Consider the following 57,671-nt stretch of genomic DNA (forward strand, 5'->3'; position numbering starts at 1 on the left):
CATCCGGTACACCAATCCGGCCGCTAGCCGTTCCGGTGCAGGAAGCGGTCCAGGCCGGTCCGGACTCCCTCGGTGGGGACGGTGGCCGCGAAGGAGGCCGCCTCCACCGCCAGGGCCTCGTCGATGGGGAGGTTGAGGCCGCGGGTGACCGCGCGCAGGCAGGCCGTCACCGCCGTGGGCGCGTGCCGTACCACGCGGGCGGCCAGGGCGCGGGCCGCGCCGAGCAGGTCGGCGGCCGGTACGACGGCGTTGACCAGGCCGATCTCGGCCGCCCTGGCCGCCGGGATCGGGTCGCCGGTGAGGATCATCTCCAGCGCGCGCTTGCGCCCGACGTGCCGGGGCAGCCGCTGCGACCCGCCGAACGGCGGCGGGAAGCCGAGTGTGATCTCCGGCTTGGCGAACCGCGCGTGCTCGGCGGCGATGGCCAGCGGGGCGGCCTCCACGATCTCGCAGCCGCCGCCGTAGGCCAGGCCGTTGACCGCGACGATCACCGGCTTGGGGAACTCCTCGACGCGCCGGGTCAGCCCGTGGCCGCGCCGGACGATCTCGCGCAGCGCCCGTTCCGGGCCGCCCGCGATGCTGGCGGCCAGTGACGGGATGTCGGCCCCCGCGCTGAACGCCCTGTCGCCCGCGCCGGTCAGGATGACCGCCCGCACGGAGTCGTCGGCCTCGGCGTGGTCGAGTTCGGCGAGCAGCGCGTCGATCATCGGATAGTCCAGGGCGTTGAGCTTGGCCGCCCGGTCGAGGGTGAGGGTGAGCAGGTCGCCTTGGTGGTCGCGCCGGACGCTCATGCCGGGTGCTCCGTTTCGCCGGGGACGTGAACGCGTCCAGGCTAGGAGCACCGACCCAGGACGATCCAATCATCGTCCTAGATACAAGTAGGGTCGGGGGCATGCGCCCGCCGTCGTACAAGGCCATCGTCGAGGAGTTCGCCACGGCCATCAGGTCCGGCGCGCTGCCCGGCGGCACCCGGTTGCCGCCGCACCGTGCCCTGGCCCGCAGCCGGCGGATCGCGCTCGCCACCGCCACCCGGGTGTACGCCGAGCTGGCCGCGCTCGGGCTGGTCGTGGGGGAGCCGGGGCGGGGCACGTTCGTGCGGGTGCTGTCCGGCTACGACGGCCTGAACCCCTCCCGCGCGCTGCCGGTGCCGCGCCTGGCCGACCTTTCGTTCAACCAGCCGCTCGCGCCCGGCCAGGGCGACCTGCTGCGGCGGTCGCTGCGCGCGCTGGCCGCCTCGGGCGACGCCGAGGCGCTGCTGCTCCAGCACCCGCCGGGCGGGCGCGGCCCCGACCGGGCGATCGTGGCCACCTACCTGCTCGGACGCGGGATCGACACCGTACCGGACACCGTGCTGCTGACCAGCGGCACCCAGCAGGCCCTGGACACGGTGCTGCGCGGCCTGACCCGCCCGGGCGACGTCGTGGCCGTGGACGCGCTCAGCTATCCCGGCATCAAACTGCTGGCCGCCGCGCACGGCCTGGACCTCGCGCCGGTACCGGTGACCGCGTCCGGCCCCGACCTTGACGCGCTCGACCGGCTCTGCCGTACCCGGCGGATACGCCTGATCTACACGATTCCGACCGTGCACAACCCGCTCGGCTGGGTGCTCGACCACGAGCAGCGCGCCCGCCTGGTCGGCACGGCCCGCGCGCACGACTGCGTGATCGTCGAGGACGGCACCTACGCGTTCCTGGAGGCGGCCTCGCCGCCGCCGGTACAGGCCCTCGCCCCCGAGCGCACCTGCTACGTGGCCGGGCTGTCGAAGAACGTGGCGACCGGATTGCGGTTCGGCTTCGCCGTGGTGCCGCCCCGGTACGCCGGGGCGGTCACCAGGGCGCTGCGCGCGGCGGCGTGGGGCGCGCCGGGGCTGATCACCGCGCTGGTCACCGGGTGGCTGGCGGACGGCACGGTCGAGCGCCTGGAACGCGCCCGCCGCGAGGACGCCGCCGCCCGCCAGGAGATCGCCCGGGACGTACTGGCCGGGGTGCGCGTCACCGCGCACCCCGCCTCTTACCTGGTGTGGCTGGAACTCCAGCCGCACCAGCGCCCCGACCACGTCGCGGACGCGCTGGCCGGGGCGGGCATCCTCGTCTCGACCGCCGACGCCTTCGCCACCGGCGCGTACCGGCCGCACGCGCTACGGCTGGCCCTCGGCACACCGCCGCGCGACGAACTCGGCCCCGCGCTGCGCCGCCTGCGACGGACCCTCGACGAGATCCCGATGTGACGCCTACAGGCTGCGCAGATAGGCGAGGGACGGCATGAAGAAGTACTCGCCGCCCTTCATAGTGATCGTCTGCGCCACCTGCGGGATCGAGGGCGACAACTCCGGCTGCCCCCAGACCTTGGGGAACGTCACCTTGATGTCCCGCTCCCCCTGACCGATCACCGGATCATGGCCGGTGCCCGGGGCCGGGAACTCCGGCGCGTTCGCCCACTTCTCCTGGGTGAACTCGAACTGGTCGAGCAGGCGGGCGTTGAACGACATGAACAACAGCCCGACCCCCGAACTCGGCCGGTTCTCCGGCGGGGAGTCGTCGGTCGGGTCGTCGGTGCGCACGCCGTAGGTCTGCCCGCGCCGGACCATCAGCACGTCCCGCCCGAACGACCGCGGGTTGCTCTTGCGGATGTGGCTGCTGACCGGGCACTTGCTCCCGGGGTCGGCGTCGAAGTTGAAATCGTTGCTCACCGGCCCGCCCGCGGGCAGCGGCTTGTCGGTCAGCGGCGTGCCGTCGCGGAAGCGGCCGAACAGCATCGCGCCCGCCCGGTCGCGGTCCGCGCCGACCAGGCCGAGTTCGTCGGCGAGGTCGCGTTCGATCTGGTGGAACGCGCGGACGTCCTGCTCCAGCTTGCGGAACACCAGGTAGCTGCCGTGATGGGCGGCCGGGTTGGGCGCGAGCGGGTCCTGGGCCAGGATGTTCTCCAGCGGGAACGCCGGGTTCCAGTGCTCCTTCGGCTCCTTGTCCACCTCGTCCTTGACGAACAGCGGCTGGCTGCGGCCGTCCACGTAGCCGAAGTGCTCGATGCCCTCACCGGCGGCGTTGTGCATGCCCCTGCCGGTCTCCTCGCCGAGCACCCGGGCCGATCTGGGCAGCTCGCCGATGATCTCCCTGCGGAGCCGTGCGACCGGTTCGGGCCGGGCGTCGCCGATCAGGATCACGGCGTGGATGTCCTGCTGGTAGGCGCTCTCCCATTGGTCGGCGGGCGGGTCGTTGATCACGGCCACCCGCCGCTTCATTCCGTCGCGGAAGACCACGTCGTCGAACTTTCCGACCTCTACTTCCGAATGACCGAGATCCCGGTATCCGGCCTTGCTAATGCCGACCCCCACGTAAGGAGTGCCGCGCCTGCCGTTAAGGTTGAAGTCGCGCACTTCGGCGAGGTGCTTACGCGCCGACTTCACCTTCCTGGCCAGCCCGCGGAGATACCGCCGGCCCTCTCTGGCGTTGTTGAACCGCACGAACAGCACGGACAGGTGCTCGCGCACATGGGCGCGCAGGATGTTCGCCTGCAGATTGTCGAGCATCGCCTTGGTGTCCGCGTCGAGCGTGGCCGAATCCCAGGCCAAGGGTTGATCGTTTTTCAGGTCGACGGGCATGCCGTCTCCTTTCCCCCTGTGTTGATGCGTGCGATTTCACCCACTGGGTGCAACCGGGCCCCCTACGCATTCCCCACTTCTTAGGACTCCCGGGGGAGCGGATTTGTTTCCGCAATTCGGGAAATCCCGCTTTTTTCTTTTGCCGGTATAATGGTGCGGATCGGGCCGCGCACCGCGGCGGCGGCCATGCACCGGGCCGCCGCCGAGGGGTTCGCCGTGACCGGCGGTCAGCCGAGCTTGGCCAGCCGGCCGAACTGCTCGTCGCTCAGCCGTACCTCGGCCGCGCCCATGTTCTCCTCCAGGTGCGCGATGGACGAGGTGCCCGGGATCGGGCACATGATCGGCGAACGGTGCAGCAGCCAGGCCAGCGACACCTGCACCGGCGTCGCGCCGACCTCGGCCGCGACCTCCGCGAGCGGGCCGGTGCGGGCGGCGTGCGCGCCGGAGGCGACCGGCTCCCAGGGCACGAACATCAGACCTTCGCGCGTGCAGTAGTCCACGACGTCCTCGTCCGTGCGCGCGCGCACGTTGTAGCGGTTCTGGACGCCGACGATCTCGACCGTCTCGCGCGCCGCCTCGATCTCCGCCACCGACACCTGCGACAGCCCGACATGCCGGACCTTCCCCTCGGCCCGCAGCCGCGCCAGCACCCCGAACTGGTCGGCGGCCGGGACCTGCGGGTCGATGCGGTGCAGCCAGAACAGGTCGATGGCCGGCAGGCGCAGCCGCCGCAGGCTCAGCTCCACCTGCTGGCGCAGGTACTCCGGCCGCCCGAGCGGCAGCCACTCCCGGGGCGAGGGCCGGGACTGCCCCGCCTTGGTGCCGATCAGCAGCCCGTCCGGGTACGGGTGCAGCGCGCGGGCCAGCATCTCCTCGCTGGTGCCCGGCCCGTAGGAGTCGGCGGTGTCGATGTGGTTCACGCCCAGCTCGACCGCCCGCCTGGCCAGCGCCAGCGCCGCCTCCTCATCGGCGGGCGGCCCCCAGGAGTGCGGGCCGGTCAGGTGCATCGCGCCGAAGCCCAGCCGGTTGATCTCCAGGCCGTCCCCGATGATGATCGTGCGCGGTGTCATGTCAGGTCCATTCTTCACGGGTGCGTCTCTTCGGTATGCGTGCTGACCCGATCATGCACGGTCCGTCGGCGCGCTCGCATGGAATCGGGCACACCCAACACGCGGAATCGGCCGCGCCCCGGCTCTGCGAGCAGTGCCCTCGGGGCTCCTTGCCCGGTGTGGAGGGCGGCCCGTGCCCGTATCGCGTCTCGCCTATCGCCGGAATTGGCGGCGGCCGTGACACGATGGGCCCCGAATAATGATGCTCTCCGTGATTTTACAGTTGTAAAAAGCGGTGGTGGGCGGCCATGCCGTGGCTCCTTGACATATCCCGGTATGGAGATCCGGCCGCATGGTCATGACGATTGGGGTGTTTTGTGCTAGGAGTGGAAGGTCGCCTTATGAATTAGGCGACGATGAGCCGACAGGAGGACCTGTGTCGCACCCCCCACAGAACCAGGTCTCGGCAGCGAGCGTGTTCAAGCCGCCGATTCCTTGCCCGACGCGCGACCTCGGAGCGCGCCGATGATACGGAAAACGATCACCGCGACAATCGGCCTGGTCACCGCGGTCGGACTCGGCTTACCGCCGGGCTCGGCGAACGCGGCCCCGACACCGAACGCCATCAATCGCGCACCCGGCGATTCCACCCGAGCACCCGTTCAACCGCCCGCCGCCCTGAAAGCCGGGGCACAGAAATCCGCGCCGCGCCCCGCTTTGGTCACGCTGGTGACCGGCGACCGGGTCAAGCTGTACGCGCAGCGTGAATCGGGTTCCAGCTACGAGATCGAGCCCGGCCCGGGCCGGGACAAAGTGCGATTCACCGTCCGTGAATTCGACGGTCACCTGAGCGTTTTCCCGGACGACGCGCTGCCGCTCGTCGGGCGCGGGCTTGTGGACAAGCGGTTGTTCGACGTCACCCAGCTCGTGGCGTGGGACTACGACGACGCGCACAGCGCCCAGGTACCGCTGATCGTGCGGTCGTCCGCCGCGCCGAGGCTCGCCGCGAAGGCGGCCAAGGGCGGCTGGCACAGCGACGCGCTCGACCTTTCCACGCTGGAGGTCACCAAGAACGGCGCGGGGCAGGCGTGGAAGGAGCTGACGGCGGGCGCGTCCGCCCGCTCGCTGGCCGGGGGCGTCAGCAAGATCTGGCTGGACGGCAAACGCGAGCCGCTGCTCCACCAGAGCACCAAGCAGATCGGCGCACCCGCCGCCTGGAAGCGGGGCCTGACCGGCAAAGGCGTCAAGGTGGCCGTGCTCGACAGCGGCTACGACTACCAGCATCCGGGCATCGCGGACGCCGTCACCGATTCGGCGAACTTCTCCTTGGACCCCAATCTCTGGGACATGATGGGGCACGGCACCGCCCTGGCCTCGATCGTCGCCGGGTCCGGGAAGGGCGTGGACGGCGACAAGTACCGAGGAGTGGCCCCCGGGGCCGAACTGGCCATCGGGAAGGTGTCCAGCGGCTCGGTCGAGTACCGCGACTCGGCCATCCTCAAAGGGATGGAATGGGCGGCCGGCGATGCCAAGGCCAAGGTGGCCCTGCTTTCCATCGGCACGTCCCTCGACAGCCAGGAGCCGGACCCGCTTGAGGAGGCGGTCAACACCCTCACCGAGCTGTACGGCACGCTGTTCGTCGTCGCCGCAGGCAACGACGGTCCGGGCAAGGCCACGCTCAACCGGCCTGGCACCGCGGACGCCGCGCTCACCGTCGGCGCGGTGAACAAGAGCGACATGGTCGCCGACTTCTCCGGCCGGGGGCCGCGTACCGGCGACCACGCCGTGAAGCCGGACATCACCGCGCCCGGGGTGGCGATCACCGCGGGCACGGTCACCGGGTGGGGCCAGGACGGCCCCTACATCGCGCAGAACGGCACGTCGATGGCCGCGGCGCACGCCGCGGGCGCGGCGGCGCTGCTCGCCGAGGCACATCCGGACTGGACGGCGGAGCAATTGAAGGGCGCCCTGATCGGGACCGCCGCCTACCACCCGGAGTTCGGCGCCTACGAGCAGGGCGGCGGGCGCGTGGACGTGGACAAGGCGACGGCGACGCCGTTGACGGCCACCCCCGGCAACCTGTGGACGACCCTGCCGCACGGCGAGGACGCCCTGACGGAGAAGACGGTCACCTACACGAATACGAGCGACAAGACCCTCTTCCTCGACCTTCGCGTGGAGAGCGCACAACCCGGCCTCGACCTGCCCAGCGGGCTGCTGAAGCTGTCCACCCAGCGGGTGAAGGTGCCCGCGCACGGGACGGCGTCGGTGAAGCTGGCCATGAACCGCGAGAAGGTCGAACCCGGCGAGTACCCCGGCGTCCTCGTCGCGTCGGCCGGCCAGGACATGCTGCTGCGGACCCTCGCCGGGACGTACGTCGAGCCCGAATCGTACGACGTCACCTTCAAGGCGATCGACAGGGACGGTGATCCCTCCGACGCGGCCGTCGCCCTGGTGTACGACCTGGAGCGGAACTGGCTGGAGAGCGTGCCCCTCTACCAGGGGACCGGTAGCGTCCGGCTGCCCGCCGGAGACTGGACGGTGCAGGGGACCATCGGGTCCGAGGCCGTGAAGAACTACGAGAGCATTCTCGTCCACAGGTCGATCCGGGTGGACGCCGATCACCGTGAGGTGGTCATGGACGGACGGCAGGGTGAGAAGGTCACCGTGACCTTGGACGATCCCGACGCCATTCAGCAACCGGTGGCGGTCGAGTCCATCAGCCACGTGGGCGCGGGCCGGGAGTTCAGGTTGACGCGGCACGATCGGTTCGGGTCGGACGCGGGCATCTTCGTCATCCCCGTACGCGTGGAAGGGGCGAGCTACCGGTTCCACAACGCCTGGTTCAAGAAAGCCGCGGACGGGGACGTCCGATACGACCTGCTCAAGGAACACCAGGGCGGCCTGCCCGACCGGCCGGTCTACGACTTCGCGGTCAAGGATCTGGCGAAGATCACTATGGTGACCCGGGGAGCGGGCGTGGCGACCGGGGGCGGCGTCGTGGCCAGGCCCTCGGGCTCGTACTCCTTCGCGTCACCGGCGCGGTTCCCGGGCAAGGTGATCAACTACCGGACGATCATACCCGGGCTCACCTGGGACACCACGCTGAGCCCCGGGACGGGACACAGCATGACGAGTCTGGGCCAGTACGTTATCGACAAGTCCATCACCGAGGTCTGGAACCGTGCCATCTATGGGCCAGGCGAGGCGTACAGGTACGACTACGGCCTGGTCAGGACCGGTAACGAGTTCAGATTCACCGGCGGCAGGCAGTATTCCGACTCCGAGCGCTACCGGATCGGCGTGGACATGTCGACCCAGGGCGAGGCGACGCTCTCCTCCGGCGGCAAGGTCCTCGAACACGTCGAGTGCGTGTCACCGAGGGGCGGTCTCGCGTGCGGGCTTGAGGCGACACTGCCCGAGGAGCCCGGGGTCTACACCGTGAAGGAGGTCAGCACCCGTAACGTGCTGTTCTCCAAGCTCGGGACGCGGGTGGAGACAAGCTGGACGTTCCCATCGTCGAGCACCTGGACGGCCACACCCATCCCCCGGCTGTCCGCGCGAATCGTCCCGGTGGGGCTGGACGAACTCAACCAGGCCAAGCGCACGGTGAGCACTTCGGCCGGCATCACCATCGACTGCATCATGTGCAATGCCCCCTACTGGATCAAGCGCCTCAACCTGGAAGTGTCGTACGACGACGGCGCGACCTGGCAGCAGGTGCCCGTCCGGGGCATCAGGTCGGACTTCTCGGCCGTTATCAAGCCGGCCGGCAAGGGGGACTTCGCGTCCCTCCGCCTGACGGCGATCGGGTACAACGATCTGCACTTGACCCAGACGGTCATCCGCGCGTACGGACTCAAGGACTGAACGAGCGTCCCCGCCCCGGACATCACCGGGGCGGGGACGCTTCATCCGCGGGAGGTCACTTCACCAGCACGCTGACACCGAAGTCGGTGATGGCGCTGGATATCGGCTGGAACAGCACATTCGACCCGTTGACGGCGGTGAAGGAGCCCTTGGCGGCCGCCTTGCTCCCTTGCAGCCCATAGACGGGACCGCCACTGAAGCTCGCAGCGTGGGACGCCAGGCCGTTGAGCGAGGCGGCTTCGAGCAGGTTGGTGACGGTCACCAGGTCGCCGAGGTAGTCCCGGATCACAACGGAGCGGACGACGCCTGTCACCTGGAAGTCGGAGAACTGGCCGTGGGTGGCGCCGTAGGACTTGACGACTTCGCCGGCGTAGGCGTAATCCCAGCCGCCGACCGGCAGCGGGGGAAGAAGTCCCCGGTCGATGTATCCCTCGGCGTCGGCGGAGATCAGCAGCAGATCGTGTCCGGCGTTCTTCTCGGAGGCGACGCCGACCGGCTGGCCGAACTGCTCGAACTCGTCGCCGACCCCGCCGCAGTGCCCGGCGGTCAGCAGGAAGGTCTGAGCGTTCTTGCCGACGGCGAATCCACTGGTGCATTCCACGCCGTGGGTCGCGTTGGTGAGGGACTGCGCGGCGTGGAAGGGCGGTGCGAGGGACGGGCCCGAGGTCAGGGTGGGAACGTCGCGCTCCTCGATCGTGTACGGCACGTTCACCGGCGGTAGGCCGAGGTTGTTCCGGTCGGCGTTCTTGCGGATGAGCACGATCAGGCCGCTGGAGTCGGGGGCGACGCCCACCCCGATGACCGGCCCGGTCATGTTCGCCTGGATGTGCCGGCCGATGATGTCGGCCTGGCTCCTCAGCTCGGCCTGCGAGTAGGCGGCGGGCCGGATCTCGACCGGGGCGTGTTCGCGTGCCTCGGCCAGCGCAGGGTTCAGGGACGCGGGCGGGGTGCCCTTCCAGAACAGGTGCAGGGCGGTGTCGGTCACGACGATGTTGCCGTAGCCGCTGTTCGCGCCGTTCTCCACGGCGGTGCGGATGATCCGGGCGGCCTTCAGCACGCCCTGGCGGTCCGCGGCGCTCTTGGCCGGCCGCGGAATCTGGTAGGTGATCCTGTGCGCGCCGGGTTCGGGGTCCGGGACCGGGCTCGCCATCGCGCCGGTGGCGGACAGGGTGAGTCCGGCGGTACCGGCCAGCGCGATGACCGCGAAAGTAAGTCTGTTGCGCACCGGAGTTTCCTTTCGGAAAAGGAGTGGGGGGAATTGAAAGGTCCCCGGCGAGCGGAGAGGCTACCCGCCGGGGAGGGTGACTGGGATCAGCCGGTCATTGGAATGGTGTTATGCGATTACCTTCTTCAGCGTTGTGCGCGGATGAACGGTCAGTTCACCAGCGGGGAGATGCCGAAGTCGACGATCGCGTTGGTGAACGGCGCGAAGAACAGCCGGGTTCCGCTGACCGCGGAAGCCGAGCCCTTGGCGGCCGCCTTCACACCGTAGTCGGCGAAGATGGGCGCGCCACTGTCGCCACCGGTCGCCGGGGGCAGACCGTTGACCTGAACGGTCTCGATCTGGTCGGTGATGGTGGTGAGGACACCGAAGGTGTCCTGGACCGTCAGGGTGTAGACGTAGCCGGTCACCTGCAGGTTGGGAACGGTGCCGCTGCCCGAGCCGGAGGACTTCACGAACTCACCGACGTAGACGTAGTCCCAGCCCGCGACGGCCCGCTTGTTGTTGGTCGTGGGGGGACCGTCGTAGATGTTCCCGGCCGAGGGGGCCTGGATCAGCAGCAGGTCGTGCGACTGGTGCTCCTGGGTCGCCGAGCCCACCGTGGTGGTGCCGTTTCTGAACTGGTTGCCGACGTTGCCGCAGTGTCCGGCGGTCAGCAGGTAGGTCTGGCCGTTCTTGGTCACCGGGAACCCGCTGGTGCAGGTGTACTGCGCGCCGGGGGCCGTGTTGTTGAGGACGTGGCCGCCCGAGAACGGGGCCGTGTCAGCCTGACGCGAGGTCAGCTCCGGCACGGCGCTCTTCTCGGTCGTGTATTCCACGCTCACCGACGGGATGCCGAGGTTGCCCGGGTTGGCGTTCTCCCGGATGAGCAGGATGAGGCCACTCGCGTCCGGAGCGAACCGCACCCCGATGACCGGGCCTTCGAGGTCGTTCTTGACGTCCTGCGCGATGACCTCGGCCTGGCTCCTCAGCTCGGCGTCGGAGTAGTCGGCGGGCAGGACCTCGACCGGCGCGTGGTCCCGCGCCGAGGCGAGGTACGGGTTCAGGCTGAGGGGCGTCTGGCCCTTCCAGAAGAGGTGAACGCCGTCGCCGCTCACGACAATGCTGCCGTAACCGGAGTTGATGCCGTCCTCCACGGCGCCGCGAATGATCTTCGCGGCCTTCTGGACGGCCTCGGGGTCGACGGCGCTCTTCGCCTGGCCCGAAATCTGATAGGTGGACGCCGGCGTGTTCCCGCCGGCCTGGAGGGTTTGTGCCTGGCTGGCCGTCGCACCGGCCACCGGCAGGGTGAGCCCGGCGGCTGCGGCGAACGCGACTAAGGTCAAAGACAGTCTCTTACGCACCGAGTAGTCCTTTCGGATTCTCACATGGGCGTATTACCCGTGTAACGGATCCCTGCCTCTCTGAAACGCCGGTGCCATGAAGGGCACGCAAAGGCAGGGCGAACGACGGTTACTAGATGACCACTCCCCGATATGACCGTTCGGCCTAATGGCTGCTGTCCCGGATCAGACAGTACATAGACACGGCGCAATCTTCAAACAAGTTCGGGCGGCGGCCTTTCTGGCTTTCTTTATCGGCCCCCTGTACCTCTGAATCGATTCATAAGGATATCCCTGTTATGGGAAGTGATCTACTCCAGTAAGGGAAGCCAAACCTTACCTCGATGGTAAGGATCGGTCACCGAGGGAATTTGCGATGACGCGAAGAGTGGGCGCAGGCCGATATCGGCTCGGAGTCAGACATTGAGTTATGACCTTCGTCACATGGCGCTTCAGTACAGGGATTGCGCATTCCGGCGGCGGCTTCGCGGCGTGCGACCGCTCATGCGAATCCGCAGGTAAAAGGGCTGTGGACCGATTGATAAAACGGTCCACATTGTCGGTGCAACGAACATTTGTTGGCCCGGAATCATGATTTACGGCCGACCGCGCAATGAGTCCATTTCGTTATAATGCGCGCGGCGAATCGGCGGAATGTGACTATGGTGTGCGCTGGGAATCTGTGCTCTCCGGGCTTCTCGCCGCGACCGGGCGGGCGGGCATGAGCAGCAGTCCGGCGATCACCGCCGCGACCAGGAGGGCGGTGCTGCCCAGATAGGCGAGGCGGAATCCGCCGGCGGCGGCCTCCTTCGGGCCCGTGCCCGACGCCAGCAGGGCGCCGGTCTGGGCGGCGGCGAGGGTGGCGAGCGCCGCCGTGCCGATCGCGGAGCCGAGTTGCTGGACGGTGTTCAGCAGGCCGGAGGCCACGCCGGTGTGCTCGGGCGTGCCGACGGACATGGCGACCCCCACCAGGGCCGGTACCGCGCCTCCCATGCCGATGCCCGCCAGCAGCAGCGCCGGGAACACGTCGGCGAAGTACTCGCCGTCCACCGGCACGCGCGCCAGCAGCGCCAGGCCCAGCGCGGTGATCGCCAGCCCGGCGGCCAGCACCGGGCGCGCGCCGAACCGGGTGATCAGCCGGGGGCCGAGCCAGAGTGTGACGACGGCGTTCGACAGGGGAGTGGGCACGAAGGCGAAACCGGTCATCAGTGCGTCCAGCCCGAGGACCTGCTGGAGGTACAGCGCAGTGAGGAACTGAAAGCCCATCATCCCGGCCACCGTCAGCACCATGACGACGTTGCCCGCCGCCACCGGCCGGACGCGGAAGAGGCCCAGCGGCAGCAGCGGGGTGGCGGCCTTCGCCTGCCGGAGTACGAACCCGGCCAGCAGGACGGCCGCGAGCAGGAACAGCGACCAGCGCCCGGCCGCCGGGCCGGTGTCGACGATCACATAGACCAGCAGCATCGCCCCCGCGGTGACCAGGACCGCGCCCAGGACATCGACGCCGGCCCGCAGGCCCTGGCCGCGGTCACGCTCGACGACCATGAGCGTCGCCGCCACCACCATGATCCCGATGGGGACGTTGACCAGCAGGGTCCAGTTCCAGCTCAGCCTCTGGGTGAGCACGCCCCCGGCCAGCATGCCGATCGAGGCGCCCGCGCCCTGCACGAAGCTGAACACCCCGAGGGCCCGGCCCTGTTCGCGCTGCTCCGGGAACAGCGTCACGATCATGCTGAGCACGACCGACGAGGCCAGCGCCGCGCCCGCGCCCTGTAGTGCCCGGAAGGCGATCAGCATGGCCTGGTTCACGGCGAGCCCGCACAGCAGCGACGCGACCGTGAACACGCACAGCCCGATGACGAACATCCGGCGCTTGCCGACCAGGTCGCCGAGCCGTCCGGAGATCAGCAGCAGGCCGCCGAACGGCACCAGATAGGCGTTCACCACCCAGGCCAGGTTCGGTGTGGTGAAGCCCAGGTCGGCCTGGATCGCGGGCAGCGCGACGACCACGATCGTCCCGTCGAGCACCAGCATGAGCATCGCGAGGCAGATCACGACGAGCGCGAGCCAGCGCGACCTGCCCGATACCCGAGACCCCTGTGACGACAGTGTCATGACCACATCCCATCTCTCCAACTGACCGTCAGTAGAACTGACTAACAGCGGGACAGATTAACAGCCGGATCGACGAGGCGCTAACCTCGGGTCATGACACAGCCCGAGCCCGACCCGTTGCCGAGCGGTCTGGGCGACAATCTGGAGTGGCTGATCGCCCAGTGCTTCCGCGCCCACATCGCCGCGCTGGAGCGGGCGATGTCCGGCATTCCGCACGGGCTGCGGGGCTACCAGGTGCTCTGCGCCGCCACCCACGGCAGCGCCCGCAACCAGGCCGAACTGGGCAGGCAGCTCAACATCGACCGCACGAGCATGGTCTACCTGGTGGACGCGCTGGTGACGGCGGGCATGGTGGAGCGGATGACCGATCCCGGCGACCGGCGCAACAACCTGATCTGCCCCACCCCCGAGGGGCGGGCCCGCTTCGCGGAGGCGCAGTCCGCGGTGACGGGCGCCGAGTCGGAGACGCTGGAGCCGCTGGCCGCCGCCGACCAGGACCGCTTCCGCGAACTGCTCCGCACGATCGTCGCCCACCACCTGGCCGCCGGATACGAGACCAACCCCTACGAGGCCGCGATCCGCACGGCGGCCAACGGCAAGGGTGGCGGCCGGTAGCCCCGCTCAGCGGGTCGCGTACCGCAGTTCACGCCCCCCGAAGACCGCCGCCGCCGCGACCCCGGCCGCGAGCACCATCGCCGGACTCGGGCCGCCGGGGCGCATCCCGATGAAGCCGGCCGCCGCCCGCCGCTCACCGCCGCATGAGCCGGTACGTCCGGGAGAGCGTGCCCAGAACCGGCGCCGGCGAGGGGATGAAGCCCCCGCCGGCCGCCCACGCCGCATGGGGACTCACCTCCCGCTTCCGACGCTAGGCCGGCAGGCGCGGCCTCACCTCGGACCCGGCAAGGCCGCCGCCGCGGCGGAACCTTCGATCCGTCCGCCGCGGGGTCAGCGCCGGCGGCGGGCCGCCGCGCCGGTCAGTACGGCCAGGGCGGCGATGGCCAGCCAGGCGAACGTGTCGCCGATCAGGTCGTAGACCGTCACGGCACCCTTGGTCGGCACGTAGGCGATCATGCTGGGCTGGTCGTGCGCGAAGTAGTCCACCGAGGCGAGACCGCGACCGTACGGGTCGATCGTGCCGGACTGGCCGTTGCTGTCCTGGCGGATGACGGTGAAGCCGTGCTCCACCGCCGGCAGCACGTTCTTCTCGGTGTGCGTCCGGCCGTACTCCGGCCAGTCGTTGGAGATGACGAACATCAGGTCGGCGTCCCCGCCTTGGCGCATCAGCGCCGGGAACATCGAGTCGAAGCAGATCACCCCGGCGACCCGCCCATGCGGGGTGTCGATGATCGGCATGCGCCCGTCGCCGGGGATGGTGGTGTCCATGCCCGGCACCGGGTACGCCTTCTCGTACGTCCAGGCGACCTTGCCCTCGGGGGTGAGCAGGACCGATTCGTTGCGGGAGTACGGCGCCTCGGCGGTGACCACCCAGAGCCCCGCCACGATGTAGACGCGCGACTCGGCCGCCACCTTGCCGATCCGGCCGAGCAGCGCGGCGCGGTCGGCGTCCAGCACCGGGGCCGCCGCCTCGGACCAGCTCACGATCTCGGCGCCGGCGCGGGCCTCCCGCTCGGTGGAGGCGAGCAGGTTGTTGTTGACGGCGTCGAACCCGTGGCGCACCTCGGCGGGCTTGGCCTGCGCGGCCTCGTGAAAGCTCTGATAGGTGCCGAACGGCTTCTCGGCCGCCTCGTTCACCGAACGGGCCGGGCTGACCCCCGCCACCCGGACGGTCTCCGGGGCCGTCGCGAAGAACCCCAGCCGCAGCATGCCGCCCGCGAGGACGAGACCCAGCACCACCGCGTAGCAGATCACGGCGGCGCGGACGCGCGCCCAGCGGCCCCGGTGCGCCCAGGCCACCGCGACCACCGCGGCGAACCACGCCATCACGAAGCTGATGCCGTAGCCGCCGGTGACCGAGGCGAGCTGGACCAGCGGCAGGTTCGCGTGCTGGGTGGGCGCGAAGGTGCTGAGCACCGTCCCGATGGACGTCGCCGACGCCAGCGCGTACTCCACGGCGACCACGGCCGCCGGGAAGACCAGCGTGGTCAGCAGCGGGCCGCGCAGCCGCGCGGCGGCGAACCGGTGCAACAGGTACGGCACGACGTGCAGCACGCCCAGCACCAGGCACAGTCCGGACAGCGGCGCGAACACCGGCAGCCCGGCCTTGACCAGGAGGGCCAGCGCGGCGATCGAGGTGACCGCCCAGGTGCCGAGCGCGGCCGGGAGCCACCGCCCGGACGCGCCGAAGTGCAGCAGGAAGATCGGGTACAACCAGGCGGCGAGCGGGAGGTCCCACTGGCCGTGGACGGCGGCGACGGCCGCCGCCGCGCCGGCGAGCAGGACCGCCCATTTGCGCCGTCGGGCGCCGGGCGGGTCGGTGGCCGGTGCCTCGGCCGCCGGTGCGAAGTTGTCTGTGCGCAGCATCGCTGCTTACCCTTTCGCTGGGAGACGCGTCTTGTGAGAGCACGCCGAGAGGCGTGGTGATGCACATCCCGTGGCCGCCGAGTTGCCGCTCGGCGGCCACAGTCGTTGTTCCGTCCCTTTTTCGGGCTAGGTGTCCTCCGGGACGTCGGGGAAGGCGACGAAGTACGTCATCACCTCCCGCGCGTCGGACACCTCCTCGCCCTCCTTGCCCTCCTCGCCTTCGTCGCGCTCGTCGCCGGGGGCGGCGTACTTGTTGAGCAGATCGAGGTATTCCAGGAAGAACCGTTCGAGCTGGGCCAGGGTGACCCTGATGGTGCCCCGGGAGTAGGGCTCGGCGTCACGCCAGTCGCCGAGCCGGTCGCGGGCCCGCTGGAATCGCTCGTGCGCCTCGGCGTACTCCGACGACCACAGCCGGTTCAGCCAGTCGAGTGCCTCCCGGCTCTCGGTGTCCTGTTCGCTGTAGCGCGGGAACCGCAGATCCCGCCTGGTGGCCCGCCACCAGCGCTCCCGCCCCGACGTGCGCCCCGGCACCTCCTCGACGAACCCGTTGTCGGCCAGGACGCGCAGGTTGTAGCTGGTGCCCCCGGTGGTCACCCCCAGCTCCTTGGCCAGGCTTGTGGACGTGGCCTCGCCCCGCTCCAGGCAGTGCAGAATGCGCTGCCGCAACGGATTGGCCAGCGCCTTCAGTGCCGCCGGGTCGGCGATCTCGTCCACAACCACACGATAAGTCATGCACGACTAGTCGTGCAATCCTTGCCGACGGGCGTCATGCGAGTTCGCGGACGGCGGCCTGGAGGGCCTGCAAGGAGGGGATCGCGGCCAGGACGGCGGCGCGATCGGCGGCGGGCAGGGCCGCGAGGGCCTGGTCCAGGAGGGCGGCCCGGGCACGTTCCACGCCGTGGACGTCGCGGATCGCCCGAGCGGTGGGCAGTACGCGGGTGGCCCGCCGGTCCGCCGGGTCGGTCTCGCGGACGACCAGGCCCCCGGCGGCCAGCCGGCGCAGCGCCGCGCTGACGTTGCTCGGCTTGATCCGCAGCTCGGCGGCGAGCCGGCCCGGGCTCATGCCCGGCCGGTGGACGACCAGTTTGATGATGTCGACCTCGGTCTCCGGCAGCGGCGCGACGCCCGCGACGCGCCGCCCCGTGCGCATGAGGTCGCGGGTGAGGTCGCGCAGCGCCGACCCGAGTATCAGCAGGTCGGAATTTCGCTCCACACCCTCGTTGCTACCATAATTTTACTTATGCCCGCATAATTATCGGGTGAGGGAGTCCACTCACGTGCCGCGTTCCGCGACGTCCCCCGGTGTGTCGGGCGTCCTCCTGCTCGTCCTGGCGCTGCTGTCCACGATGGCGCCGTTCGCGATCGACATCTATCTGCCCGCGTTCACCAGGATGGCCGCCGACCTCGGTACCAGCGCCTCGGCCGTACAGCTCACGCTGACCACCTGCCTCATCGGCCTGGCCACCGGGCAACTGGTGATCGGCCCGCTGTCGGACCGGTTCGGCCGGCGCGGGCCGCTGCTGGTCGCGGCCGTCGTGGCCGTGCTCGCCGGACTGGCCTGCGCCCTCGCGCCGAACGTGTGGGTGCTCATCGCGGCGCGCTTCGTCCAGGGCTTCGCCGGTTCGGCCGGCCTGGTCATCGCCCGTGCGATCGTCGCCGACCGCACCGGCGGCACGGCCGCCGCCAAGATCTTCTCCCTGCTGGGCAGCATCGGCGGGGTCGCCCCGGTCGTCGCCCCGCTGGTCGGCGGCCTGCTGGTGCCGCTCGGGTGGCGCAGCGCCTTCTGGGCGCTCACCGGCATCAGCGTGGCCATGCTGCTCGGCGCGCTGCTCGCAGTGCCCGAGTCGCTGCCGCCGGAACGCCGGCACACCGGCGGCATGGCGGCGACCGGCCGCACCATCCGGCGGCTGTTCACCGACCGGGGCTACCTCGGCTACACCCTCGCCCTAGCGCTCGGCTTCGCGGGCATGATGGGGTACATCTCCGCCTCGCCGTTCGTCCTGCAGAACGTGCTCGGGCTGTCCACCACGGCCTACACGATCGCCTTCGCGGTGAACTCCTTCGGAATGATCGTCGCGGGCCTGATCAGCTCCCGCCTGGTCGGCCGGCTGCGCGCCGAGACGCTGCTCACCGCCGGGCAGTGCGTCGTCTGCGCGCTGTCGGTCGTACTTCTGGCGATGCTCATCCTGCGCCTGCCCGCGGCGGCCGTGCTGCCGGTGCTGTTCGTGCTGGTCTCCTGCACGACCTTCATCATGGGCAACGGCACGGCGCTGGCCATCGGCCGGGTGCCGTGGGCCGCGGGCACCGCCGCCGCGGGCATCGGGGCGCTCCAGTTCGCGTCCGGCGCGATCGTGTCCCCGCTGGTGGGCATCGCGGGCGAGGACACCGGGCTGCCGATGGGCGTCACGCTGGTGCTGACCGCCGTCCTCGGCCTGGCCGCCCGCCTGCTGGGCCGGGGCCTGCCTCCCATCGGCCGCGAAGAAGATTCCGATGAAGTCGTCGAGAAGGTGTCGAGAGGGTCCTGAGGTCTCCGACAGAGGGGGTGAAGGCACGAAGAGCACCCCCCGAAGGAGAGCACCATGAGCACCGCGACCACCACCGCGAACGCCCTGCACAGCCTGGAGCCCCTGGTCGGCACCTGGATCATCGACGGGCCCGGCCTGTCCGGCACCGCCCGCTACGAGTGGATGGACGGCGGCGGCTTCCTGGTGCAGCACGTCGAGCTGGTCAGCGACGGCGAGATCACCCGCGGGGTCGAGTACATCGGCCTGCACGCCGAAAGCGGCGAACTGCGTTCGCACTTCTTCGGGGCCAAAGGGGAGATCCTGGAGTACATTTACGAATTCACCGGCGATACCTTGACGATCTGGTACGGCGGCGTCGGCTCGCCGGCGAAGTTCGTCGGCACGTTCGACGCCGGTCGCCGCCGCAACACCGGCGCCTGGCAGTGGCCGGGTGGAGGCTACGAGTCGAACATGACGCGGGTGGAGGAGCCGGCCCGATGAAGTACATGATCATGACCTTCGGCGACGCGTCGGCGTGGGACACGCTCGGCCTCGGCGGCACGGAGGCGACGTGGTCGCAGGAGGAGGTCGCCGCGCACTTCAGCGCCATGTCCGACTTCTACGCCGACCTCGCCGCCTCCGGCGAGATGGTCACCGGGTTCGGGCTGGCCGACCCCTCCCACACCATGACGGTGGAGATCCGCGACGGACGGCCGGTCGCCTCAGACGGGCCGCTCGCCGAGGCCAAGGAGGTGCTGGCCGGGTTCGGGATCATCGACGTGGCCTCGCACGACCGGGCAGTCGAGCTGGCCGCGCGGTTCGCCGCGATCGTGCGGAGCCGGGTGGAACTCCGCCCGATCATGGACGACTCCGGCCGGGAGATGTGACCCTGCCCCGGCCGATCGAGGACCTGCTGCGCGAACTCGCGCCGCGGGTCCTCGCCGCGCTCACCCGCCGCTACGGGCACTTCGACCTGGCCGAGGAAGCGGTCCAGGAGGCGCAGCTCGCCGCCGCGGCCCAGTGGCCGGAGCAGGGCGTACCGGACAATCCGCCCGGCTGGCTGACCACCGTGGCCACCCGCCGCCTGACCGACCTGCTGCGCAGCGAACAGGCCCGCAGGCGGCGGGAGCAGCAGGAGGCGTTCCGCGCGCTGCCCGGCCACCTGCTGGCCCCGGCGGCGGACGAACCCCGCCCGCCCGGCGACCAGGACGACACCCTGCTGCTGCTGTTCCTGTGCTGCCACCCCTCGCTGAACCCGCCCGCGCAGGTCGCGCTCACCCTGCGCGCGGTCGGCGGCCTGACCACCGCCGAGATCGCCCGCGCGCTGCTGCTCCCCGAGGCGACCCTGGCGCAGCGGATCAGCCGGGCCAAGAAACGCGTCCTGGAAGCGGGCGGGCGCTTCCGAATGCCCGGCGACGACGAACGCGCGCGCCGCCTCGACGTGGTGCTGCACGTCGTGTACCTGATCTTCAATGAGGGCTACACGGCCACGGCGGGGGAGTCGTTGTACCGCGGCGACCTGTGCGCCGAGGCGATCCGCCTGGCCCGGATGACGCACCGGCTGCTGCCCGGCGTGCCCGAGGTGAGCGGGCTGCTGGCCGAACTCCTGCTCACCGACGCCCGCCGCGCGGCCCGTACCGGCCCGGACGGCGAACTGATCCCGCTCGCCGAACAGGACCGCGGCCGGTGGGACCGGGCCATGATCGACGAGGGCATCGCGCTGCTGACCGAGACGCTGCCGCGCCGCCGGCCGGGCCCTTACCAGTTGCAGGCCGCGATCGCCGCCGTACACGCCGAGGCGGCGCGGTTCGAGGACACCGACTGGGCGCAGATCGTCGCGCTGTACCAGGTGCTCGACCGGCTCGGCGACAACCCGGTGGTCACGCTGAACCGCGCGGTGGCGGTGGCGATGCTGAGCGGCCCCGAGGCCGGGCTGGCCCTGCTGGAGACGGTGGCCGGCGACCGGCGGATGGCGGGCCACCACCGGGTCCACGCCGTACGCGGGCACCTGCTCGAACGCGCCGGCGCGCGGGCGACCGCCGCCGAGGAGTACCGTGCCGCGGCCCGGCTCACGACCAGCCTGCCCGAACGCCGCTACCTGCGAGGCCGCGCCGCCCGGCTGGACGTTGCGGACCCGGCCTGAGTCAGGCGCCGGCGGGGCGGGCGGCGAGCCACCGCTCGCGGGTGATCGCGTACTCGACCTCGCCGAGGTCGGTGCCGGGCAGCGGGTCGTCGAAGTCGAGGTGGAAGGTGCGGACGTACTCCATGCCGATGGTGGCCATGGTGGCCCGCGAGGCGGCGTTGACCGCCATCGTCTCGGCGAAGACCCGGGTCAGCCCAAGGTCCTCGAACCCGTGCCGGAGCAGTTCCCTGGCCCCTTCACTGGCCAGCCCCCGCCGCCAGTGGCGGCGCAGCAGCCGGTACCCCAGCTCGGCCTGCCCTTCGATGGGCCCCTGATCGGCGCGGGTGGGCGGCTCCAGAATCCACCACCCGACGAACTCCCCGGCCACGAGGCCGGCCCAGAAACCCAGCCCTGGCACGCGTTCGGCCGCCGCGAGCCGCCGCTTGTGATGGGCCTCGACCTCCTCGCGGTCGCGCGGGTCGTCGAGGTAGCGCATGACCTCGGGATCCGCGTCGAGTTCGACCTCGTGCTCAAGGTGCTCGTCGGAGAGGGGGACCAGCGTGATGCGGGCGGTGTGCAGCGTCGCCTGTGCCATGTGACGCATTCTCGCGTCCGGGTAGATGAAGCGAAAACGAATTTCGCGGCGGCTGTCACAACTGCCGGGGCCGCCCGGTCATAGCCGGCGACCGGGCGGCGAGAGGCGCCCCAGGGACGGAATCTGAACCAGAACGGGAAGGACGCGCCATGAAGATCGTGGTAATCGGCGGTACCGGCTTGATCGGATCGAAGCTGGTGACGCGGCTCGGCGAGCAGGGGCACGAGGCCGTGGCCGCGTCGCCGAACACCGGGGTGAACACCCTCACCGGCGAAGGGCTCGCCGAGGTGCTGACCGGCGCGTCGGTGGTGATCGACGTGTCCAACTCGCCGTCGTTCGAGGACGCCGCCGTGATGGAGTTCTTCGAGACCTCCACCGGCAACCTGCTCACCGCGGAGGCGGCGGCCGGCGTCGGGCACCATGTCGCGCTGTCGGTGGTGGGCACCGAGCGGCTGCCCGCCAGCGGATACTTCCGGGCGAAGATCGCCCAGGAGCGGCTGATCGAGAAGTCCGGCATTCCGTTCTCGCTGGTCCACGCCACGCAGTTCTTCGAGTTCGTGCGGAGCATCGCCGAGTCGGCCGCGGACGGCGACGCCGTGCGGATCGCGCCGGTGCTCTTCCAGCCCATCGCGGGTGACGACGTCGCCGACGCGGTCGCCGCGGTGGCGGTGGGCACGCCGTCGAACGGCAGGGTCGAGGTGGCCGGGCCGGAGCGGTACCGGATGGACGAGTTCTTCCGCGACGTGCTCGCGAGCTGGGGGGACGCGCGCCAGGTGGTGAGCGATCCGCACGCCCGGTACTTCGGCGCCGAGCTGGCCGAAGATTCGCTGGTACCGGAAGGCGACGGCGCGCGCCTGGGCCGCGTCCGCTACTTCGACTGGCCCGGCGCGCGCAAGTGATCCGTCCGCAGCGTATGGAAAGGCGTTTCCCATGGCAGACACCGACCCGGCGGCTCCCGCCGGGACCAAGCCGCGATCGACCGCGTGGCAGACCGCGCTGACGATGGTGCAGGAGGCCGAGCCGCCCTTCATCCCGGAGGGGGCGCACGCCATGACCGTGGTCATCGAGTACCCGCCCGGCGACCCCGGCACGCCGCCGCACCGGCACTCCGGCCCGGCCTTCGGCTACGTGCTGGAAGGCGAGATGCTGCTGGAGGTGGAAGGCTCCCCGGAGCGGGTGGTGTCCGCCGGGGAGGCGTTCTGGGAACCGGGCGGCGACGTCATCCACTACCAGGACGGCAACAACCGCGACGACGTCCCGCTGCGGTTCACCGTCACCATGCTGTGCGAGCCCGGCAAGCCGATGCTCACCCTGGTGGACGACGAAGAACTCGCCCGCCGCAAGGACCGCCGTGCGCCGCGCCCGGCCGAGCGGGGATGATCGACCCCGGCTGTGCACAATGAGGCGGACGCGGCGAAGGCGCGGGTGACCACGATGCGGGCGGAACCACTGCGGGAAGCAGGGCGAGAAGCGGACGCGCTGGACCACGCGGCGGCCGTCTACGTCGAGTTGCGCCCGCGCCTTTTCGGCATCGCCTACCGGATGCTCGGCAGTGTGGCCGAGGCGGAGGACGTCCTCCAGGAGGCGTGGCTGCGCTGGCAGAACACCGACCGCGCGGCCATCGCCAACCCCGCCGCCTTCCTGGCGACGGTCACCACGCGGCTGGCCATCAACGTCGCGACGTCCGCCCGCGCCCGCCGGGAGTCCTACATCGGGCCCTGGCTGCCCGAACCGATCGACACCAGCCTCGATCCGACGGTCGGCGCCGAGCGCGGCGAAGCGCTCGAACTGGCCTTCCTGCTGCTGCTCGAACGGCTCACACCGACCGAGCGGGCCGCGTACGTGCTGCGCGAAGCCTTCGTCCACCCCTACGCGCAGATCGCGGACATCCTCCAGCTCACCCCGGCCAACGCCCGCCAACTGGTGAGCCGGGCCCGCAAACGGCTGACCGCCGCCCGGCGCGAGCCCGTCGACAAGGGCGAACACCGCCGGCTGCTCGGCACCTTCCTGACCGCCGCCCAGACCGGCGACATCGCCGCCCTGGAAGACCTCTTCGCCGCCGACGTCGTCAGCACCACCGACGGCGACGGCGCTCCCGGGGCGGCGCGGTTCCCGCTGGCGGGTGTCGCGCGGGTGAGCAGGTTCGTGGCCGCCTTCGCGCCACGGTACTGGCCCGGCGCCCGGTTCACCTGGGCCGAGGCGAACGGGCGGGCCGCCGTCCTCGTCCCGGGCAACCGTACCGATTCCACACTTGTCACCATCGAGGGCTCACCCGAGGGCATCCACCAGGTGCTGTGGATCGTCGCCCCGGCCAAGCTCCGGGGGTTCGAGCGCTCCCGGTCCCGGGCGGGCTCCCCCGGCGGCGGGGCATGACCACCGAGCGCGGGGCCGGGTCGCTCCAGGAGATGCTCGATGAACGGCGGCACCTGCTGGAGATCGCGCGCTGGATGTTCGACTCGGCGGCGATGGCCGACCGGGTGGTCCAGGAGACCTATCGCCGCTGGTACGCCCTCGGCGACGCGGAACGCGCCGGGATCGCGGTGCCACGGGCCTGGCTGACCTGGACCGCCGGGGCCGTCTGCCTGGAACTCCTGGCCGGGTCCGAACCCGCCGCGGCAGGCGGCGGACGGACCCACGTGCCCGAGCCGGTCCAGGGGCGGCCGGCCACGTTCGACGGGCATGACCGGGTGGTACGCCGGTTCGCCGCGGCCTGCGAGGCGGGCGACGCGGCGGCGCTGCGGGCGGTCCTCGCCACGAACGCGATGGTCGTCAGCGACGGCGGCGGCCGGGTGCGCACCGCCGTCCGGCCTACGCACGGGGCCGACGCGGTCGCCCACTTCGTGACAGAACTGCTGGCCGGCCAGGCCGGTACCGAACTGTCCGTCGGGCCGGTCAACGGACGAGCGGGCCTGGTACTGCGCCAGGCGGGCAGGGCGGTGGCGGTGGTCGCGGTGAGTGTCGCCGGTACCGAGGTCACTGCGGTGTGGATCATGCTGAACCCGGACAAGTTGCGGCACTGGCATCGGGGGTGAGCGGCATGCCGTTCAACCGCAGCCGCGTCCCTGGTAGATGACGCCGCCCCGGATCGGCACGGTACTGCCCGCGCCGCCGCGCCCACATGGCGTGCCCTGCCCGCCATGGCCCCCGTACGCGACCGCCGCCCCACCAGCGGCCGACGCCTTCGCATCGCCCACGCCACCAGCGGTCGGCGCTTTGGTATCGCCCGCGCTGCCAGCGGTCGGTGCCTTGCTGTCGCCCGCCCCGCCAACGGTCGGCGCCTTCGCATCGCCCACGCCGCCAGCGGTCGGCGCCTTCGCATCGCCCACGCCACCAGCGGCCGACGCCGCACTGCCGCCCGCGCCGCCAGCGGTCGGTGCCTTGGTGTCGCCCGCCCCGCCGGCGGTCGGCGCCTTGGTGTCGCCCGCGCCGCCACCGCGTGGCGCTTCGGTTTCGCCTGCGGCTGCGTCGCGCGGCGGTTCAATGTCGCTCGCGGCCTCGTCGCGCGGTGCTTCGGCGCTCCCCATGGCGTCGGCGCTCCTCGTGGCGTCGGCGCGTGGCGGCTTGGGGGCGCCCGCGCCTGCTTTCGGGCTGCCTGCGGCTTCGTCGATCTTGGTGTTGTCCGGGCCGGCGAGGTGTAGTGCCGCGGTGTTGCCCGGGCCGCCGGTGCCGCCGGGGCCGTTGCCGCGGGGGTCGGTGGCGCCGCCGTTGCCGCCGATCATGGTCAGGGAGGCCGTCACGGTGAGCGGGTGGTCGTTGGCGACGCCGCCGGTGCCGCCCGCGCCGTCCGCCTGGCCGGCACCGCCGTGCCCGCCGAGGAGGGTCACCTTGCTGGTGACGCCGGGCCGTGCCGGGGTCTGGATGTCGCCCGCGTTGCCGATGCCGCCCGGCCCGCCGTCGCCGTCGTCGCCATCGCCGTCTCCGTTGGCGTCCTCCGCGTCCATGGCCGTTCCGTCGCCGCCCCGGCCGCCCCGCACGGTGATGGTCCCCGCGCAGCGGACGCTGCCCGCGTTGCCGGTGCCGCCGGTACCGCCGTCCGGGTCGCCGTGGCTGGTCAGCGTGTCGATGCCCTGGCCGCCCTGCCCGCCGGAGACGGTGACGGTGTCCTTGCCGTCACCGCCCTCGATCACCCCTTCGTTGCCGTCGCCGCCGCGGCCCGCGTCGCCGATGCCCCCGATGCCGCCCTCACCCCCGGTGACGGTGATGATGTCGTCGCCGGGACCGCCGTCGATCCGGCCGTCGTTGCCGCCGCTGCCCCGGCCGCTGCCGGCCGTGGAGTGACCGCCGCGCACGATGATGGTGTCGTGGCCGTCGCCGCCGTACATGGTGCCCTCGTTACCGGCCTTGTCGGCGACCGGCAGGATGGTGATGACGTCGTCACCGGCCAGGCCGTTGACCACGCCGCCGGGCGGGATCGGTTCGCACATGATGTCGTCGTCGCCCGGGGTGCCCTCGATCACCGTGCCGGTCAGCCGCCCGTCGTTGACGTGACACGTCACGGCGGAGCCGCCCCCGCCGTACTCGACCACCGCGGCCCCGGCGGCGACCACGGCCACGGCGGCCGTCACGCCCAGCAGGACGCGCCAGCGGCGCGGCCACCGCCGGCCGTTCGCATCGGCCGGAGGATTCGCATCGTCCGGAGGGGCGGGCGCACCGGATGCCGTGTCGCTCAACCTGGCCCCCCCGCGGTGATCGGCGCAACGCTTCGCGCAAGGATTACCAGGCCACCGCCTCCTTGGCGGCGGCTTTGCCATTCCTTGGCGTATGGCCGCCTCACAAAGGCGCGGAACGCCGGGCATTCCGGGCGGCGTACCAGGGCACCGCCGCGCAGGCGATGTACCCCGGCCGGGTCCAGGCGATGAGCACGAACACCGCGCAGGAGACGAGCAGCCGCGGGGCCACCCCGGTCGCTGAGCCCCCCGGCCAGTGCGCCGAACAGGCGGGGCAGCACCCGTACCGCGAACAGCCCGCTGACCGCCGCCCCGGAGGCGGTGTCCTGGAAGACGTGCACGGTGAGCGCCGAGAGCGCGGCCAGGTCGCCGGTCACCGACAGGCCGCGCGCCGCGGCGAAGAGCGGGAACCGGCCCGCCCGCCACCAGGGTCCGGGGGCGGCGGGCGGGCACGGATCGGCCATGCGGTTCCTTCCGGTCAGCCCATGAGCAGCTTGTGCTCGGTGAACGCGGCGTGGGTCCGGCCGTCGTCCATCGCGCCGAGTTCGGTGAGGTACCGGGTCACCGGCTTGCCCGCCTGCGCGACGTCGGCGCGGACCGTCGCCCGAGGATACGACTCGGTGACGATCTGCCGGGCCTCCTCGGGCGTGAAGCCTTCGGCCAGCAAGCCTTGCTCGAACATCGCATAGTCGGGCTCCAGGAAGGCGTACACCAACTCGGGCACATACGGGCCGACCGCACGCCGCTCACTCTTGCTAAGGGCGTGCCAGAAGTACTTGAGGAAGTCCCGGAAGTAGGCGTGGTGCTTACCCTCGTCCAGCGCATGGTCCTGGACCAGTTCCCGCACACCGTCCGGGAGCCGGTCGTCCTGCGGCAGGTTGGTCAGGATCGCCGAGATCAACGTCTCGCTGACCACGCAGAACAGCAGGTCCTGTAACCCGCGCAGGCTCGGGTCCATGCGCTGCCCGATCTTGCTGAGCCGGGACAGGAAGCTCGGGTCCCCGATCTCCCCGGCCGGGAGGCCGCTCTGGGTCTCGACCTGGCGGAGCAGGTCGTAGGAGAACTGGGCGTGCCAGGCCTCGTCCGTGACGATCTTGAAGGCGTCCTCGCGCATGTTGGCGGGCAGGTCGATGCCCGCCACTCCCCGGGAGATGAGCTGGGCCACGGGCATGACCGCGAGGGCCTCCAGCTCGCTGGTGAAATGGAGGTACTGATACAGCCGGCGGGTGAGCAGGCGGGTCTCGGTACCGTCCTGGCGGGCCGTCACGAGCGGATGACTGCTGATGGGCACCAGCTCCGGCGGAAAGTAGATCACCTTTTCGTTCGAGTCGATCGTGCGTCGCGGGCCGGTGCGCACACTCGCGCGCTGTTCCCAGTTACCGAACGCACTACGGTAGGAGAGCGAATCAGACATGGTCCTCGGTGTCCTCTCGGGCGGGAGCCGACCGGCTCCTGTCTTTTCGGAGAGCGAACACACCCAAACCCGACGGCGGCCATGCGGAACACCCCGGTCGGTGGTACTGGGCGTCGTGCCGATCTGAAGCGCCAAGAACCGGCCATCGCCATGCCTGGACGGAAATGAAGCATGCGAGTCATAAGCCGCGAAGCGCGACAGCCGGTTCGGCGCGATAATACGTTGTGGCGTCGTATCTTCACAATGTGCCCATAAGCCGAAATTCGGACGGCATTACTGCCATCCCGATAGTGCTCTCAACTGTGCTTTCGGCCCACCGGTCCCGACTCGCCGGTTTCCGGCCCGATGGCCGTTATCGGATAATTGGCACCGCCGTTTTTCGGGTGTGCCATTGTCAACGCTTTATTGCCTGCTCAATCACCGGCTCCGGGCAGGACGAGTGTGAATATCGCGCCGCCGGACGCGGCGTTGGCGGCGGTGAGGGTGCCGCCGTGCAGGCGGGCGTTCTCGGCGGCGATGGCGAGGCCGAGGCCGCTGCCTTCGGTCCGGGTGCGGGCGGCGTCGCCCTTGGTGAAGCGGTCGAAGACGTTCGGCAGCAGGCCGGGCGGGATGCCGGGGCCGTCGTCGGAGACGGTGATGACGATCTGGCCGGTATCGGCCGTCCGGACCTGGATGAGCACCGACACGTCAGGGCCGCCGTGCCGTAGCGCGTTGCCGGCGAGGTTGGCGAGGATGACATCGACGCGGCGCGGGTCGAGCCGGGCTCGTACCCCCTCGGGCACGTCGGCGCGCACCCGCTCATGCCAGTGCCGCAGCGCCAGCGTCTTGGCGATCAGCTCGCCGAGATCGACCTCGTCGAGGTGGAGTACGGCGGCGCCCGCGTCGAAGCGGGACACCTCGATCAGGTCCTCGACCAGGCGGGTGAGCTTGCGCGTCTCCTCGGAGACCAGGTTCAGCGCCTCCGCGGTGAGCGGGGCGAGCCGGCCGGAGGCGGCGTCGGCGTCCAGAACCTCGGTCACGGCCGACATGGCCGCCAGCGGCGTGCGCAACTCGTGCGAGACGTCGGCGGCGAACCTGCGCGCCCGCGCCTCCATGGCGCGCAGCGCCGCCGCGTCGGCCGCAAGCGTGGCCGCCATGGTGTTGAAGGTGCGGGCGAGGTCGGCGAGTTCGTCGTCGCCGGTCACGCTGACCCGGGTGTCCAGTACGCCCGCCGCCATCCGCTCGGCGGCGGTCCGCAGCCGCCGTACCGGGCGCAGCAACCGGCGCGCGGCCAGCAGCGCCGGGATGACGGCGGCCAGCGCCACCGGCAGCGCCCCGGCGCGGGCGGCGGCGGCCAGGGTGTCCACGTCCTGCTGCTGGGAGGCCAGGGAGAAGGACGCGTAGACGACGAGCGGCGGGCCGTCGCCGGGGCGGTCGTCGGGGATCACCGGCAGGGCCACGGCCAGCCACGGCGTGCGGTCGTGGTGGAAACGCTGGGCCAGCGCCGTGGTCGCCGAGACCGCGCGGGCGCGCAGCGGCGCGGGCAGCGGCGGGGCCTGCGCCCCCGCGCTGATCAGCGGGCCGCCGCCGTACGAAAGGGCGGTACGCCAGCCGCGCGGACCGGCCGCGCGGTCGAGCTGCACCGCCAGGGTGCGCAGGTCCGGCACGGTGGGGTCGGCGGGCAGGTCGGGCGCGCGGGAGCCGAGGTGCGCGCGCAACTCCTGGAGTACGTCGGCCTGGGCGCGTTCCACGATCGCGGTGCGGCCCTGGCGGAAGGTGATCGCGGCGGCGGTCACCGCGCTGAGCGCGGAGACCAGCAGGAACGCCAGGACCAGGTGCGTGCGCAAACCGCGGGCGAGGCGCGGGCGGATCACAGCGGACCGAACCGGTAGCCGAAGCCGCGCACGGTCTGGATGTAACGGGGGCTGCGCGGGTCGTCCTCGATCTTGGCCCGCAGCCGCATCACGCACGCGTCGACCAGCCGGTAGTCACCGTGGAACGCGTGCTCCCAGACCTGTTCGAGGAGCTGCTGGCGGCTGAAGGTCTGCTCGGGGGCGGCCGACAGGAACAGCAGCAGTTTCAGCTCGGTCGGGGCGAGCGCGAGTTCGGTGCCGTGTTTGAGCACGCGCAGCGCGATCCGGTCGATGAGCAGGTCACCGTGCGCGGTGCGGGCCGCCTGGCCAGGCGAGGCGGACTGCGCGGTACGGCGGAGCACCGCGCGGATGCGGGCCTCGATGACCTCGCCGCTGGCGGGCTTGATCACGTAGTCGTCCGCCCCGGCCTCCAGGCCCACGACGACGTCCACGTCATCGGCGCGCGCGGAGAGGATCACGATGGGCACCTGGCTGAAGGCGCGGATGCGGCGGCAGGTGGCGAGGCCGCTCATGCCGGGCAGCATCAGGTCCAGCAGCACGACGTCGGGGGCGCTCGCGACCAGTTCGGCCAGGCCGTCCTCCCCGGTCGAGACCACCAGGACCTCATGGCCCCGATGCCGCAGCCCGAGACTCACCCCGCGCCGCACGGCCGGATCGTCCTCGATCAGCAACACCCGGCTCATGAGACGCCCTTCCGATCGGCCGGGACGGCCGCTCCATCGGGGTCGCACCGGACCGGCCACGGGGTGTCGCCCATGCGCGGCTCGAAGACGTCCACGACGGAGGCGTCGGCGGCCGTGGCCGCCGTGCAGACCAACTGGCTCACCGCCACCGCGGGCAGGTCACGGACCTGCCAGGGCAGGCGCAGTGCCACCCGGCCGCCGGACGCGCTCGCCCGCACCGGCCGTGCCGTCGCGGGCAGCCTGGTCTCCAGCCCGCGGGCCCGCTCGGCCGCCGTGGGACCGGCCCGCAGCGCCGCCATGGCCTGGGGCAGCAGGTCTCCGGCCAGGGCCGGCCGGGACACCGGCCAGGTGCCCTGACGGGTGACGAAGTACACCCGCAGCAGACGTCCGCTGCTCTCGGTCAGGCCGCCCCTGGCCGGGGGACCGGCGGAGTGGACGCCGGTGTCGGTGATGCCGCAGGCCGCCAGCGCCGCCGCCGCGACCAGGACGGCCGCCGCGCGGCGCGGCGTGCGTCCGCCATCGTTGTTGCCCATGATCTCTCCGGCTAGGGCAGGTCGAGCCTGCTCACATCGACCGTTCCGGCACCGGGCTCCGGCCGCGGTATCGCCGCCCACAGCCCCGCCGTGACCAGCGCCGCGGCGCTCAGCGCCGCCCATCCGCGCCGCCCGGCGGCCCACGGGGCGCGCAGCCGTACCGGGTCCTCGACGAGGACCTTCGACACTACCGCAGCCGCGAGCGACACCCCGATCGCGGTCACGGTCCAGAGCCGGCCGTCGAGCCCGCCGAGGGGCCGGGGAAGCAGCAGGTAGACCGGCCAGTGCCACAGGTACAGGCTGTAGGAGACCTCGCCGAGCCGGCGCGGTACGGCGCTGCCCGCCGCCCGGCCCACCAGACCGCCGGGCGCGTGGGCCAGCAGCGCGATCAGTACGGCACAGGCCAGCGAGTGCGCGAACATCCCGCCCTGGAACAGCCCCGGGGCCTTCTCGCCGCCGGTCAGCGCCCAGGCGGCGAGCAGCCCGCACAGCAGCGGGACAGAGATCACGTCCACGGCTCTCCGGGACAACCTGGCCACGACGCCCCGGACCGGCGCGGTGGCCGCCACCGAGCCGAGGAGCAGGGAGAACGCCCGGGTGTCGGTACCTTCGTAGGCGCGGGTCGTGTCCACCGCCGCGCCCAGCCTGATCATCAGGAACAGCGAGGCCAGCGCGCCCGCCCCCGCGATCAGTGCGATCCGCCGCTGTCCCCACGGCCCTCTCCCGGCCACCGCCACCACCACCGGCCAGGCCAGATAGAACTGCCACTCGACGCCGATGCTCCACAGGTGCGCGAACAGGCGGGTGCCGGACGCGTTCCAGTAGCCGATCCGTTCGGCGATGAAGTGCCAGTTCGCGCTCTGGGCGGCCACCCAGGGAGCGTCCTGGAGGGCGGACCGCAGCATGGCCGGACCGGCGAACGCCCAGGCCAGCAGGAGCGTCCCGACGACCATGACGGTCAGCGCGGGCAGCAGGCGGCGGGCCCTGCGCGCCCAGAAGGCCGGCAGGCCGGTGGGCTCCTTGAGCAGCAGGCCGGTGATCAGGAAGCCGGACAGCACGAAGAACAGGTCCACGCCGAGGAACCCGCCGCGCAGGTGCCCGGCGTGGAACAGCAGGACGGCGGCGACGGCGAGCCCGCGCAGGCCGTCCAGCGCGCCGATGTGCGGGCGGCGCGGGGCCGTGGTCATCAGCCGCAGCCGAGTTTGCCGAAACGCTCGTCGGCGGTCCACGGGCCGGTGGCCCACGCGGCGGGGGCGGCCGGGGCGAAGCCGGTCAGCGCGCCGAGCCGCTTGGCGAACCACGCGGCGAAGGCCGCCGATCCCTGCTGGCAGGAGTGGATGCCGTCCTTGGCGCGCTGGGCCCGGTCGGCGGCGGGGTCGTCTCCCCACAGTTCGGTGGCGTCCAGGTAGTGGGCTTTCGCGGCATCGGCGGCATCGGTGGCCTTGGCGGCTTTGGCGGCTTTGGCGGCCATCGCGGGGGCGCTTCTGATCGCCTTCTCGTACGGCCGGAAGAAGTCGTCGATCTTGAACGGCGGGGCGGACACCAGGACGAGCCTGGCCTTCGCGTCTCCGGCCGTCCGGACCAGCTTGCGGTAGGCGGCGAGCTGCTGGCGGGTGGTGCCCCAGTCGTAGGCGGTGATCTGGTACGCGATCACCGTCGGGCGGAAGGAGGTGATGTCCTGCCGCAGCCGCTTCCAGGTGTCCGCGGCCCCCATGACGGTCACCTCGTGGTCACCGGCGACGACGTTGCCGCCGCCGGCGGAGGTGGCGTCCTTGACCGTGGCCCCGGCGGCCTTCAGCGCCGCCGCCACGGCCGGGGCCTGCGCGCCCGCGATGGAGTCGCCCATCCACAACACCCTGACGGCGGCGGCCGGGGTCGGGGCCGCCGCCGTACCGGCCGATGTGCCGCCCTTGGACACGCCGCACCCGGCCAGCGCGAGCGCGACGGCCAGGACCGCTGACATCCGGGAAACGGGGGAGCCTGCCGAGAGGTTCGTCGCTTGCATGGCCATCAGGCAAGCAGCCGCCTGCGGCGATCGGCCGCGTTGTCATCGTTTCATCACACGATGGGGTAGCGGCCGTCACGAACGCGGCGGGCCGTCAGAGGGCGGCGGCGAGCTCGGCCACCCGGAAGAGCTTGGCGGCCTGGGTGGCCGGGCTGATCAGGTTGGCGCCCGCGGCGATGGAGGCGAAGCCGCACTGCGGCGACACTCCGATCCGGTCGCGGCCGACATAGCGCGCGGCGTCGCCGACGCGGGCGAGCAGCGCGTCGAGCGGTTCCACCTCGTCGCGTTTGGTGGACACGAGCCCGAGCACGACGCTCTTGTCGTCGGGCAGGGCCGTCAGTGGGGCGAAGTCGCCGGACCGCTCGTCGTCGTACTCCAGCAGGTAGGCGTCCACGTGCGGGGTGCGGTCGAAGATCTGCTTCGCCAGCAGGTCGTAGCCGCCCGAGGCCGCCCACATGCTGCGGAAGTTGCCCTTGCACAGGTGGAGTGAGACCGAGACGCCGGGGGTGGCGGCCAGCGAGTCGATCAGCGCGCAGCCGTCGGCGATGGTCCGGTCGACCGAGATGCCCAGGGCCTCGCGCTGCCGCCGCTGCTCCTCGTCCACCAGGAGGGCCATGTCGGGGGCGTCGATCTGGACGCGGGTGCAGCCGAGGGCCGCCAGCTCCTCGATCTGGGCGCGCAGCAGCGCGGTCCAGTCGGCGAAGAGGTCGAAGGGGTCGGGGTAGGCCGCGCGGCTGCGCTCGGCCGACCAGAAGGCGTAGAGCATGAGCGGGCTCGGCATGGTGATCTTGATCGGGCGGTCGGTACGGCCGCGCAGGTAGACGTACTCCTCGACGCCGATGTTGCGGGCCGGGGTGATCCGCTCGACCACGACGATGGGGTTGTCCACGGTGTACGCGCCGCCCGCCTCATCGCCCGCCTCGATCGGGGCCTCGTGGTCGAGCGCGCCGGGGACCGTGGCCAGCAGGTGGTCCATGAACGACGAACGCCGCATCTCACCGTCGTTGACCACATCGAGGCCCGCCGCCTCCTGGAGCCGTAACGCCTCCACGGCGGCGCGGTCCTCGGCGGCCTTGACCTCGGCCGGGGTGATCCGCCCGGCCTTGAACTCCGCTCGGGCCGACACCAGATGGCCCGGGCGTAACAGCGATCCGATCGCCTGACACCGCACGGTGCTCGTGCTCACTTGCCCCTCCTCGTGCGGCAGGCCGAAAAGCCGCACAGGCTATTGTAACAACCTGTCACTTATAGGTTAGCCTTACCTTAGCAATTTGAGGGAGGGGCATGGGTGCGGTCGGCGTGGAGCACCGGGAGCGGGCAGGGCCGAGCGAGGCCCGCCAGGTGGGGCGCGGGCGTGGGGCGACGGCTCTGGTGGTGCTCGTCCTCCTGGTGACGCTGCTGGTGGTCGCGCTGGCGTCCGTCGCGGTCGGGGCCAGGCCGGTCGCCGCAGGCACGGTCCTGGACGCGCTGTTCGACCCGCACGGCACGCCCGACGAGCGGCTGATCCGCGAGTCGCGGCTGCCGCGCACTGGGCTGGGCCTGGTGGCCGGGGCGGCGCTTGGCCTCGCCGGGGCGCTGATGCAGTCCCTGACCCGCAACCCGCTCGCCGATCCCGGCATCCTGGGCGTCAACGCCGGGGCCTCGGCCGCCGTCGTGGTCGCCATCGGCTTCGCTGGTTTGCAGACGTTCACGGGCTATGTCTGGTTCGCGCTGATCGGTGCCGCGGCGGTGGCGGGCCTGGTCCACCTGCTCGGCGCGGCCGGGCCCGGCGGCGCGACCCCCACCCGGCTGGTGCTCGCCGGGATGGCCGTGGCCGCCGCGCTCACCGCGCTCACCTCGGCGGTCCTGCTCATCCGGCCGGACGTGTTCGACGCGTTCCGGTTCTGGACGGTCGGCTCGCTGGCCGGGCGCGACGCCACCGTACTCTGGCAGGTCCTGCCGTTCCTCGGCGCGGGCGCGCTGCTGGCCGCGGCGGTCACCCGGCCGCTGGACGCCATGGCCATCGGCGAGGACGGCGCCGCCGCGCTCGGCGCGCGGGTCGGCATGACCCGGCTGTCCGGCGCGCTCGCCGTCACCCTGCTGTGCGGGGCGGTGACCGCGGCCGTCGGCCCGATCGCGTTCGTGGGCCTGGCCGTACCCCATCTGGCCCGCGCCCTCGGCGGCTTCGCGCACGCCCGTACGTTCGGCTACTCCGCCGCGCTCGGCGCGCTGCTGCTGCTCTCCGCCGACGTCCTCGGACGCTGGTCGGCCCGCCCCGCCGAACTGGAGGTCGGCATCGTCACCGCGTTCCTCGGCGCACCCGCCCTCATGATCCTCAGCCGCCGCGCCCGGCTGCGCCGGCCATGACGCCCCCGGCGTGGCGGTGTTCCGCGTGGTGTGGTGGGTGGGCGGCCGTGGCCTTTGGCGTGTGCAGGTTTGTGATCGTGAGTCGGCGGGCCGGGCAGGGGCGGCCATGACGGCGTCGCCCAGGCTGCGGCACGCGCAGCGCGGATGGATGGCCGCCGGGCCGCGCGGCGACGTCGCGCTACGCGCCGGAACGGTCTCGCTCCGGCTGAACCCGCGGCGGCTGGTCGTCGGCCTGGCCCTGGCCGCGGCCTCGGCGCTCACCTTCGCCATCGGCTGCGCCACGGGCGACCTGGCGGTGCCGCTCGCCGACGTGGTACGCGTCCTCGCGGGCGGGGGCGACGCCGGTCAGCGCTTCATCATCATGGAACTACGGGTCCCGCGCGGACTGGACGGCCTGCTCGTCGGCGCCGCCCTCGGCGTCTCCGGGGCGCTCTTCCAGTCGGTGACCCGCAACCCGCTCGGCAGCCCCGACATCGTGGGCTTCGGCAACGGCGCGGCGACCGGCGCGCTGCTGTTCCTGCTGTGGTGGCGGGGCGGCCCGCTGGAGACCTCGCTGGCCGCCTTCGCCGGCGGCTCGCTGACCGCGCTCATCGTGTACGCGGTGTGCCGGCGGGACGGCCTGCACGGCAACCGTGTGATCGTCGTCGGCATCGGCGTCTCGGCGATGGCGTACTCCTTCAACGCCTGGCTGCTCACCCGCGCCCGTTTGGAGGACGCCGAAAGCGCGCAACTCTGGCTCACCGGCACGCTCAACGGCCGGGGCTGGGAGCACGTCGTCCCGGTCGCGGTGAGCCTGGCCGTACTGGTTCCGGCCGCGATGGCGCAGAGCCGGCGCATCGGCCTGATCGGGCTCGGCGACGAGACCGCCCAGGCGCTCGGGGTCTCGCCCACCCGCACCCGCGCGTTGGCCCTGCTCACCGGGGTCGCGCTGGTCGGTGTGGCGACGGCCTCGGCGGGGCCGATCACCTTCGTGGCGCTGGCCGCCCCGCAGGTCGCCCGGCTGCTCACCCGGGACCCGGGGCCGGGCATCGGCGCGTCGGCGCTCACCGGCGCGCTGCTGCTCCAAGGGGCCGACGTGGCGGTCCAGTGGGTGGTGCCGTCGATCGAGGTGCCCGCGGGGCTGGCCACGGGGCTGACGGGCGGGGCGTACCTGGCCTGGCTGCTCACTCGTCGGCGGCGAAATTAGGTAAGCCTTGCCTATTAATTACAGTGCGTCGTAAAATTGCCTGGCAATGCAGATCATGGAGGGGCGGACGAAATGACACGACGGTCCGGGTCAAAGGGCTTCGGTGGCGGCGCGCTGTTAGCCACCGGTTTGCTGTGCCTCGCGCTCACCGCGTGCGGTGGTACCGGTGGCGGGGCGGCGGATGCGACGAAGGGGTCCGCTCCTGCTGCTGCCTCATCCTCCGCTTCCGCGCAGGCCGGGGCGTTCCCGGTGAAGGTCAAGCACTCCCTGGGCGAGACCACGGTGCAGGCGGCGCCACAACGCGTGGTCGCCCTCAGCGCGATGGACCTCGACGCGGCCCTGTCGATCGGCGTCACGCCCGTGGGCGCGCCGAAAGACCCGTTCGGTGACAAGGCGGGTGTCAGTCCCTGGCTCACCGGCAAGCTGACCCCCGGCACCAAGCTGTTCAACGCCGCCCCGGACATCTCCTTCGAGGAGATCGCGGCCCTGCGGCCGGACCTGATCCTCGCGACCGGCGACTACGCCATCGCCAAGCACTACACCAGGCTCAGCCAGATCGCGCCCACGCTGGCACCGGGCAAGTCCGCGGCCGAAGACTCCTGGCAGAGCCGTCAGGGGCAGGTCGGCACGGTACTCGGCCTGGGCGACGCCGCCGGCCGCGCCGTCGCCGAGACCGAGGGCAAGATCCAGGCCGTGGCGGACGCCCACCCCAACCTCAAGGGCAAGACCTTCTCCGTCTCCTACGCGTACGCGGCGGACACCATCGCCACCATCTCGGCTCCGGGGGACTTCGCGGTGCGGTTCATGCAGTCGCTGGGGATGGAGGTGACGGCGTCCCTGAAGGGCAACGAGAAGACGGCCAGCCAGACCCAGCCGGGGCGGCTCAGCCCGGAGCAGGCGGACCGCCTGGCCTCCGACCTCACGGTGATCGGGTTCACGTCACCGCAGGTACGGGACACTCTGGAGAAGGGGCCTGCCTTCGCCAAGGTCAAGTCCACAGGTGTGTACGTACCGGTCGACAACGCGACCATCACCGAACTCCGCAACCCCTCGATCCTCGGCATCCCCTGGCTCCTGAACCAACTGTCCCCCTCCCTGAAGTCGGTCAAATAGCCCCGTCCGGCCGGACGCGTCCCCCTCAAGGCCCCCAAAGGGCACGGCCCTCGCTTCGCTCGGACGCCCTTCCTGCCGTCGGGCTTCGCCCGACGTCGGTGTTCCTCGTGTGCCATGTGGTTGAGGTGTGGGCCTTGTAAAGCAGGCGCGCATGCCGCCGCCCCGTCGGCAATCCGGCCGCTGGTGGAAGGGATTCTGCCGACGGCCGGAACGGCGTGTGGGCCTGAAGGGCGTGGCCCTCGCTTCGCTCGGACGTTCTTCCTGGTGTCGGGCTTCGCCCGACGTTGGCGTTGCTCGTGTGCCGTGTGTTCCTGGGAGGACGGTGTTTCACGTTGTCGTGGTCCCCGAAATGAGCCAGGAGCAGGGACGCGATTGATACGGGGATAGGTGAGGTCGGCTCACTGAGCCGCAGGAACCAGGGCGTCTTCGTCGGGGACGAGGTCGTCGACGAAGGCGAGGAGGCGGCGCAGGTGGTGCTCCTGCGGGTGCAGGCCCAGCGGCTGTCCAACCAGCTGATGGTCCTGCTGGCCGACACGCATGCGGGGGTGCGCAGAGGCTCCGCTGGTCGCCACCGCGCTGGAGACCCTGCTGCCGGCGGCGCAAGCCGAAGGGGCCCGCAGCACGAGCGGCAGGTCGCCGAGTCCTTGCGCTGCGGCGTGGAACTCCCGCAGAGATGGCGGACAAGGCCGTGGCGTACACGGCCATGTCCGCGAACACTCGAACCGGCAAGCCAGGCCAAGCCCTTCAGGTGATGCCGCAGCGCAGGGCCAGGCCGCGCAGCGGCGGGCTGGTACGACCGGTGATCAGCAGGGACTGGACGAGGTCGCGCACGGCCGGGCGGGCATGAGTCTCCTGCGGTGCATGGCGTTCGGCGGCCAGCAGGGCGGCCAGGCATTGATCCCGGCAGCCGGCCAGGTGGTGGGCGCGGGCCAGGTCGGTGTAGTAGCGGGCGCGCCGTTCAATGGTGGGCAGGCCGGCCGGGCGGAGCTGGCGCGCGGCGGCGATCGCGGCACCGACATCACCGGCGGCGTATTCGGCGGAGATGCGGTGGAGCTGGACGGTGGCCGGGGTGAAGCCGCCGCCGTGGTCGCGCAGCAGCAGCGGACCCGCGGCGAGACGGGCGGCGATGGCGGCCGCCTGGCCGGTGAGTTCGCGCATCCCAGCGGCGTCACCGGCGCGGGCGGCGGTGTAGGCCGCCGATTGCAGCAGCAGCCCGCGTTCAGCGGCGTATCGGAGGTCAGTGGCGTCCGTAAGGGCGGGGTGGTCGGCGGCATTCAGCGCGATCGTCATGGCCTGCTCGTGCCAACCGGCCTTGCGGGCGAGCACGGCCATCTGGCGGGCGGCCTCGGCCACCAGCAGGGGCCGCTCCGCGCCAGCGGCCAGCACGCGCGCCCGGTCGGCGGCCATCCAGCCGAGCTGCTGGTCATCGAGTTTGACCAGCATGCGGGTGATCAGGGTGTAGACCTCGGCCAGCAGCGCGGCGCTGCCGGTCGTACCGTCGGCGGTGGCGTGCGCGGTGGCCAGCAGCAGCGGCAACCTGTCGGCCAGGCGGAGATAGCGGCAGCTGTGGAAGTCGGTGTGCGCGGCGGACAGCGCGAGCTGAAGATGCTCGGCAGACACGTCGGCGGGTGCGGGGCCGAGACCCAGCATGGCGTCGCGGACCCGATCGATCAGCAGGCCACCGGCGTCGGCTTCGTCGGCGGGCTCACCAGGGCGCACCAGCGGGGGCCCGGCGGTGGCCGCGGCCGTGAGGGTCAGGCTCGTCAGAAGCTGCCGTCGCCGCATCGGCTCATCCTCCCTTCTGATGCCCATGGGCCACGCTATCGACCCAAGCTCCACAGCGCGGCGCGGCTGCCGGGACGAGCGGCACGGGGGTTGTGCAGGCGGCCTCGGGCGTCAATCCAAAGGCATGCGGGGCGATGTTCAGCGCGGCGGCGAAGCGGCGCAGCACCAGCAGGTCGGTGAGCGGAGCCAGGCCTCTCTCATAGCGGGAGACCTGCGAGGCCGAATATCCGGTGCGGACGCCGAGCTCGGCCAGCGTGAGCCCTGCCGCCTGCCGGGCCTTTCGGACGATCGTGCCATGGCCCCGACCGGTGGTTCCGGCCGGGCGATGGGTCGAAGGCGCGCTCATCCGGTGATTCCTCCACTGCTGGAGGCATAGCCTCACTCCTCACCGTAACCGCCGCGACACGCTGTGGCCAGCCGCTTTGCATAACACGCAAACCCCTTGCGTGCTATGCCAGCCACCCTAGCCCTGGCCTGGGCGGATACGGCGTATTAGACGCAGACGGCTCCCGCAGTAGAGCCCGCCGACGACAAGGAGAACCCGCTCGTGACCGCCATGACCGTCCCTCCCCACCGCCTGCTGCTGGTCGGGCTGGGCAACCGCACCGCGACCGCGCTGCTGCCCGCGCTGGCTACTGCGCACATCCCCCTGCGACCGGCCGCCGTCGTCGACCCGGATCCCGCCACCACTGCCCGGGTCGCCGAACTGGTCCGGGCCGGGCTGCTGCCCGCCAACGTCACGGTGTACGCCGACCTCGACAAAGCGCTGAGCGTCGCCGCGTACGACATCGCCGTGGTAGCCGGTCCGCACGACACCCACCAGCGCGCTGCCCTGGCCGTGGCCGCCGCCGGGGTGGTGGTGTGGAAGGAGAAGCCGTACGCGCTGTCCCTCGCCGACGCCCGCGAACTGGCCACCCTGCCCGCGCCGGGCGTACGGGTGCTGGCCCACCGCCCGCACGCCCAGCTGATGCGCCTGGCCACTGCTCTGCTGCCGACCTGGGGGCGGCTGCTGTCGTACCGGATCCGCATACTGCGCGCCACCGGCGACTACGCCCACACGTGGAGGGCTTGCCCGATCCGCTCCGGCGGCGGCGCCGTCTGCGACCTGGGCTACCACGCCTTCGACCTGATCGCCCGGCTCGTTCCTGACGCGGCTACCGTCTACGCCCAGACCGCCGAACCTCCCGCGCACCGCCCACAGGTGCGGGTCGAAGAACGCGCCCACCTGCTGCTCACCCACGGTGGCGGCTGCCGCGGCAGCGTCGAGCTGTCCCGCTGCGACGACCCGGCCGACGAGGTGGACCTGGTCGCCGAGCACGGCCGCATCACCATCAGCGGTCGGCGGGCCCGCATCCACGTCAGCGAACATGTCGGCCTGACCCACACCATTACCGCCGACGCCGACGACGACGCCAAGGCGGCGATGCTGCGCCACCACGCCCGCACGCTCCACGACTCAGCCGCCGCCACGGCCGAGGCTCGGATCGGGCTGGGCGCGGTGGCCCTGATGCAGGCTGCCTACGCCAGCCTGCATCACCAGGCCCCCGCACCCGTGCCCGCGATCCCGACCGCCCACCCTGCCCTGGAGGAGGCATCATGACCAGCCTGACCTGGCCCCCTATCGATGACGAGGTGCGCGCCGCGATCCTGGCCCAGTTGGAGGTCACCACCTCCATCTACGACCGCTCCGGCATCATCGCCCGTGTCGAGGACGCCTTCGCCGCCCGCCACCACGCTCGGCACGCCCTGCTCACCTCCTCCGGCACCGCCGCCCTGCACTCCGCCTACTACGCCCTCGGCCTCGGCCCAGGCGACGAGGCGATCGTGCAGGACTACACCTTCTTCGCCACCGCCACCCCGCTGCTGCAGCTCGGCGTCACCCCGGTACCGGCCGACGTCACCCCTGACGGCGCCCTCGACCTGGAGCGCGCCGCCGACCTGATCACCCCGGCCACCCGCGTGGTCGTCATCACCCACATGTGGGGCCATCCACAGGACATGCGCGCCATGCGAGTCTGGTGCGACAACCGCGGCCTGGCCCTGATCGAGGACTGCTCGCACGCCCACGGCGCGATGCGCGACGGCCTGTCCGTCGGCGAACTCGCCGACGCCGCCTGCTGGAGTCTGCAGGGCAAGAAGACCATCACCGCCGGCGAGGGCGGCATCCTCACCACGCCGCACCGCGAGCTCTACGAACGCGCGACACTGCTCGGGCACTTCAACAAACGAGCCCTGGCCGAGGTCCGCCCCGACTCGGAGCTGTACCGCTACGCCGAGACCGGGCTCGGCCTCAAATACCGCGCCCATCCCCTCGGCCTGGCCATGGCCGAGATCTACCTGAACCGCCTGGATGACTGGCTGGCTGTCCGTCGGCACCACGCCGTCCGGTTCGAGGAGATTCTGGCCGATCGGCCCGGCATCACCGTGCTCACCCCGACCGGCCCCCGTCACACTGCCACCTTCTACGCCTTCGTCTTCGCCATCGACGCCGCCCGTGCCGGTTTCACCCGCGACGAGCTACTTCAGGCGCTCACCACCGCAGGGTGTCAGGCGTTCGAGACGTGCGACGCGATGCGGCCCCTGCACACCTACCCGGCCTTCACCAGACCACTGTCCCCGGTGACCGAGTACCAGGCGGCAGCTCTCCGGACCGGCTTCCCGATCAGCGACCGCCTTGCCGCCTGCGCGGTGCGGGTGGACCTGCCCGCCCTGGACGACGAGGCCGGCCGTACCTACGCCGTGGCCGTCACCACCGCCCTGAAGCAGGCCCTGACCGGCCTGGACGCGGCTAGGCTGGCCAGGTGACCCACCTGCAGCAGCTCATCGACGACGCTGGCCGCGACGGGATCGACAAGCTCGTGGTCGGTGCCGTCGTACACTCCGGCGGCCAGGTCCTGATCCTCCGCCGCACCACCGGCGACTTCATGGGCGGCATCGAGGAACTTCCCTCCGGCGGCGTCGAACCTGGTGAGGACCTTCTGGAGGCGCTCGGGCGCGAACTGGCCGAAGAGATCGGCTGGCGCCACCCGCTGACCATCGATCCTGGTTTCGCCGCCGGCTTCGACTACACCAGCGGCTCCGGCCGCGCCGCCCGCCAGCTCACCTTCGCCGTGCCCGCGCCCGACCGCGCCGTCACCCTGTCCGGCGAGCACACCGCCCACCGCTGGATCGACCCGGCCGACGCGCACGACAGCGACCTGACCCCCGAGTCGATTCAGACCATCCACGCCTGGCTCCGGCACACCGTCAGTGACGGCGACGGGCCGGACCGCACGTACTTCTGAGAACGACGTCTTCTCGGAAGTACGCTCCGGTGGTGACTTCGGTCCGGGCCAGGTCACAAGCCCCAGGAACGACTTCCGAGAACAAGCGCCGAGGACGAGCAGGGTGACCACGATGCGCCCAAACTGTCAATAATTGGTCATATTCAAAAGTAGCTAAAGGAGTGCGGCGGCACACGAGCAACACCGAGGTCGGGCGAAGCCCGACACAAAAGAACGTCCGAGCGCAGCGAGGGCCACGCCTTTCAGGCCCCGCCGCCGCTAGAACCCCGCCGGCATCGGCTCGTACGCAGACGAGGGGGACCGCGTACGGGATCAGGGGCCTGGCGTTCGGACGCCTTCGATGGTGAGGCGGAGCAGGCGGGCGGCCTCGTCGGCTGCGTTGGGGGTGCCCTCGGTGGCCAGGGATATCGCGTTGACCAGCGTCAGCAGGTCGATGATCGACACGTCAGGGCGCACCGCTTCGGCGTCGGTGGCGCGGAGCAGGAGTTCGGCGCCCGCGTCGACCAGCATCGCCTCGCAGGTGCTGCCTGGGGGCGGGTCCGTTTCGCGCCAGCCGCCGAGCAGTGAACGGGCCAGGCCCCGCGTGGTCGCGCCGTAGACCGCGACCGCTTGCAGCCACTCTGAGAGGGCGTCCGCCGCGTCCGGCCTTTCGCGCATCTCCCGGGCCTGTGCGCACAGTACCTCGACCCGGTCGTGGAAGACCGCTTCGAGCAGCGCCTGTCGCGAAGGGAAGTGCCGGTGCAGGGTCGCCGAGCCGACGCCCGCCCGGCGGGCGATCTCCTCCAGTGACGCGTCCGCGCCGTGCCGGGCGATCTCGGCCTCGGCCGCGGCCACGATCCGGTCGTAGTTGCGCCGCGCGTCTGCCCGTCTCGGCCGTTCCGGTGCCACGCAGGGTCCCTTCGCGAAATGGGGTGGCACCCCACTTTCGGTTGCCAACCGGGGTGCCACCCCATATCGTACGGTGACAGAAACGGGGTGCCACCCCATTTTTTCAGCGAGGAGACACCATGACGGTTGCCCTGGTCACCGGTGCCAGTTCGGGCTTCGGCCGTTTGACCGTGGAAACACTGGCGCGGCGGGGCCATCAGGTCTTCGCCGGGCTCCGCGACATCGGCGGGCGCAACGCGAAGGCCGCCGCGGAGCTGGCCGCGCTCGCCGTGGCCGAGGCGATCGACCTGCGGGTCGTCGAGCTCGACGTGATCGATCAGTCGTCCGCCGACCGCGCGGTCGCCGCCGTGATCGACGCGGCCGGACGAATCGACGCGGTGGTGAACAACGCGGGCGTGATCTTCCCGGGGCCGGTCGAGGCATTCACGGCCGAGGAGGCGCAGCGCCAATTCGATGTGAACGTCTTCGGCGCGCTGCGGGTGAGCCGGGCCGCGCTGCCGTGGCTGCGCCGGCAAGGTGGCGGCGTGCTGATCCAGGTCGGCTCGACTTCGAGCCGGATCACGGTCCCGTACTCCGGGCTGTACGCGGCGAGCAAGGCCGCGCTCGCCGCCCTGACCGAGGCGTGGCACCACGAACTGGCGCCCTTCGGCGTCGAGTCGGTGATCATCGACGCGGCCCCGTATCCCACCAACATCGGCGTCAACGCCGTCATGCCGGCCGACGCGGCGCGGATGGGGGCCTACGCGGAGGGGTTCGGCGGCTTCGTCGCCGAGTTGTCCAAGCTTCAGACGCAGGCGCCGGCAGATCCCCGTGCGGGCTCTGACGCGATCGTCGCCGTGGTCGAGTCGCCCGCTGGTGAGCGTCCGCTGCGTACGGTCGTCGCGCCGGCCCCGCAGCGCGACGCGATCCGGTCGCTCAACGCCGCCGCGGCCGAAGCCGCCCGGGTTGTGAGCGCCGACATGGGAGTGTCCGCCTTCCTGGCGCTGTAGCGCCTACGGCGGGCCTCCCCTCGCCGTTTTGCGGATCTTGTCCGCGAACAAATGGCGAACATCGCCAGGGGGACTCCCTTTCAGGCCGCCGCGTCGTTTGCCGGTGGCCGTGTACCCGTGTACCCGCCCGCACCGCCTTCTCGCGGCGTTGACCTGTTGCGCGCGCCGTGCGCCTCCATCGCCTCGGCCGTCACGCTGCGGTACTCGCGCAAGAAACCTCCGGCATCATCGGGGAGCAATGCCGCCAGGATGTCTTCGGGCGCCCTTTCCGGCGTACGGGCTGGGGATCTTTGGTCGCGGGGTCGCCGCCTTACCTGCCCGTGTTCACGGTCTTGTGACCTGCCGGGGAGCGGCACGGTCACGTCCAGGGAAGAAGACGGCTGAGTGAAGCGAAGGTCATTGGGGTGCCGCCTCACCGAGCTGACCGATCAACGGCTGTTGATACTGGGCTGACCCCCATCAGGGTGGGTGGGGGTCGGGTGGGTTGCCCGGGTGGGGGCGGATCATGGAAAGCGTGGCAGGGCCGACGTGCCGCACAGATCCCCTCCTGATCGATGCCGCTTCAGGCGGTCGGGGGTCCGGGAACCGACCGGCGTGAAGCGCTTCCGTGCCGAACGCTTCGGATGGAGCACTTCCAGGTTTCACGAGCAGCGCGCCACGGCAGGTGTGGCGTCAATCACGCTCACCATAACACGACTTAAGCATGCCTACCCTAACTTTTTAGTGACGACATGTAACTAATGTGCCGAGGAGCGCCCCGAGCAGGTCGGGGCGGTTACCCGGAGGTCGTGCGGCCGGTGACAATGTTCATATGGCCAGTCTCGATCCCCAGCGACCGAATGCCGGACTGAGCGCCCGGCTCCGTGGTCCCAAGCTCGGCCGCCCTCCTCAGGTCGGGCGTGAGTCCATCGTGGAGGCGGCCGTCGAGGTGGGGTTCGAGGAGTTGAGCATGAGCGCCGTGGCCCGGCGGCTCGGGGTCAAGCACTCCACCCTCTACCGTTACTTTCCGCACAAGGAGGCGCTGCTGGCCGCCGCCGCGGACCGGGTCGTGGCAGGGATGGACTGGCCCGCGGCCCGGGCCGGATGGCGGGCGTACCTGCGCGCGCTGGCCGGGACCACGTTCCGGATGTTCACCGATCACCCCGGCCTGGCGCTGCACGTCGCCGCCATGCGCGGGGGCCTGGTGGAGTTCTCCCGGCAGGGGGCCAGGGCCGCCGCCGCCCTCGTGGAGGCCGGCATGGACGCCGAGACCGCCGTGCTCGCCCAGGACCTGGTCAACGAACAGGTGCTGCTCTACTTCCTGGCCGGACAGCGCGCGGACGAGCCGGCCACGGCCGTGGAGGAGACCGCGATGCTGCGCCGGGGCATGCTCGACGACGTGCGCGGCGAGGCCCCGGAGCAGGTGGTCGACGCCTTCGAGCGGGTGATCTCCGGCCGCCCGGAAGACTGGTTCCACCGCAAGATTGAAGTGGTGCTCGACGGGATCGCGGCCTGCTTTCCTTTGGTTGACAAAAGTAGCCCAATGTAATCGGTCCGGTGCGGCTCGGCCACGCAGCGCATGATTCTCTTTTCCCGGCGGCGAATGAGCACGTCCCGCCGGAGCTTTCGGGGGGCTTGCGCGCCCTGCCGGAGTGTGCCTATGCTCCAGGCGGTGATTGGCCATTTGCTGAGCCGATCTTCCCGTGCCGCTATAACAGTGGGGATTCGCCGAGCCGGGATTCTGTGAGCCCCGTTGTTCTCTCGCATACGGCAGGTGTGGCGAGACGGCATTCTCCGGTCATGCTCGCGTGGCCGTCCATATGGCGTTTCCGGCCGGGGCGACTCCGGTTTCCCCGGAATTCGCATTCGGACCCCTTATTCAGGCAACGCACACGTCCCTGTCCTCAGATCCTCAGGCTCCAACGTCAGTGAGGCCCTGTCATGGTCATGTCAGAATCGCCTGCCCCTCAGCCTGACTCACAGCCCGCCGCCCATTCCGTCGCGGCCCTTCTCGGCGATCTCACCGCCGACCCCAACGCCGTGCTGAAGGCGTACGCCGCCAACGAGGCGTTCCGCGCGGCGACCGCGGAAGAGCTGACCACCCCGGACAACCCCTTCCGCCGCCCGGTGCGACCAGCCGACCTGGCCTGGCTGGATTACGCCTCCGTTCTGCCCGCCGAACGCCAGCTCCTGCTGAGCGGCCTGCTCGGCCACCGGATGCTGCGCAACGTCTACGACGCCGAGCAGACCATCCTGCCGCCACGGGCCGACCCGGCCGCAGCCACCGACGGTGAGCGCTTCAACTCCTTCGAGAACCGGCTGCTCGGCACACTGGCACGGCCCATCCTGGAGAACCACCTGTTCGGCTTCCTCGCCGAAGGCCGCGACGACCTGCCGGAACCCACCGTCGAGGCGGTCAAGGACGTGGTCCGGCGGTACTGCGAGCGGCGCAACGCCGAGCCGCGCGAGGCGTACGCGATCGCCGCCGGACGCAAGGACGCGCACAGCGCGGCCACCTTCCTGCTCATCCAGACCGGGGTGTTCCTGCCGGCCGCCTACACGGCCATCGGCCGCGGCGCGCTCGCCGAGACCACTCTGTCCCACCCCGGGCTCCGCCCTTGGCTGGGTGAGATCTGGCGGCGCTGGACCGCCGCCGCCGGCGACTACCAGGCCATGTTCCAGGGCGCGGGACTGACCAGCTCGCCCGCCGCGTACTGGCAGTTCTCCCTGGGGAGTTCGCTGGCCCGCGGCAACCACCTGCTCGGCCTGTCGCTGTCCGGCGACCGGCTGCCCGAGTTCCTGGGCGCGGTCGCCCACTTCCTGGTGGACCAGGCCGCCTCGGCCGAACCGCTGGCCGACGCGCTGCGCGACGCCCTCGGCCTGTCCCCGGCCTACCTGCGCGGCCTCGGCCGGATCAGCCCCGAGGACGCGGCCGGCCTGGTGGACCGGCTGCTCGGCCCGCTGCCCGCCCTCTTCGGCGGCGGCGTGGTCACCGGCTTCCACCGGGGCTTCGCCGACGCCGCGCGCCTCGCCGGCCAGTGGGACGGCGACCTCACCGAGCAGCTCGTCTGGGCGGACCGCATCGAGGACTACAAGACCGCCGCCGAAGGCATCCAGCACAAACTCCTGACCGAGAAGATCGAGGTCGATCTGGACACCTTCGTGGAAACCCACGAGGAGACCTCGACGACGCACGTCCACGACGAACACCGCCTGGTGATGATCGAAAGCGGCCAGATGCACTTCTGGAACAACGTCACGCACCGCATCGCGCTCGCCGAAGGCGACAAACTGCTCATTCCGACGTCTCGCCTGCACGGGTCAGTGGTCCTTTCGGGAACCTGCGTCTATCATCAGCCGATCATTCCTGAAGAAATGTTCCAGGAATTCGTCACCGACTGACTCGCTCTCTTTCTCGGTCTTTCTCCCAGTGGAACGGAGTGAGTACACGCATGCCCGAGAACAGGAAGAGAACAGCCGCCACGACCGTCCCGCGGAATGCCGCGGAGCTGACCATCGGCGAGATCCCGAAATGGGGTGCGCCGGTCGCCGAGGAGTTTCTGAAATCGATCCTCTCCGACACTGAGCCCTTCCCGTGCATCTTCGGCGTCGGGGCCGCCCGCAAGCGGACCCTGCGGATCGGCTATGTGGACGGCACCGACCGGCAGGACGACTGGTCCGCCCTGCCGGACCTGCTGCGCCGGTACCTGGAGGTGTATCGCGGGCTGGGCAAGGACACCTCGCTGGTGGTGTTCTTCCGGCCCGAGGCCGAGCCGCTGCCGCTCGCCGCGTACCGGGAGCGGTTCTGGGCGGTACTGAGCTACCTGGCCGCCAAGGACGCCCAGCCGTGGCCCGAGGACGTGCCCACCGACCCCGATGACCCGATGTGGGAGTTCTCCTTTGGCGGGGTGCCGATCTTCGTCGTCTGCAACACCCCGGCGCACGACCGGCGGCGCAGCCGGCACGCGGACCAGTTCATGATCACGTTCCAGCCGCGCTGGGTCTTCGAGGGACTGGAGGCCGACACACCGCGCGGCGCGACCTCCCGACGGACCATCCGCAGGCGCCTCCGGGCGTACGACACGGTCGAACCCTCGCCCCACCTGGGCGTGTACGGGCACGACGACAACCGCGAGTGGCGCCAGTACTTCCTCGAAGACGACAACCACGACAACACCGCGTCCGGCGAACGCTGTCCGTTCCACACCGGCCGGGCCCGCGTGACGGCCGTGCCCGCCGGCTCCTGGGCCGCCGTGCCTGCCGGCTCCTGGGCCGTCGTGGTCAATGACGCGGGCGAGCACTCGGTGTGGGAGGCCGGACGCGAGCCGCCCCCCGGCTGGCGGGCCACCGGCGTCACCGGCACCCGGGACGCGTGCCTGGACCACATCGCCGAAGCCTGGCCGGACCCCCGCCCCAGCACCCGGCGAGGCCACGAATGACCCCCACCGACCCCCGCGACCGGATGCCCGCCGCCGACCCCGGCCAGGAAACGCCCACCGGCCCCGGCCAGGAAAGGCCCGCCGGCCCCGGCCGGGAAAGGCCCGCCGGCCCCGGCCGGGAAAGGCCCGCCGGCCCCGGCCGGGAAAGGCCCGCCGGCCCCGGCCAGGAAAGGCCCACCGGCCCCGGCCGGGAAAGGCCCACCGGCCCCGGCCGGGAAACGCCCGCCGGCCCCGGCCGGGAAAGGCCCGGCGGCGGTGCGAGCCGCCCCCTGGCGGCCGACCCACGCCATGAGCCGTTCCCGCTGACCGACACCCAGCGGGCGTACCTGCTGGGCCGGGGCGGCGTCTTCGAGCTCGGCAACGTCACCACCCACGCCTACTTCGAGTTCGAGGGCGACCTGGACGTCGGCCGGTTCGCCACCGCCTGGCGGCTGCTCGTCGAGCGGCACGACATGCTGCGCGCCGTCATCGACCCCGACACCGTCACCCAGCGGGTACTGCCGGACACCCCGCCCTTCACCCCCGACCTGATCGACCTGCGCGACCGCGACGAGGCCGCCCGCGACCGCGAACTGGCCGCCCTGCGCGACCGCCTCTCCCACGCCGTGGGGCCACCCGACCGGTGGCCGCTGTTCCAGGTGACCGTGGCCCGGCTGCGCGATGACCTGGTCCGCGTCTTCATCGGTTTCGACGGCCTGGTCTGCGACTTCGCGAGCTGGCACGTACTGTCCGGCGAACTGTCCGCGCTCTACGAGGACCCCGCCGCCCGGCTCCCCGAGCTGACCACGTCCTTCCGGGAGTACGTGCTCGCCGACGCGGCCCGCCAGGGCGGCGAGGACCACCGCAGGTCAGAGGAGTACTGGCGCAAGCGGCTCGCCGAACTCCCGCCCGCCCCCCGGCTGCCGCTCACCGCCGACCCCGCGACGATCGCCGCGCCCCGGTTCGCGCGCCGCGCGGCGGTACTCGACCGGGCCGGCTGGGACGGGCTCAAGGCGCGCGCCCGCGCGGCCGGGCTCACCCCGTCCGCGCTGCTGCTCGCCGCCTTCGCCGAGATCCTGGCCGCCTGGAGCGAGGACGCCCACTTCACCGTGAACGTCCCCCGGATGAACCGCGAACCGATCCACCCGCAGGTGAACCGGCTGGTCGGGGAGTTCGCCTCGTTCTCGCTGGTCGAGGTGGACAACCGGTCCCGCGACACCTTCGCCGACCGGGCCGGGCGCATCCAGCGGCGGCTGTGGGAGGACCTCAGCCACCCCGAGGTCACCGGCCCGTGGATGCTGCGCGAACTCGCCCGGGTCCGCGGCGGCATGGAGCACGCCCGGATGCCCGTGGTCCTCACCAGCACCCTGGCCTGGGCCGACCCCGAGGGCACCGCCCTGGACCGCCGCTGGACCCAGGTGTACGGCGTGTCGCAGACCCCGCAGGTCTACCTGGACGTGCAGCTCGACGAACGCCAGGGGGCGCTCGCCTACAACTGGGACGTCGTCGAGGAGCTGTTCCCGCCGGGGATGGCCGACGCGATGTTCGAGGCGTTCCGCGGGCTGCTGGACCGGCTGCTCCGGGACGACGACGCGTGGACGACGCCCGACCTGGACGTGCTGCCCGCCGCCCAGCGGGCCCGCCGCGCCGCCGTACGGGGGCGCACCCGCCCGCTGCCCGAGGTCCCCGCGCACGCCGCCTTCGTCGAGCGCGCCCACCGGTGGCCGGACCGCCCGGCGATCGTCACGTCCGGCCGTACCCTCACCTACGGCGAACTGCTGACCGCGTCCGCCAAGGTCGGCGCGGCGGTCGCCGCGCGGGTCACCGGGCCGGACACCATCGTCGCCGTGCTCATCGAGAAGAGCGCGGAACAGGCCGTCGCCGTGTACGGCGCGCTGCTCGGCGGCGCGGCCTACCTGCCGATCGACCCGGCCCAGCCGCCCGCCCGCGTCCGTGACCTGCTGGTACGCGCGGGCGTGCGCACGGTCCTGACCCGTGCGGCCGACCGGCTCCCGCCGCCGCCCCCGGGCGTGACGCCGATCGCGGTGGACGGCCCGCTGCCCGAGGCCGACCCGCCCAACCTCGGCGACCTGCGGGCGCGGCCCGGCGACCTGCTGTACGCGCTGTTCACCTCGGGCTCGACCGGGACGCCCAAGGGCGTGCTGACCGAGCACCGCGGCATGGTCAACGCGCTGCGGGAGACCGTGGAGACCTTCGGCATCGGCCCTGACGACGTGGTGCTCGGCCTGACCGCGCCGCACCACGACATGGCCGCCTTCGACCTGCTGGGCGTGCTCGGCGCGGGCGGCACGCTCGTCCTGCCGGACGCCGACGCCGTACGCGACCCCGGCCACTGGATCGGGCTCATGCGCGACCATGGCGTCACCCTGTGGAACTCCGTGCCCGCCACGCTGGAGATGCTGCTGGACCACCCGGAGGCGGCCACCGCGCTGAGCGGCCTGCGGCTGGCCTTCACCGGCGGCGACTGGATCCCGCCGGAGACCGCGCGGGCCCTCGCCGCCGCCGCCCCGCACACCCGGCTGGTGAGCGTCGGCGGGCCGACCGAGACCACCCTGTGGAACATCTGGCACCCGGTGGACCACGCCGACCTCGCCGACCACGCCCGGCCGTCCATCCCGTACGGCCGGCCGATCGCCAACACCGCCTACCACCTGCTCGACGCGCGGCTGCGGGACCGGCCCGACGGGGTCACCGGCGAGATGTACGTCTCGGGCGTCGGCCTGGCCCGTGGCTACCTGGGCGACCCGGAACGTACCGCGGCGGCGTTCGTCACCCACCCGGTCAGCGGCGAACGCCTCTACCGCACCGGCGACCTGGGCCGCTACCTGCCGGACGGCGACCTGGAGTTCGCCGGGCGGGCCGACCTCCAGATCCAGGTCCGCGGGCAGCGGATCGAGCCCGGCGAGGTCGAGGCCGCGCTGGCCGCGCACCCGGACGTCGATCGGGCCGTCGTCACCGGCCTGCCGATCCCCGGCCGCAAGGGCCACCGGGCGCTGGCCGCGTACCTACGGCCGATCTCCGAAAACGAGAAGCCGGACGCCGGGGAACTGCGCGCGTTCCTGCGCGAGCGGCTGCCCGAACACCTGGTCCCGGCGTCCTTCGCCTGGGTGGAGGCGTTCCCGCTGACGCCCCACGGAAAGATCGACCGCGCCGCCCTGGCCGCGGACGAGCCGGCTCCCGAGGCCCCCGACGTACCGGACCCGTCCGGCCTGCCGCCGCTGGAACGCCTGCTGGCCGAGGAGTGGGCCGCCGCGCTCGGCCGCGACCGCATCGCGCCCGGCGACGACTTCTTCGCCCTCGGCGGTGACTCCCTGCTCGGCGCCCGGCTCCTGACCCGGCTGCGCGGCATCTTCGAGGGCGAACGCCTCACCGCCCGCGCGCTGTTCGGCACGCTCACCGTCACCGCGATGGCGGCGGCGATGCGCCGCGAGGAGAGCGCCCCCGGCCGCCTGGACCTGGTGGCCCGCCTGTACCAGCAGGTCACCGCGCTCACCGACGCCCAGGTCACCGCCGCGCTGGGCGATACGGCAGAGCAGTACCAGCCCGCTTCCCCCGAGGACCGGTCATGACCGCGGAACACACCTCGCCGACCCCCGTCCCCGACGACCCCCGCATGGAACTGCTGCGCGCCCTGCTCGCTCGGCAGGGGGCCGGGCCGCGATCGGACACCACCGCCCCCGGGCGCGACCCGGACGCCACGCCGCTGTCCTCCGCGCAGTACCGCATGTGGTTTCACCAGCACGCCCGGCCCGGCAGCGCCGCCTACAACCTGCCCATCGCCGCCGAACTGACCGGCGCGCTCGACCCGGCCGCGCTGCGGGCGGCCTTCACGGCCGTGGCCGCGCGGCACGAGATCCTGCGCACCGTCTACCGCACCGGACCGGACGGCATCCCGGTCCAGCGGGTCCTGCCCCCGGCGGAGGTCCCCTTCACCTCGGAGGACGTCACGGCCGGGGACGAGGCCGCCGAACGGGCCCGCCGCGCGGCGGCCCGGCCGTTCGACCTGGCCGCCGAGACGCCGCTGCGGCTGCACCTGTACCGGATCGCCCCCGACCGGCACCTGCTGCTGATCGTGCTGCACCACATCGCCTGCGACGACCTGAGCTGGCAGCCGCTGTTCGCCGAGGCGTCCGCCGCGTACCGCGCCCCCGGGACCACGCTGGAGGCGGCACCGCAGTACGGCGACCACGCCGCTCGGGAACACCGGGAACGGCCCGGCGACGACGGCCTCGCGTACTGGCGGGAGCGGCTGACCCCCGCCCCGCCGTCCGCCGCGCCGCTGCCCGACCTGCCAAGGCCGTCGATGCCCGGCGAGGCCGGCGCGCGCGTCGCCCGCCCGCTCACCGCGGGCACGGACGCCGCGCTCGCCGCGCTGGCCCGCGCCGAGTCGGCGAGCCCCTTCATGGCGCTGCTCACCGGGTACCTCGCCCTGCTGCACCGCTACACCGGGCAGACCGACCTGGCCGTGGCCACGCCCGTGATCAACCGCGACGCGGCCGGGCCGCAGCCCGCGATCGGCAACTTCGGCAACAGCATCGTCATCCGCGTGGACGCCTCGGGCCGCCCCGGGTTCCGGGAACTGCTGCGCCGGACGCGCGCCGAGTGCCTGGCCGGCTACGCCCACCAGGACACGCCCTTCGACCGGGTCGTGGAGGAGGTCCGGCCGTACCGCGGCGGCGGGCGCACCCCGCTCGCCGACACCATGTTCTCCGCCCGCGCCTCGGGCATCGGCGCGCTGGACCTGCCCGGCGTCACGGTCGAGGAGGTGCCGGTGCACAACGGCACCGCCCGCTTCGACCTCGCGGTGGAGGCTGTGGACACCGGCGCGGGCACCGAACTCGGGGCCACGTACCGCACCGAGCTTTACACGCCGGACACGGCCGCGCGGCTGCTCGGCCACCTGGACCGGCTGCTCGCCGCCGCCGTCGCCGAACCCGACCGCCCGGTGGACGACCTGCCGATGCTGTCGGACGAGGAGTGGCACCGGATCGTGTACGAGTGGAACGCCACCGCGCGCCCCGAACTCCTCGCCCCGGCCACCCTGCACGGCCTGTTCGAGGCGCAGGCGCGGCGGCGGCCCGACGCGGAGGCCCTGGTCGCGGGCGAGGACCGCTGGACGTACGCCCGGCTGAACGCGGCGGCCGACCGGCTCGCGGGGCGGCTCGCCGCGGCGGGCGCGGGGCCCGGCGCGCTGGTGGGCGTCCACCTGGACCGCTCGGCCCACCTGATCGTGGGCCTGCTCGCGGTGCTGAAGGCGGGAGCGGCCTTCGTGCCGCTCGAACCGTCCTGGCCGGCCCGCCGGATCGCCGACGCCGTCGCCGACGCGGCCCCCGCCGCCATCCTCTCCCAGAGCGACACCCCCTGGAACGCCCCCGTACTCGACCCCGCCGACGACACGGCCCCGTACGACGTCCCGGACGCGGGCACTGACGCGCCCCCCGCGGCCATCGTCCCGGCCGCCGACGGCGACGCGGAGCCGTACGGCGGCCCCGCTCCCGAGGACCTGGCCTATGTGATCTACACGTCGGGGTCCACCGGGCGGCCCAAGGGGGCCATGATCACGCATGCCGCGATCTGCAACCGGCTGCCCTGGCAGGCCGAACTGCTCGGCCTGCGTCCCGGGGACGGCGTGCTGCACAAGGCGCCGCTCGGGTTCGACATCGCGATCAACGAGATCTTCCTGCCGCTGGCCTGCGGGGCCCGGCTCGTCCTGGCCCCGCCCGGGGCCGACAAGGACCCCGACGCCCTGCTCGCCGTCACCGCCCGCGAACGGGTGAACTTCGTCTACGTCACCTCCACCATGCTGGACGCCATGCTGGAGCGCCCCGGCATCGCCGCGGCGCGCGCGAGCCTGCGCCACGTGTGGTGCGGCGGGGAAGTGCTCACCCCCGAGCTGTTCGAGCGGTTCCGCGCCCGGATGCCCGGCAGCACCATGTACCACGGCTACGGCCCCGCCGAGGCCACCATCGGCGTGAGCTGCGAGGTCTACCGGGGCGAGACCCGCAGGACCGGCGTCACCATCGGCCGCCCCAACCCCAACACCCGCGTCCACGTGCTCGCGCCGGGCCTGCGCCCGGTGCCGCCCGGGGTGCCGGGGGAGATCCACATCGGCGGGGTCCAGGTGGCGAGCGGCTATCTGGGCGACTCGCGGCGCACCGCCGACCGGTTCGTCCCCGATCCGTTCGGCGGTGAGCCGGGCGGACGCCTCTACGCCACCGGTGACCTGGGACGTTACCGGCCCGACGGGGTGATCGAGTTTCTCGGCCGGGCCGACCGGCAGATCAAGATCCGTGGGTTCCGGATCGAGCTGGACGAGATCGAGGCCGTGCTGGGCCGCCATCCGGCCGTACGGCAGGCCGTGGTGCTGCTGCGCGAGGACACGCCGGGGGCCGGGCACCTCGCCGCGTACTGCCTGGCCCGGCCCGGCGGGCCGCCGCCCGGCGAGGACGAGGTGCGGGCGTTCGCGGCCGAGCGGCTGCCGGAGTACGGGGTGCCGCACTCGGTGCAGGTCCTGCCGGAGTTCCCGCTGATGCCCTCGGGCAAGGTGGACCGCGCGGCGCTGGCCGCGCTGCCCGGCCGGGTGCCGGTCAGCGCCCCCTACCTGGCCCCGCGCGACGAACTGGAACGCACGGTGGCCCGGGTGTGGGCCGACGTGCTGGGCGTCCCCCGGGTGGGGGCCAGGGACAACTTCTTCGACCTCGGCGGCCACTCGCTGCTCACCCTGCGGGTCCAGGCCGCGCTGGAACGCGAGCTGGGCCGTCCGGTACGGGTCGTGGACCTGTTCGCGCACCCGACGGTCGCCGACCTCGCCCACCTGCTGGACAACGCACCGGACCGAGCAGAAGCCGACGACGGCGGCGAGGCGGCGCGCGTGGCGCGGCGCAGGGCCGCCCGTGGCCGAGCCGCCGCCCGCCGGGCCGCCGCGCCCAAAGGAGCGTCCCCCGCATGAGCGACCCGCAGCCCCTGGACACCGAGTTCAGCGTCGCCGTGATCGGCCTGGCCGCCCGCTTCCCGGGCGCGCCGACGGCCGCGGCGTTCTGGGACAACCTGCTCGCCGGGCGGGACAGCCTCACCGTCCTGGACGACGAGGAGTACCTGGCCGCGGGCGGCGATCCGGCCCTCCTGGACGACCCGTACCATGTCCGCGTCGTACGCGAGATCGACGGCCACGACCGCTTCGACGCCGCCCACTTCGGCTACCGCCCCACCGAGGCCGCGCTGCTCGACCCCCAGCAGCGGGTGTTCCTCGAAGTCGCCCAGCACGCCTTCGAGGACAGCGGCCACGTCCCGGCCCGCCATCCGGGCCCGGTCGGCGTCTACGCGGGCGCGGGCCTGAGCCGGTACTACACCGCCAACCTCGCCCCCTGGTACGCCGGGCAGCCGGGGTCCCTGGACCAGATGGCCGCGCTGTCCGGCAACTCCCCGGGCACCCTGCCCACCCGGGTCTCCTACCTGCTCGGGCTCACCGGCCCCAGCATCAGCGTGCAGACCGCCTGCTCGACCTCGCTGGTCGCGGTCCACCTGGCCTGCCAGGACCTGCTCGCGCACCGCTGTGACCTCGCCCTGGCCGGGGGCGTGGCGCTCAACCCGCAGGCCAGGCTCGGCTACCGGCACGTCAAGGACGGCCCCTACTCGCCCGACGGGCGGGTGCGGGCCTTCGACGCCGGGGCCGCCGGGATGAGCCAGGGCGACGGGGCCGGGGCCGTGGTGCTGCGCAGGCTGGAGGACGCCCTGGCCGACGGCGACACGATCCGCGCGGTCATCCTCGGCACGGCGGTCAACAACGACGGCTCGCGCAAGGTCGGTTTCACCGCGCCAAGCGCCCGGGGCCAGACCGAGGTGATCCTCGCCGCGCTCGCCGAGGCGGGCGTCGAGGCGGGCGCCATCGGGTACGTCGAGGCGCACGGCACCGGCACCCCCGTGGGCGACCCGATCGAGCTGACCGCGCTGCGCGACGCCTTCGAGCGGGCGGGCGGGCACGGCGGGGAGTGCCTGATCGGGTCGGTCAAGACCAACATCGGCCACCTGGACGCGGCGGCCGGGATCGCCGGGCTGATCAAGGCCGTGCTGGCCCTGGAACACGGCGTCGTGCCCGCCACCCTGCACCACAGCCGGCCGACCCCGCTGTTCGACTGGGCGAACGCGCCGTTCCGCCCGGCGGCCGAGGCCGGGCCCTGGCGGGTGCCGGGTCCCCGGCGGGCCGCCGTCAGCTCCTTCGGCATCGGCGGCACCAACGCCCACGCCGTCCTCGAACAACCCCCCGACCGGCCCGCGCAGCTTGTGGAAGAGAGGCCGGACACGCTGCTCGCGGTGTCCGCCCGCACCCCGGCCGCGCTCGGCGAAGCCTGCCGGGAACTGGCCGGCCACCTCGACGCCCACCCCGAACTCGACCTGGCCGACGTCGCCCACACGCTCGCCGCCGGGCGGGTGGCGCACCCGCTCCGCCGTACCCTCGTCGTGCGCGAGCCTGGCGAGGCCGCCGGGGCGCTGCGCGCCGCCCCCCGCACGCCCCCGGTCCCGGCGGCCGAACGCCCGCTCGCGCTGCTGCTGCCCGGCGGCGGCGCGCACTACGACGGCATGGGCGCGGGCCTGTACGCGCACGAACCGGTGTTCCGCGACGTCATCGACGAGTGCGCGCGCATCCTGCGCCCGGTGCTCGGGCACGACCTGCGGACCGCCCTGTACGGCCCGCCCGAGTCCGGCGCGCGCCCGGCGGGGTCGGGGGAGCACACCGCAAGGCTCGACGGGATCGCCACCGGGCTGCGGCCCGCCGCGTTCCCGGCGGTGGTCGCCACGGAGTACGCGCTGGCCAAGCTGCTGGAGAGCCACGGACTGGTCCCGGTGGCCCTGCTCGGGCACAGCCTGGGCGAGTACGCCGCCGCGTGCCTGGCCGGGGTCTTCGCGCTGGAGGACGTCCTGCCCCTGGTCGCCGAACGCGAGCGGCTGTTCGCCTCGGTCGGCGGCGTCGCGCTCAGCGTCGCCCTCGCGCCGGACGCCCTGGCCCCGCTGCTCGGCCTGGACGTCGCCGTCGCCGCCGTCAACTCCACCGAGGCGTGCCTGGTGTCCGGCACCACCGAGGCCGTCGTGGCGCTGGAGCGGCGGCTGGCCGAACGCGGCGTCGATCACCACCGGCTGCGCGTCCCGTCCGCCGTCCACACGCCGCTGCTGGACCCGGTGCTCGACGAGTACTGGGCCCTGGTCGCCCGGCTGACGCTGAAGGCCCCGCAGATCCCGTACGTCTCCAACGTCACCGGCACCTGGATCACCGCCGAGCAGGCCACCGACCCCGGCTACTGGGTCAGGCACAGCCGCGAGCCGGTGCGCTTCGCCGACGGCGTGCGGGTCCTGTGCGCGGACGCCGACGCGCCGCTGCTGCTGGAGGCGGGCCCCGGCGGTCAGCTCAGCAAGCTCGCCCGCCAGGTGCTCGGCCCCGACGCCGCCGTGACGCCCGCGCTGCGGCACGCCTACGCCGAACAGAGCGACGAGGCGTTCTTCCTCGCGGCCATGGGACGGCTGTGGGAGCTGGGCATCGACCGGGCCGCCGCGGTGTGGCGGCTCACCGGCCGCCGCGCCGGGCCACCGCGCCGGGTTCCGCTGCCGGGCTACCCGTTCGAGCGGCGGCGGCACTG

48 protein-coding genes (1 of these 48 cut by a window edge) are annotated in these 57,671 nt (G+C 72.1%); 24 read left to right on the top strand and 24 right to left on the bottom strand.

The features are described from left to right. Window positions 1–23 precede the first annotated feature (23 nt). On the bottom strand, window positions 24–791 hold the full coding sequence (locus ACH34R_RS23030) for an enoyl-CoA hydratase-related protein (RefSeq protein WP_397563559.1): 768 nt from the start codon (window positions 789–791) through the stop codon (window positions 24–26). Window positions 792–892: 101 nt separating this feature from the next. On the opposite strand from ACH34R_RS23030, the gene ACH34R_RS23035 reads away from it, so the two are divergent. Beyond that, entirely contained in the window at window positions 893–2,227 is a 1,335-nt protein-coding gene (locus ACH34R_RS23035; RefSeq protein ID WP_397563560.1) for a PLP-dependent aminotransferase family protein, read from the top strand. Window positions 2,228–2,230: 3 nt separating this feature from the next. On the opposite strand, the gene ACH34R_RS23040 is transcribed toward ACH34R_RS23035, so the two are convergent. Further along, entirely contained in the window at window positions 2,231–3,598 is a 1,368-nt protein-coding gene (locus tag ACH34R_RS23040) for a Dyp-type peroxidase (RefSeq protein WP_397563561.1), read from the bottom strand. Window positions 3,599–3,825: 227 nt separating this feature from the next. Further along, complete coding sequence (locus ACH34R_RS23045; protein WP_397563562.1) at window positions 3,826–4,668, bottom strand: aldo/keto reductase; 843 nt, start codon at window positions 4,666–4,668, stop codon at window positions 3,826–3,828. 708 nt (window positions 4,669–5,376) lie between these two features. Between ACH34R_RS23045 and ACH34R_RS23050 the strand changes: the two genes are divergently transcribed. After that, window positions 5,377–8,517, top strand: a complete 3,141-nt coding sequence (locus tag ACH34R_RS23050; RefSeq protein ID WP_397563563.1) for a S8 family serine peptidase — start codon at window positions 5,377–5,379, stop codon at window positions 8,515–8,517. Between the two features lie 55 nt (window positions 8,518–8,572). On the opposite strand, the gene ACH34R_RS23055 is transcribed toward ACH34R_RS23050, so the two are convergent. The 3 genes from ACH34R_RS23055 to ACH34R_RS23065 all read right to left on the bottom strand — a co-directional run bounded on the left by ACH34R_RS23055 (window position 8,573) and on the right by ACH34R_RS23065 (window position 13,176). Further along, window positions 8,573–9,742 carry a hypothetical protein gene (locus ACH34R_RS23055; protein ID WP_397563564.1) on the bottom strand — a complete coding sequence of 390 codons (1,170 nt, stop codon included), beginning with the start codon at window positions 9,740–9,742 and terminating at the stop codon, window positions 8,573–8,575. Between the two features lie 149 nt (window positions 9,743–9,891). Then, window positions 9,892–11,064: a hypothetical protein gene (locus ACH34R_RS23060; RefSeq protein ID WP_397563565.1), complete on the bottom strand. Its 1,173-nt coding sequence runs from the start codon at window positions 11,062–11,064 to the stop codon at window positions 9,892–9,894. Between the two features lie 657 nt (window positions 11,065–11,721). Then, the gene (locus ACH34R_RS23065; RefSeq protein ID WP_397563566.1) at window positions 11,722–13,176 is read right to left on the bottom strand and encodes an MFS transporter; all 1,455 of its coding nucleotides are present in this window, start codon (window positions 13,174–13,176) and stop codon (window positions 11,722–11,724) included. Window positions 13,177–13,269: 93 nt separating this feature from the next. On the opposite strand from ACH34R_RS23065, the gene ACH34R_RS23070 reads away from it, so the two are divergent. Continuing rightward, window positions 13,270–13,791, top strand: a complete 522-nt coding sequence (locus tag ACH34R_RS23070) for a MarR family winged helix-turn-helix transcriptional regulator (protein WP_397563568.1) — start codon at window positions 13,270–13,272, stop codon at window positions 13,789–13,791. Between the two features lie 330 nt (window positions 13,792–14,121). On the opposite strand, the gene ACH34R_RS23075 is transcribed toward ACH34R_RS23070, so the two are convergent. The 3 genes from ACH34R_RS23075 to ACH34R_RS23085 form a co-directional block, all read right to left on the bottom strand. Continuing rightward, window positions 14,122–15,657 (bottom strand): nitrilase-related carbon-nitrogen hydrolase, encoded by a 1,536-nt coding sequence (locus tag ACH34R_RS23075; RefSeq protein WP_397563569.1) that lies wholly within the window; start codon window positions 15,655–15,657, stop codon window positions 14,122–14,124. 126 nt (window positions 15,658–15,783) lie between these two features. After that, a complete protein-coding gene (locus ACH34R_RS23080) occupies window positions 15,784–16,371 on the bottom strand; it encodes an ArsR/SmtB family transcription factor (RefSeq protein ID WP_397563570.1) in 588 nt (195 codons plus the stop codon). Between the two features lie 52 nt (window positions 16,372–16,423). After that, a complete protein-coding gene (locus ACH34R_RS23085) occupies window positions 16,424–16,870 on the bottom strand; it encodes a MarR family winged helix-turn-helix transcriptional regulator (RefSeq protein WP_397563571.1) in 447 nt (148 codons plus the stop codon). A gap of 46 nt (window positions 16,871–16,916) precedes the next feature. On the opposite strand from ACH34R_RS23085, the gene ACH34R_RS23090 reads away from it, so the two are divergent. From ACH34R_RS23090 to ACH34R_RS23105, 4 genes are read left to right on the top strand one after another with little or no spacing between them, the layout of a single operon-like run. Next, window positions 16,917–18,182, top strand: a complete 1,266-nt coding sequence (locus ACH34R_RS23090) for a multidrug effflux MFS transporter (RefSeq protein ID WP_397563572.1) — start codon at window positions 16,917–16,919, stop codon at window positions 18,180–18,182. Window positions 18,183–18,236: 54 nt separating this feature from the next. Beyond that, window positions 18,237–18,662 (top strand): hypothetical protein, encoded by a 426-nt coding sequence (locus ACH34R_RS23095; protein WP_397563573.1) that lies wholly within the window; start codon window positions 18,237–18,239, stop codon window positions 18,660–18,662. After that, window positions 18,659–19,048 carry a YciI family protein gene (locus ACH34R_RS23100; RefSeq protein ID WP_397563574.1) on the top strand — a complete coding sequence of 130 codons (390 nt, stop codon included), beginning with the start codon at window positions 18,659–18,661 and terminating at the stop codon, window positions 19,046–19,048. The genes ACH34R_RS23095 and ACH34R_RS23100 overlap by 4 nt, the downstream gene beginning before the upstream one ends. A 2-nt stretch (window positions 19,049–19,050) precedes the next feature. Continuing rightward, a complete protein-coding gene (locus ACH34R_RS23105; protein ID WP_397563754.1) occupies window positions 19,051–20,304 on the top strand; it encodes an RNA polymerase sigma factor in 1,254 nt (417 codons plus the stop codon). A gap of 1 nt (window position 20,305) precedes the next feature. Here the strand turns inward: ACH34R_RS23105 and ACH34R_RS23110 are convergent, their stop codons facing one another. Then, a complete protein-coding gene (locus ACH34R_RS23110; protein WP_397563576.1) occupies window positions 20,306–20,878 on the bottom strand; it encodes a GNAT family N-acetyltransferase in 573 nt (190 codons plus the stop codon). Between the two features lie 149 nt (window positions 20,879–21,027). On the opposite strand from ACH34R_RS23110, the gene ACH34R_RS23115 reads away from it, so the two are divergent. Genes ACH34R_RS23115 through ACH34R_RS23130 form a run of 4 tightly spaced genes read left to right on the top strand, consistent with a single transcriptional unit; the run spans window position 21,028 to window position 23,910 of the window. Further along, window positions 21,028–21,777 carry an SDR family oxidoreductase gene (locus tag ACH34R_RS23115; RefSeq protein ID WP_397563577.1) on the top strand — a complete coding sequence of 250 codons (750 nt, stop codon included), beginning with the start codon at window positions 21,028–21,030 and terminating at the stop codon, window positions 21,775–21,777. Window positions 21,778–21,808: 31 nt separating this feature from the next. Then, window positions 21,809–22,258, top strand: a complete 450-nt coding sequence (locus ACH34R_RS23120; RefSeq protein WP_397563579.1) for a cupin domain-containing protein — start codon at window positions 21,809–21,811, stop codon at window positions 22,256–22,258. Between the two features lie 12 nt (window positions 22,259–22,270). Then, complete coding sequence (locus tag ACH34R_RS23125) at window positions 22,271–23,251, top strand: sigma-70 family RNA polymerase sigma factor (RefSeq protein ID WP_397563580.1); 981 nt, start codon at window positions 22,271–22,273, stop codon at window positions 23,249–23,251. Then, window positions 23,248–23,910 (top strand): hypothetical protein, encoded by a 663-nt coding sequence (locus ACH34R_RS23130; protein ID WP_397563581.1) that lies wholly within the window; start codon window positions 23,248–23,250, stop codon window positions 23,908–23,910. The genes ACH34R_RS23125 and ACH34R_RS23130 overlap by 4 nt, the downstream gene beginning before the upstream one ends. 12 nt (window positions 23,911–23,922) lie before the next feature. Here the strand turns inward: ACH34R_RS23130 and ACH34R_RS23135 are convergent, their stop codons facing one another. The 9 genes from ACH34R_RS23135 to ACH34R_RS23175 form a co-directional block, all read right to left on the bottom strand. Next, entirely contained in the window at window positions 23,923–25,548 is a 1,626-nt protein-coding gene (locus ACH34R_RS23135; RefSeq protein ID WP_397563583.1) for a hypothetical protein, read from the bottom strand. After that, window positions 25,545–26,009, bottom strand: coding sequence for a hypothetical protein (locus ACH34R_RS23140; RefSeq protein ID WP_397563585.1), 465 nt, complete (start codon window positions 26,007–26,009; stop codon window positions 25,545–25,547). The genes ACH34R_RS23135 and ACH34R_RS23140 overlap by 4 nt, the downstream gene beginning before the upstream one ends. Before the next feature lie 14 nt (window positions 26,010–26,023). Then, the gene (locus ACH34R_RS23145; protein ID WP_397563586.1) at window positions 26,024–26,959 is read right to left on the bottom strand and encodes a diiron oxygenase; all 936 of its coding nucleotides are present in this window, start codon (window positions 26,957–26,959) and stop codon (window positions 26,024–26,026) included. A 413-nt stretch (window positions 26,960–27,372) separates the two neighbouring features. Next, complete coding sequence (locus tag ACH34R_RS23150; RefSeq protein ID WP_397563587.1) at window positions 27,373–28,812, bottom strand: ATP-binding protein; 1,440 nt, start codon at window positions 28,810–28,812, stop codon at window positions 27,373–27,375. Next, entirely contained in the window at window positions 28,809–29,495 is a 687-nt protein-coding gene (locus ACH34R_RS23155) for a response regulator transcription factor (protein WP_397563588.1), read from the bottom strand. The genes ACH34R_RS23150 and ACH34R_RS23155 overlap by 4 nt, the downstream gene beginning before the upstream one ends. After that, a complete protein-coding gene (locus ACH34R_RS23160) occupies window positions 29,492–30,028 on the bottom strand; it encodes a hypothetical protein (protein ID WP_397563589.1) in 537 nt (178 codons plus the stop codon). The genes ACH34R_RS23155 and ACH34R_RS23160 overlap by 4 nt, the downstream gene beginning before the upstream one ends. Before the next feature lie 11 nt (window positions 30,029–30,039). Beyond that, window positions 30,040–31,215, bottom strand: a complete 1,176-nt coding sequence (locus ACH34R_RS23165; RefSeq protein WP_397563590.1) for an acyltransferase family protein — start codon at window positions 31,213–31,215, stop codon at window positions 30,040–30,042. Further along, the gene (locus ACH34R_RS23170; RefSeq protein WP_397563592.1) at window positions 31,215–31,991 is read right to left on the bottom strand and encodes an SGNH hydrolase domain-containing protein; all 777 of its coding nucleotides are present in this window, start codon (window positions 31,989–31,991) and stop codon (window positions 31,215–31,217) included. Before ACH34R_RS23170 ends, ACH34R_RS23165 begins: the two co-directional genes overlap by 1 nt. Window positions 31,992–32,127: 136 nt before the next feature. After that, complete coding sequence (locus ACH34R_RS23175; protein WP_397563593.1) at window positions 32,128–33,219, bottom strand: cobalamin-independent methionine synthase II family protein; 1,092 nt, start codon at window positions 33,217–33,219, stop codon at window positions 32,128–32,130. A gap of 98 nt (window positions 33,220–33,317) precedes the next feature. Here ACH34R_RS23175 and ACH34R_RS23180 point away from each other — a divergent pair, with 98 nt between their 5' ends. From ACH34R_RS23180 to ACH34R_RS23190, 3 genes are all read left to right on the top strand, one after another. Then, the gene (locus ACH34R_RS23180; RefSeq protein ID WP_397563594.1) at window positions 33,318–34,379 is read left to right on the top strand and encodes an iron chelate uptake ABC transporter family permease subunit; all 1,062 of its coding nucleotides are present in this window, start codon (window positions 33,318–33,320) and stop codon (window positions 34,377–34,379) included. Window positions 34,380–34,485: 106 nt separating this feature from the next. After that, entirely contained in the window at window positions 34,486–35,565 is a 1,080-nt protein-coding gene (locus ACH34R_RS23185) for a FecCD family ABC transporter permease (protein ID WP_397563595.1), read from the top strand. A gap of 249 nt (window positions 35,566–35,814) precedes the next feature. Next, complete coding sequence (locus ACH34R_RS23190; protein WP_397563596.1) at window positions 35,815–36,678, top strand: ABC transporter substrate-binding protein; 864 nt, start codon at window positions 35,815–35,817, stop codon at window positions 36,676–36,678. A gap of 398 nt (window positions 36,679–37,076) precedes the next feature. Here ACH34R_RS23190 and ACH34R_RS23195 read toward each other — a convergent pair whose 3' ends face one another. From ACH34R_RS23195 to ACH34R_RS23205, 3 genes are all read right to left on the bottom strand, one after another. After that, window positions 37,077–37,217, bottom strand: a complete 141-nt coding sequence (locus ACH34R_RS23195; RefSeq protein ID WP_397563597.1) for a hypothetical protein — start codon at window positions 37,215–37,217, stop codon at window positions 37,077–37,079. A gap of 205 nt (window positions 37,218–37,422) precedes the next feature. Continuing rightward, window positions 37,423–38,463 carry a hypothetical protein gene (locus ACH34R_RS23200; RefSeq protein WP_397563598.1) on the bottom strand — a complete coding sequence of 347 codons (1,041 nt, stop codon included), beginning with the start codon at window positions 38,461–38,463 and terminating at the stop codon, window positions 37,423–37,425. Window positions 38,464–38,467: 4 nt separating this feature from the next. Then, on the bottom strand, window positions 38,468–38,809 hold the full coding sequence (locus tag ACH34R_RS23205; protein ID WP_397563599.1) for a multiprotein-bridging factor 1 family protein: 342 nt from the start codon (window positions 38,807–38,809) through the stop codon (window positions 38,468–38,470). A 210-nt stretch (window positions 38,810–39,019) separates the two neighbouring features. Here ACH34R_RS23205 and ACH34R_RS23210 point away from each other — a divergent pair, with 210 nt between their 5' ends. The 3 genes from ACH34R_RS23210 to ACH34R_RS23220 are packed head-to-tail and all read left to right on the top strand — an operon-like array spanning window position 39,020 to window position 41,747. Further along, entirely contained in the window at window positions 39,020–40,063 is a 1,044-nt protein-coding gene (locus ACH34R_RS23210) for a Gfo/Idh/MocA family protein (protein WP_397563755.1), read from the top strand. Then, a complete protein-coding gene (locus ACH34R_RS23215; protein ID WP_397563600.1) occupies window positions 40,060–41,268 on the top strand; it encodes a DegT/DnrJ/EryC1/StrS family aminotransferase in 1,209 nt (402 codons plus the stop codon). Before ACH34R_RS23210 ends, ACH34R_RS23215 begins: the two co-directional genes overlap by 4 nt. Continuing rightward, complete coding sequence (locus ACH34R_RS23220; protein WP_397563601.1) at window positions 41,265–41,747, top strand: NUDIX domain-containing protein; 483 nt, start codon at window positions 41,265–41,267, stop codon at window positions 41,745–41,747. The genes ACH34R_RS23215 and ACH34R_RS23220 overlap by 4 nt, the downstream gene beginning before the upstream one ends. 312 nt (window positions 41,748–42,059) lie before the next feature. On the opposite strand, the gene ACH34R_RS23225 is transcribed toward ACH34R_RS23220, so the two are convergent. Continuing rightward, window positions 42,060–42,635 carry a TetR/AcrR family transcriptional regulator gene (locus ACH34R_RS23225; protein ID WP_397563602.1) on the bottom strand — a complete coding sequence of 192 codons (576 nt, stop codon included), beginning with the start codon at window positions 42,633–42,635 and terminating at the stop codon, window positions 42,060–42,062. 119 nt (window positions 42,636–42,754) lie between these two features. Between ACH34R_RS23225 and ACH34R_RS23230 the strand changes: the two genes are divergently transcribed. Continuing rightward, complete coding sequence (locus tag ACH34R_RS23230; protein ID WP_397563603.1) at window positions 42,755–43,624, top strand: SDR family NAD(P)-dependent oxidoreductase; 870 nt, start codon at window positions 42,755–42,757, stop codon at window positions 43,622–43,624. A gap of 80 nt (window positions 43,625–43,704) precedes the next feature. On the opposite strand, the gene ACH34R_RS23235 is transcribed toward ACH34R_RS23230, so the two are convergent. Further along, window positions 43,705–44,040, bottom strand: a complete 336-nt coding sequence (locus tag ACH34R_RS23235) for a DUF6247 family protein (protein WP_397563604.1) — start codon at window positions 44,038–44,040, stop codon at window positions 43,705–43,707. Between the two features lie 395 nt (window positions 44,041–44,435). Here ACH34R_RS23235 and ACH34R_RS23240 point away from each other — a divergent pair, with 395 nt between their 5' ends. The 6 genes from ACH34R_RS23240 to ACH34R_RS23265 all read left to right on the top strand — a co-directional run. Further along, entirely contained in the window at window positions 44,436–45,152 is a 717-nt protein-coding gene (locus tag ACH34R_RS23240) for a TetR/AcrR family transcriptional regulator (protein ID WP_397563605.1), read from the top strand. A gap of 398 nt (window positions 45,153–45,550) precedes the next feature. Further along, window positions 45,551–47,005, top strand: a complete 1,455-nt coding sequence (locus ACH34R_RS23245; RefSeq protein ID WP_397563606.1) for a hypothetical protein — start codon at window positions 45,551–45,553, stop codon at window positions 47,003–47,005. A 50-nt stretch (window positions 47,006–47,055) separates the two neighbouring features. Continuing rightward, entirely contained in the window at window positions 47,056–48,042 is a 987-nt protein-coding gene (locus ACH34R_RS23250) for a YqcI/YcgG family protein (RefSeq protein ID WP_397563607.1), read from the top strand. Further along, on the top strand, window positions 48,039–51,611 hold the full coding sequence (locus ACH34R_RS23255; protein WP_397563608.1) for an amino acid adenylation domain-containing protein: 3,573 nt from the start codon (window positions 48,039–48,041) through the stop codon (window positions 51,609–51,611). Before ACH34R_RS23250 ends, ACH34R_RS23255 begins: the two co-directional genes overlap by 4 nt. Continuing rightward, window positions 51,608–54,991 (top strand): amino acid adenylation domain-containing protein, encoded by a 3,384-nt coding sequence (locus ACH34R_RS23260; protein ID WP_397563609.1) that lies wholly within the window; start codon window positions 51,608–51,610, stop codon window positions 54,989–54,991. Before ACH34R_RS23255 ends, ACH34R_RS23260 begins: the two co-directional genes overlap by 4 nt. Further along, a protein-coding gene (locus ACH34R_RS23265) for a type I polyketide synthase (RefSeq protein ID WP_397563610.1) crosses the window boundary here: on the top strand, window positions 54,988–57,671 show its 5' portion. Its footprint extends 400 nt past the window's final position; the window shows 2,684 of its 3,084 coding nt (coding positions 1–2,684); the start codon lies at window positions 54,988–54,990; its stop codon lies off the right edge, out of view. The genes ACH34R_RS23260 and ACH34R_RS23265 overlap by 4 nt, the downstream gene beginning before the upstream one ends.

Source organism: Spongiactinospora sp. 9N601 (genome assembly GCF_044326295.1).
Taxonomy (GTDB): domain Bacteria; phylum Actinomycetota; class Actinomycetes; order Streptosporangiales; family Streptosporangiaceae; genus Spongiactinospora; species Spongiactinospora gelatinilytica.

Bases quoted from the DNA above. Each gene is read 5' to 3' on its own strand.
- ACH34R_RS23030 (WP_397563559.1), bottom strand. From the start codon at position 791: ATGAGCGTCCGGCGCGACCACCAAGGCGACCTGCTCACCCTCACCCTC.
- ACH34R_RS23035 (WP_397563560.1), top strand. From the start codon at position 893: ATGCGCCCGCCGTCGTACAAGGCCATCGTCGAGGAGTTCGCCACGGCC.
- ACH34R_RS23040 (WP_397563561.1), bottom strand. From the start codon at position 3,598: ATGCCCGTCGACCTGAAAAACGATCAACCCTTGGCCTGGGATTCGGCC.
- ACH34R_RS23045 (WP_397563562.1), bottom strand. From the start codon at position 4,668: ATGACACCGCGCACGATCATCATCGGGGACGGCCTGGAGATCAACCGG.
- ACH34R_RS23065 (WP_397563566.1), bottom strand. From the start codon at position 13,176: ATGACACTGTCGTCACAGGGGTCTCGGGTATCGGGCAGGTCGCGCTGG.
- ACH34R_RS23070 (WP_397563568.1), top strand. From the start codon at position 13,270: ATGACACAGCCCGAGCCCGACCCGTTGCCGAGCGGTCTGGGCGACAAT.
- ACH34R_RS23075 (WP_397563569.1), bottom strand. From the start codon at position 15,657: ATGCTGCGCACAGACAACTTCGCACCGGCGGCCGAGGCACCGGCCACC.
- ACH34R_RS23095 (WP_397563573.1), top strand. From the start codon at position 18,237: ATGAGCACCGCGACCACCACCGCGAACGCCCTGCACAGCCTGGAGCCC.
- ACH34R_RS23100 (WP_397563574.1), top strand. From the start codon at position 18,659: ATGAAGTACATGATCATGACCTTCGGCGACGCGTCGGCGTGGGACACG.
- ACH34R_RS23110 (WP_397563576.1), bottom strand. From the start codon at position 20,878: ATGGCACAGGCGACGCTGCACACCGCCCGCATCACGCTGGTCCCCCTC.
- ACH34R_RS23115 (WP_397563577.1), top strand. From the start codon at position 21,028: ATGAAGATCGTGGTAATCGGCGGTACCGGCTTGATCGGATCGAAGCTG.
- ACH34R_RS23120 (WP_397563579.1), top strand. From the start codon at position 21,809: ATGGCAGACACCGACCCGGCGGCTCCCGCCGGGACCAAGCCGCGATCG.
- ACH34R_RS23130 (WP_397563581.1), top strand. From the start codon at position 23,248: ATGACCACCGAGCGCGGGGCCGGGTCGCTCCAGGAGATGCTCGATGAA.
- ACH34R_RS23140 (WP_397563585.1), bottom strand. From the start codon at position 26,009: ATGGCCGATCCGTGCCCGCCCGCCGCCCCCGGACCCTGGTGGCGGGCG.
- ACH34R_RS23145 (WP_397563586.1), bottom strand. From the start codon at position 26,959: ATGTCTGATTCGCTCTCCTACCGTAGTGCGTTCGGTAACTGGGAACAG.
- ACH34R_RS23155 (WP_397563588.1), bottom strand. From the start codon at position 29,495: ATGAGCCGGGTGTTGCTGATCGAGGACGATCCGGCCGTGCGGCGCGGG.
- ACH34R_RS23160 (WP_397563589.1), bottom strand. From the start codon at position 30,028: ATGGGCAACAACGATGGCGGACGCACGCCGCGCCGCGCGGCGGCCGTC.
- ACH34R_RS23165 (WP_397563590.1), bottom strand. From the start codon at position 31,215: ATGACCACGGCCCCGCGCCGCCCGCACATCGGCGCGCTGGACGGCCTG.
- ACH34R_RS23170 (WP_397563592.1), bottom strand. From the start codon at position 31,991: ATGTCAGCGGTCCTGGCCGTCGCGCTCGCGCTGGCCGGGTGCGGCGTG.
- ACH34R_RS23180 (WP_397563594.1), top strand. From the start codon at position 33,318: ATGGGTGCGGTCGGCGTGGAGCACCGGGAGCGGGCAGGGCCGAGCGAG.
- ACH34R_RS23185 (WP_397563595.1), top strand. From the start codon at position 34,486: ATGACGGCGTCGCCCAGGCTGCGGCACGCGCAGCGCGGATGGATGGCC.
- ACH34R_RS23195 (WP_397563597.1), bottom strand. From the start codon at position 37,217: ATGCGTGTCGGCCAGCAGGACCATCAGCTGGTTGGACAGCCGCTGGGC.
- ACH34R_RS23200 (WP_397563598.1), bottom strand. From the start codon at position 38,463: ATGCGGCGACGGCAGCTTCTGACGAGCCTGACCCTCACGGCCGCGGCC.
- ACH34R_RS23205 (WP_397563599.1), bottom strand. From the start codon at position 38,809: ATGAGCGCGCCTTCGACCCATCGCCCGGCCGGAACCACCGGTCGGGGC.
- ACH34R_RS23210 (WP_397563755.1), top strand. From the start codon at position 39,020: ATGACCGTCCCTCCCCACCGCCTGCTGCTGGTCGGGCTGGGCAACCGC.
- ACH34R_RS23215 (WP_397563600.1), top strand. From the start codon at position 40,060: ATGACCAGCCTGACCTGGCCCCCTATCGATGACGAGGTGCGCGCCGCG.
- ACH34R_RS23230 (WP_397563603.1), top strand. From the start codon at position 42,755: ATGACGGTTGCCCTGGTCACCGGTGCCAGTTCGGGCTTCGGCCGTTTG.
- ACH34R_RS23240 (WP_397563605.1), top strand. From the start codon at position 44,436: ATGGCCAGTCTCGATCCCCAGCGACCGAATGCCGGACTGAGCGCCCGG.
- ACH34R_RS23245 (WP_397563606.1), top strand. From the start codon at position 45,551: ATGTCAGAATCGCCTGCCCCTCAGCCTGACTCACAGCCCGCCGCCCAT.
- ACH34R_RS23250 (WP_397563607.1), top strand. From the start codon at position 47,056: ATGCCCGAGAACAGGAAGAGAACAGCCGCCACGACCGTCCCGCGGAAT.
- ACH34R_RS23255 (WP_397563608.1), top strand. From the start codon at position 48,039: ATGACCCCCACCGACCCCCGCGACCGGATGCCCGCCGCCGACCCCGGC.
- ACH34R_RS23260 (WP_397563609.1), top strand. From the start codon at position 51,608: ATGACCGCGGAACACACCTCGCCGACCCCCGTCCCCGACGACCCCCGC.